Annotated in this window: 56 protein-coding genes (2 of these 56 running past the window's edge); 36 read left to right on the top strand and 20 right to left on the bottom strand. The window is 60.2% G+C overall.

Going from position 1 to position 56,365, the window contains the following annotated elements:
- The 5 genes from ACQKIK_RS05370 to bamJ all read left to right on the top strand — a co-directional run.
- A protein-coding gene (locus tag ACQKIK_RS05370) for a Lon protease family protein (protein WP_045430338.1) crosses the window boundary here: on the top strand, positions 1-814 show its 3' portion. Its footprint begins 1,637 nt before the window's first position; 814 of the gene's 2,451 nt are visible here — the last part of the coding sequence; the start codon falls outside the window, past its left edge; its stop codon occupies positions 812-814.
- 175 nt (positions 815-989) lie between these two features.
- Entirely contained in the window at positions 990-1,325 is a 336-nt protein-coding gene (locus tag ACQKIK_RS05365; RefSeq protein WP_045430335.1) for a PA4575 family protein, read from the top strand.
- Between the two features lie 165 nt (positions 1,326-1,490).
- Complete coding sequence (locus tag ACQKIK_RS05360) at positions 1,491-1,979, top strand: TIGR00645 family protein (protein ID WP_045430332.1); 489 nt, start codon at positions 1,491-1,493, stop codon at positions 1,977-1,979.
- A gap of 112 nt (positions 1,980-2,091) precedes the next feature.
- Positions 2,092-2,397 (top strand): DUF6482 family protein, encoded by a 306-nt coding sequence (locus ACQKIK_RS05355; protein ID WP_045430329.1) that lies wholly within the window; start codon positions 2,092-2,094, stop codon positions 2,395-2,397.
- A 103-nt stretch (positions 2,398-2,500) separates the two neighbouring features.
- On the top strand, positions 2,501-3,118 hold the full coding sequence (bamJ, locus tag ACQKIK_RS05350; protein ID WP_045430326.1) for a BamJ family beta-barrel-assembly machinery protein: 618 nt from the start codon (positions 2,501-2,503) through the stop codon (positions 3,116-3,118).
- A 10-nt stretch (positions 3,119-3,128) separates the two neighbouring features.
- Here the strand turns inward: bamJ and ACQKIK_RS05345 are convergent, their stop codons facing one another.
- The gene (locus ACQKIK_RS05345; RefSeq protein ID WP_045430324.1) at positions 3,129-3,356 is read right to left on the bottom strand and encodes a PA4570 family protein; all 228 of its coding nucleotides are present in this window, start codon (positions 3,354-3,356) and stop codon (positions 3,129-3,131) included.
- A gap of 153 nt (positions 3,357-3,509) precedes the next feature.
- On the bottom strand, positions 3,510-4,478 hold the full coding sequence (locus ACQKIK_RS05340; protein WP_241530237.1) for a polyprenyl synthetase family protein: 969 nt from the start codon (positions 4,476-4,478) through the stop codon (positions 3,510-3,512).
- Positions 4,479-4,726: 248 nt separating this feature from the next.
- Here ACQKIK_RS05340 and rplU point away from each other — a divergent pair, with 248 nt between their 5' ends.
- The 5 genes from rplU (at position 4,727) to ACQKIK_RS05315 (ending at position 8,403) form a co-directional block, all read left to right on the top strand.
- Positions 4,727-5,038 carry a 50S ribosomal protein L21 gene (gene rplU / locus ACQKIK_RS05335; protein WP_003302133.1) on the top strand — a complete coding sequence of 104 codons (312 nt, stop codon included), beginning with the start codon at positions 4,727-4,729 and terminating at the stop codon, positions 5,036-5,038.
- 35 nt (positions 5,039-5,073) lie between these two features.
- Positions 5,074-5,331, top strand: coding sequence for a 50S ribosomal protein L27 (gene rpmA / locus ACQKIK_RS05330; RefSeq protein ID WP_019339713.1), 258 nt, complete (start codon positions 5,074-5,076; stop codon positions 5,329-5,331).
- 163 nt (positions 5,332-5,494) lie between these two features.
- Positions 5,495-6,712 (top strand): Obg family GTPase CgtA, encoded by a 1,218-nt coding sequence (gene cgtA, locus ACQKIK_RS05325; RefSeq protein WP_127838440.1) that lies wholly within the window; start codon positions 5,495-5,497, stop codon positions 6,710-6,712.
- 104 nt (positions 6,713-6,816) lie between these two features.
- A complete protein-coding gene (gene proB, locus ACQKIK_RS05320) occupies positions 6,817-7,935 on the top strand; it encodes a glutamate 5-kinase (protein ID WP_499134994.1) in 1,119 nt (372 codons plus the stop codon).
- 9 nt (positions 7,936-7,944) lie between these two features.
- A complete protein-coding gene (locus ACQKIK_RS05315; protein ID WP_046163885.1) occupies positions 7,945-8,403 on the top strand; it encodes a CreA family protein in 459 nt (152 codons plus the stop codon).
- A gap of 97 nt (positions 8,404-8,500) precedes the next feature.
- On the opposite strand, the gene rpsT is transcribed toward ACQKIK_RS05315, so the two are convergent.
- A complete protein-coding gene (gene rpsT / locus ACQKIK_RS05310) occupies positions 8,501-8,779 on the bottom strand; it encodes a 30S ribosomal protein S20 (protein ID WP_003281567.1) in 279 nt (92 codons plus the stop codon).
- Positions 8,780-8,996: 217 nt separating this feature from the next.
- On the opposite strand from rpsT, the gene murJ reads away from it, so the two are divergent.
- From murJ to ispH, 6 genes are all read left to right on the top strand, one after another.
- Positions 8,997-10,544 (top strand): murein biosynthesis integral membrane protein MurJ, encoded by a 1,548-nt coding sequence (murJ, locus tag ACQKIK_RS05305; RefSeq protein WP_463287187.1) that lies wholly within the window; start codon positions 8,997-8,999, stop codon positions 10,542-10,544.
- Positions 10,545-10,628: 84 nt separating this feature from the next.
- Positions 10,629-11,579 carry a bifunctional riboflavin kinase/FAD synthetase gene (gene ribF, locus ACQKIK_RS05300; RefSeq protein WP_064481479.1) on the top strand — a complete coding sequence of 317 codons (951 nt, stop codon included), beginning with the start codon at positions 10,629-10,631 and terminating at the stop codon, positions 11,577-11,579.
- A gap of 1 nt (position 11,580) precedes the next feature.
- A complete protein-coding gene (ileS, locus tag ACQKIK_RS05295; protein WP_499134990.1) occupies positions 11,581-14,412 on the top strand; it encodes an isoleucine--tRNA ligase in 2,832 nt (943 codons plus the stop codon).
- 57 nt (positions 14,413-14,469) lie between these two features.
- Complete coding sequence (gene lspA, locus ACQKIK_RS05290) at positions 14,470-14,973, top strand: signal peptidase II (protein ID WP_241530241.1); 504 nt, start codon at positions 14,470-14,472, stop codon at positions 14,971-14,973.
- A complete protein-coding gene (locus tag ACQKIK_RS05285) occupies positions 14,966-15,403 on the top strand; it encodes an FKBP-type peptidyl-prolyl cis-trans isomerase (RefSeq protein ID WP_127838446.1) in 438 nt (145 codons plus the stop codon). The genes lspA and ACQKIK_RS05285 overlap by 8 nt, the downstream gene beginning before the upstream one ends.
- A 150-nt stretch (positions 15,404-15,553) precedes the next feature.
- The gene (gene ispH / locus ACQKIK_RS05280) at positions 15,554-16,498 is read left to right on the top strand and encodes a 4-hydroxy-3-methylbut-2-enyl diphosphate reductase (protein ID WP_499134987.1); all 945 of its coding nucleotides are present in this window, start codon (positions 15,554-15,556) and stop codon (positions 16,496-16,498) included.
- Here the strand turns inward: ispH and ACQKIK_RS05275 are convergent, their stop codons facing one another.
- On the bottom strand, positions 16,499-16,999 hold the full coding sequence (locus tag ACQKIK_RS05275; protein ID WP_499134986.1) for a GspH/FimT family pseudopilin: 501 nt from the start codon (positions 16,997-16,999) through the stop codon (positions 16,499-16,501).
- Positions 17,000-17,130: 131 nt separating this feature from the next.
- Here ACQKIK_RS05275 and ACQKIK_RS05270 point away from each other — a divergent pair, with 131 nt between their 5' ends.
- The 9 genes from ACQKIK_RS05270 to speA all read left to right on the top strand — a co-directional run bounded on the left by ACQKIK_RS05270 (position 17,131) and on the right by speA (position 28,441).
- Entirely contained in the window at positions 17,131-17,691 is a 561-nt protein-coding gene (locus ACQKIK_RS05270) for a GspH/FimT family pseudopilin (protein ID WP_499134984.1), read from the top strand.
- Positions 17,688-18,104 carry a type IV pilus modification protein PilV gene (gene pilV / locus ACQKIK_RS05265; protein ID WP_255963048.1) on the top strand — a complete coding sequence of 139 codons (417 nt, stop codon included), beginning with the start codon at positions 17,688-17,690 and terminating at the stop codon, positions 18,102-18,104. The genes ACQKIK_RS05270 and pilV overlap by 4 nt, the downstream gene beginning before the upstream one ends.
- Positions 18,105-18,106: 2 nt before the next feature.
- Positions 18,107-19,222, top strand: coding sequence for a PilW family protein (locus tag ACQKIK_RS05260; RefSeq protein ID WP_499134982.1), 1,116 nt, complete (start codon positions 18,107-18,109; stop codon positions 19,220-19,222).
- Between the two features lie 10 nt (positions 19,223-19,232).
- Positions 19,233-19,739: a pilus assembly PilX family protein gene (locus tag ACQKIK_RS05255; protein ID WP_255963046.1), complete on the top strand. Its 507-nt coding sequence runs from the start codon at positions 19,233-19,235 to the stop codon at positions 19,737-19,739.
- Positions 19,740-19,753: 14 nt separating this feature from the next.
- Positions 19,754-24,085: a pilus assembly protein gene (locus ACQKIK_RS05250; RefSeq protein WP_499134979.1), complete on the top strand. Its 4,332-nt coding sequence runs from the start codon at positions 19,754-19,756 to the stop codon at positions 24,083-24,085.
- A complete protein-coding gene (locus ACQKIK_RS05245; RefSeq protein ID WP_305852405.1) occupies positions 24,085-24,528 on the top strand; it encodes a type IV pilin protein in 444 nt (147 codons plus the stop codon). The genes ACQKIK_RS05250 and ACQKIK_RS05245 overlap by 1 nt, the downstream gene beginning before the upstream one ends.
- A 34-nt stretch (positions 24,529-24,562) precedes the next feature.
- Positions 24,563-25,651 carry a glycine oxidase ThiO gene (gene thiO, locus ACQKIK_RS05240; protein ID WP_499134977.1) on the top strand — a complete coding sequence of 363 codons (1,089 nt, stop codon included), beginning with the start codon at positions 24,563-24,565 and terminating at the stop codon, positions 25,649-25,651.
- Between the two features lie 386 nt (positions 25,652-26,037).
- Positions 26,038-26,409 (top strand): translation initiation factor Sui1, encoded by a 372-nt coding sequence (locus tag ACQKIK_RS05235; RefSeq protein WP_241530248.1) that lies wholly within the window; start codon positions 26,038-26,040, stop codon positions 26,407-26,409.
- A 118-nt stretch (positions 26,410-26,527) separates the two neighbouring features.
- Entirely contained in the window at positions 26,528-28,441 is a 1,914-nt protein-coding gene (gene speA, locus ACQKIK_RS05230; RefSeq protein WP_241530249.1) for an arginine decarboxylase, read from the top strand.
- A 237-nt stretch (positions 28,442-28,678) separates the two neighbouring features.
- On the opposite strand, the gene ACQKIK_RS05225 is transcribed toward speA, so the two are convergent.
- A complete protein-coding gene (locus ACQKIK_RS05225) occupies positions 28,679-29,020 on the bottom strand; it encodes a zinc ribbon domain-containing protein YjdM (protein WP_241530250.1) in 342 nt (113 codons plus the stop codon).
- Positions 29,021-29,177: 157 nt separating this feature from the next.
- A complete protein-coding gene (locus ACQKIK_RS05220; RefSeq protein WP_241530251.1) occupies positions 29,178-29,660 on the bottom strand; it encodes an acyl-CoA thioesterase in 483 nt (160 codons plus the stop codon).
- A 355-nt stretch (positions 29,661-30,015) separates the two neighbouring features.
- Here ACQKIK_RS05220 and ACQKIK_RS05215 point away from each other — a divergent pair, with 355 nt between their 5' ends.
- The 3 genes from ACQKIK_RS05215 to ACQKIK_RS05205 all read left to right on the top strand — a co-directional run bounded on the left by ACQKIK_RS05215 (position 30,016) and on the right by ACQKIK_RS05205 (position 33,053).
- The gene (locus ACQKIK_RS05215; protein WP_046163871.1) at positions 30,016-30,696 is read left to right on the top strand and encodes a c-type cytochrome; all 681 of its coding nucleotides are present in this window, start codon (positions 30,016-30,018) and stop codon (positions 30,694-30,696) included.
- A 231-nt stretch (positions 30,697-30,927) separates the two neighbouring features.
- On the top strand, positions 30,928-32,427 hold the full coding sequence (locus ACQKIK_RS05210; RefSeq protein ID WP_499135200.1) for a catalase: 1,500 nt from the start codon (positions 30,928-30,930) through the stop codon (positions 32,425-32,427).
- Between the two features lie 74 nt (positions 32,428-32,501).
- A complete protein-coding gene (locus ACQKIK_RS05205) occupies positions 32,502-33,053 on the top strand; it encodes an ankyrin repeat domain-containing protein (RefSeq protein ID WP_241530253.1) in 552 nt (183 codons plus the stop codon).
- Here the strand turns inward: ACQKIK_RS05205 and cynS are convergent, their stop codons facing one another.
- The 5 genes from cynS to ACQKIK_RS05180 form a co-directional block, all read right to left on the bottom strand.
- Positions 33,054-33,503 carry a cyanase gene (gene cynS, locus ACQKIK_RS05200; RefSeq protein WP_241530254.1) on the bottom strand — a complete coding sequence of 150 codons (450 nt, stop codon included), beginning with the start codon at positions 33,501-33,503 and terminating at the stop codon, positions 33,054-33,056.
- Positions 33,504-33,621: 118 nt separating this feature from the next.
- Entirely contained in the window at positions 33,622-34,383 is a 762-nt protein-coding gene (locus ACQKIK_RS05195) for a phytanoyl-CoA dioxygenase family protein (RefSeq protein WP_241531106.1), read from the bottom strand.
- A gap of 239 nt (positions 34,384-34,622) precedes the next feature.
- Positions 34,623-38,279 (bottom strand): AAA family ATPase, encoded by a 3,657-nt coding sequence (locus ACQKIK_RS05190; RefSeq protein ID WP_499134975.1) that lies wholly within the window; start codon positions 38,277-38,279, stop codon positions 34,623-34,625.
- Positions 38,276-39,511, bottom strand: a complete 1,236-nt coding sequence (locus ACQKIK_RS05185; protein WP_499134974.1) for an exonuclease SbcCD subunit D C-terminal domain-containing protein — start codon at positions 39,509-39,511, stop codon at positions 38,276-38,278. Before ACQKIK_RS05185 ends, ACQKIK_RS05190 begins: the two co-directional genes overlap by 4 nt.
- A 1,135-nt stretch (positions 39,512-40,646) precedes the next feature.
- Positions 40,647-41,519 carry a helix-turn-helix transcriptional regulator gene (locus tag ACQKIK_RS05180; protein WP_046163868.1) on the bottom strand — a complete coding sequence of 291 codons (873 nt, stop codon included), beginning with the start codon at positions 41,517-41,519 and terminating at the stop codon, positions 40,647-40,649.
- A 318-nt stretch (positions 41,520-41,837) separates the two neighbouring features.
- On the opposite strand from ACQKIK_RS05180, the gene ACQKIK_RS05175 reads away from it, so the two are divergent.
- Positions 41,838-42,053 (top strand): hypothetical protein, encoded by a 216-nt coding sequence (locus ACQKIK_RS05175; RefSeq protein WP_045430251.1) that lies wholly within the window; start codon positions 41,838-41,840, stop codon positions 42,051-42,053.
- A gap of 37 nt (positions 42,054-42,090) precedes the next feature.
- Here the strand turns inward: ACQKIK_RS05175 and ACQKIK_RS05170 are convergent, their stop codons facing one another.
- From ACQKIK_RS05170 to ACQKIK_RS05155, 4 genes are read right to left on the bottom strand one after another with little or no spacing between them, the layout of a single operon-like run.
- Positions 42,091-43,413, bottom strand: coding sequence for a sensor histidine kinase (locus ACQKIK_RS05170; protein WP_499134972.1), 1,323 nt, complete (start codon positions 43,411-43,413; stop codon positions 42,091-42,093).
- Entirely contained in the window at positions 43,410-44,075 is a 666-nt protein-coding gene (locus ACQKIK_RS05165) for a response regulator transcription factor (protein ID WP_045430245.1), read from the bottom strand. The genes ACQKIK_RS05170 and ACQKIK_RS05165 overlap by 4 nt, the downstream gene beginning before the upstream one ends.
- On the bottom strand, positions 44,075-44,380 hold the full coding sequence (locus tag ACQKIK_RS05160) for a PepSY domain-containing protein (protein ID WP_045430242.1): 306 nt from the start codon (positions 44,378-44,380) through the stop codon (positions 44,075-44,077). Before ACQKIK_RS05160 ends, ACQKIK_RS05165 begins: the two co-directional genes overlap by 1 nt.
- Positions 44,380-44,688: a PepSY domain-containing protein gene (locus ACQKIK_RS05155; RefSeq protein ID WP_019339745.1), complete on the bottom strand. Its 309-nt coding sequence runs from the start codon at positions 44,686-44,688 to the stop codon at positions 44,380-44,382. The genes ACQKIK_RS05160 and ACQKIK_RS05155 overlap by 1 nt, the downstream gene beginning before the upstream one ends.
- Positions 44,689-44,849: 161 nt before the next feature.
- Between ACQKIK_RS05155 and ACQKIK_RS05150 the strand changes: the two genes are divergently transcribed.
- Both ACQKIK_RS05150 and ACQKIK_RS05145 read left to right on the top strand, forming a co-directional pair.
- Positions 44,850-45,209 carry a copper-binding protein gene (locus tag ACQKIK_RS05150; protein WP_463287169.1) on the top strand — a complete coding sequence of 120 codons (360 nt, stop codon included), beginning with the start codon at positions 44,850-44,852 and terminating at the stop codon, positions 45,207-45,209.
- A gap of 105 nt (positions 45,210-45,314) precedes the next feature.
- Entirely contained in the window at positions 45,315-45,581 is a 267-nt protein-coding gene (locus ACQKIK_RS05145; RefSeq protein ID WP_045430236.1) for a PepSY domain-containing protein, read from the top strand.
- Positions 45,582-45,593: 12 nt separating this feature from the next.
- On the opposite strand, the gene ACQKIK_RS05140 is transcribed toward ACQKIK_RS05145, so the two are convergent.
- From ACQKIK_RS05140 to ACQKIK_RS05120, 5 genes are read right to left on the bottom strand one after another with little or no spacing between them, the layout of a single operon-like run.
- Positions 45,594-47,252 (bottom strand): GMC family oxidoreductase, encoded by a 1,659-nt coding sequence (locus ACQKIK_RS05140; protein ID WP_127838463.1) that lies wholly within the window; start codon positions 47,250-47,252, stop codon positions 45,594-45,596.
- On the bottom strand, positions 47,242-47,883 hold the full coding sequence (locus ACQKIK_RS05135; protein WP_127838464.1) for a gluconate 2-dehydrogenase subunit 3 family protein: 642 nt from the start codon (positions 47,881-47,883) through the stop codon (positions 47,242-47,244). Before ACQKIK_RS05135 ends, ACQKIK_RS05140 begins: the two co-directional genes overlap by 11 nt.
- Positions 47,883-48,854, bottom strand: a complete 972-nt coding sequence (locus ACQKIK_RS05130) for a hypothetical protein (protein WP_127838465.1) — start codon at positions 48,852-48,854, stop codon at positions 47,883-47,885. Before ACQKIK_RS05130 ends, ACQKIK_RS05135 begins: the two co-directional genes overlap by 1 nt.
- Positions 48,855-48,864: 10 nt before the next feature.
- Positions 48,865-49,974, bottom strand: coding sequence for an enolase C-terminal domain-like protein (locus ACQKIK_RS05125; protein WP_127838466.1), 1,110 nt, complete (start codon positions 49,972-49,974; stop codon positions 48,865-48,867).
- A complete protein-coding gene (locus ACQKIK_RS05120) occupies positions 49,971-51,782 on the bottom strand; it encodes a thiamine pyrophosphate-requiring protein (protein ID WP_127838467.1) in 1,812 nt (603 codons plus the stop codon). The genes ACQKIK_RS05125 and ACQKIK_RS05120 overlap by 4 nt, the downstream gene beginning before the upstream one ends.
- Before the next feature lie 336 nt (positions 51,783-52,118).
- Between ACQKIK_RS05120 and ACQKIK_RS05115 the strand changes: the two genes are divergently transcribed.
- From ACQKIK_RS05115 to phnD, 5 genes are all read left to right on the top strand, one after another.
- Entirely contained in the window at positions 52,119-53,006 is an 888-nt protein-coding gene (locus tag ACQKIK_RS05115) for a pseudouridine synthase (protein WP_499134969.1), read from the top strand.
- A gap of 310 nt (positions 53,007-53,316) precedes the next feature.
- Complete coding sequence (locus tag ACQKIK_RS05110) at positions 53,317-54,093, top strand: DNA-formamidopyrimidine glycosylase family protein (protein WP_499134968.1); 777 nt, start codon at positions 53,317-53,319, stop codon at positions 54,091-54,093.
- 68 nt (positions 54,094-54,161) lie between these two features.
- On the top strand, positions 54,162-54,584 hold the full coding sequence (locus ACQKIK_RS05105) for a DUF192 domain-containing protein (RefSeq protein ID WP_127840598.1): 423 nt from the start codon (positions 54,162-54,164) through the stop codon (positions 54,582-54,584).
- Between the two features lie 200 nt (positions 54,585-54,784).
- Entirely contained in the window at positions 54,785-55,636 is an 852-nt protein-coding gene (gene phnC, locus ACQKIK_RS05100; RefSeq protein ID WP_499134967.1) for a phosphonate ABC transporter ATP-binding protein, read from the top strand.
- Between the two features lie 62 nt (positions 55,637-55,698).
- Positions 55,699-56,365, top strand: partial view of a phosphonate ABC transporter substrate-binding protein gene (gene phnD, locus ACQKIK_RS05095; RefSeq protein WP_499134965.1) — the 5' portion only. It continues 344 nt past the right edge of the window; 667 of the gene's 1,011 nt are visible here — the first part of the coding sequence; the start codon lies at positions 55,699-55,701; the stop codon falls past the right edge of the window.

Below are 56,365 nucleotides of genomic sequence, written 5' to 3'. Positions count from 1 at the left end.
GCGCATCCTCGAAGACATCCTTGCAGGCGTGATCCTGATCGATAGCGAAGGCGCTGCGATCGGCAAGTGCAACGGTTTGACCGTCCTCGAAGTGGGCGATTCGGCGTTTGGCATGCCAGCGCGAATTTCCGCCACTGTTTATCCGGGTGGCTCGGGGATTGTCGACATCGAGCGTGAGGTTAACCTCGGTCAGCCGATTCACTCCAAAGGCGTGATGATCCTGACCGGCTTTCTCGGCAGCCGCTATGCGCAGGAGTTTCCGCTGGAGATCTCCGCAAGCATCGCGCTTGAGCAGTCTTATGGGTACGTCGATGGCGACAGTGCTTCGCTGGGAGAATGCTGCGCACTGATTTCGGCCATTTCGCGGACGCCGCTCAAGCAGTGCTTCGCGATCACTGGTTCGATCAACCAGTTCGGCGAGGTGCAGGCGGTCGGTGGCGTCAATGAAAAGATCGAAGGTTTTTTCCGACTGTGCGAAGCACGCGGATTGACCGGAGAGCAGGGCGCAATCATTCCTTTTGCCAACGTTACGACGCTGATGCTCGACGAGCGGGTGCTGGAAGCCGTGCGTCAGGAGCGGTTCCATATCTATGCAGTGCGTCACGTCGATGAGGCGCTTTCGCTGTTGGTAGGGGAACCGGTTGGCGGGGCGGACAAGGACGGACAGTTCCCCAAGGGCAGCGTCAACGCGCGGGTGGTCGAGCGTTTGCGTGACATCGCCGAGATCGAGCTTGAAGACGATCATCGAAGCGATGCGGCGTCACCCGAGGAAGTACTCGCGGCAGCGCAGGCAAAGGGAGCAGAGCAAGGGTAATCGGACGAACGATCCGAGCAACAACTGGACGGAACGATACGGCGTGCGGCGGGTCTGCAATGGAAGAGAGTTTCCACTCTCTATCCACAAAGTTATCCACAGCTTGAGTGGGTAACGGACTTGCGGCCCTTTCCTCCTGAATGAGGGTGCGCAACCGAGCGCGAGGATCGCCGTCATGTCTCAAACACTCTGCTTGAATCGCCAGTGCCTGGGTTTGGTTACCCGTATCGAATGCATCATTCGTCCGCTGTCTGGCGGCAATGGCTTGTGGACGTTGCTTTGCGCGGCTGGAATCGACGCAGGGCAGCCTACCGCTATCAAGGCCCAAGGCCCGTTCCACGGGCCACGCGAGGCCGAGTCGGTGCTGAAGGCGATTGCCGAAAACCTCTATGGACAAGGTTATACAGAATCAGAGTCGCCATCGATCTGGCAACTGCATATGCAGGCTGAGCTGCGCAAGGTCAACGCAAACCAGGCGCGCTATCTCAGCGGCTGGGGCGCTAAGTCCTGACCGTCCGATTCAAGTAAGGCTGTCTGGCCCCTCGTTTTGTGGCCGGCAATTACCGTTTGCGAATTCTTATCCACAACGGAAACATGCCGCCATAGCGTCTTCTTGAAGACTCGACCGCGCTGCGTATACTCGCTTGCCGAAACCCGCCACACCCAGTGAGAACAGATGGAACGCTTGATCGAAAACACCATGTACGCCGCCCGCTGGTTATTGGCGCCTATTTATTTTGGCCTGGCCTTTGCGCTGCTGGCCCTGGCGATCAAGTTCTTTCAGGAAATTTGGCACATCCTTCCTGCCGTGCTTTCGCTAAGTGAAGGCGATCTGATCCTCAAGCTGCTGTCGCTGATCGATATGGCCCTGGTTGGCGGCTTGCTGGTGATGGTAATGCTGTCTGGTTACGAAAATTTCGTCTCGCAACTGGACGTGGAGGAAGGCAAGGAGAAGCTCGACTGGCTTGGGAAGATGGACTCCGGTTCGTTGAAAATGAAGGTCGCTGCCTCGATTGTGGCGATCTCGTCGATTCATCTGTTGCGCATGTTCATGGATGCGCAGCAGCTCGAGAGCGAGCAGTTGATGTGGTACGTGATCATCCACCTGACGTTCGTCTTTTCAGCCTTCGCCATGGGCTATTTGGATAAGCTCACCAAGCACTGAGGTGACTACGGTTCGTAGCGTGCGGTGGCAGGCAGGGAAATGTGGTTAGTGGTTGTGATTGGTTCTCCTGATATTGTACAAGAGGTTCGTTTCTGTACACGGAGAAGGTCGCATGAATCTGCAGGCATTGCTGGACAGCGCACAAGCACACCATGTCGACGCGCTGGATCTGGTGTCACTCGAGGGCGGCTCCTATCTATTGAATGTCTACGCCCAAGGCAAATCGCATGTGTTGCGCGACGAAGAGAGCAACGTGATCCATCTGCGATCCGTGGAGCATGCACGTGATCTCCTCAGCGAGATGCCAGTAATCCCCTTCTTTCTGGTTCACAGCTCGGCATACGATGAAATGTGCGGCTTGGCCGAGGGCGTTCGCGAACCGTTGCGCGTGCCGATCAGCCTGCGTTCCGCCTGGTAGGCCCCGTTTTGTGCCGCCTATGTGCCGTTCGAAAAACAGTCTTGGGTGGCGCTGCTGGTCGCTGTGCTAGGCTGTGCGGCCTTTTTTCCAGTGGAGCCGATGCATGACTGAACTGAACCTATCAACCGACGAAACGCGCGTGAGCTACGGTATCGGCCGTCAACTGGGTGATCAACTGCGTGAGAACCCGCCGCCTGGGATCAGCCTGGATGCTGTGATCGCCGGTATTCGCGATGCCTTTGCCGGAGCAGCCAGCCAGGTCAGTCCGGAAGATCTGAATGCCAGCTTCGCCGTCATCCGTGAACGTATGCAAGCCGAGGCACAGCAAAAGGCAGAAGCTGCTGCAGGTGAAGGCAAGGCCTTCCTGGCTAAAAACGCCCAGCGTGAAGGGGTTTCGACCCTGCCATCGGGTCTGCAGTACGAAGTGCTGACAGCGGGAGAGGGCGCCAAGCCCAGCGCCGAGGACCAGGTGCGTACGCATTATCACGGCACGCTGATCGACGGCACTGTATTCGACAGCTCCTACCAGCGCGGCCAGCCGGCCGAGTTTCCGGTGGGTGGCGTGATTGCTGGCTGGACCGAAGCGTTGCAGCTTATGGGCGTGGGCAGCAAATGGCGGCTTTACGTGCCGAGCGAGCTGGCTTACGGCGCGCAGGGTGTTGGCAGTATTCCTCCGCACAGCGTACTGGTGTTCGACGTCGAGCTGCTGGCTGTTCTGTAGAACGCTGCTGCTAAGGGCGCAACGCCCTGGCATAGGAGAACAGGAACAGGTTCCGCACCTGCTCCTTGAGCACGCAGGGTTCGCTGGTGCTCAACTCCTGCAGATCCAGATCGCCCTGGTCGCGAAGCTCGTCCAGGGCGTCTCCCTCTAAGGTAACGCACACCGCACCGGTGCTACGGTCGAGTATCCGCAGGTAGGGTTGCGGGCGGTCCAGCCATGCATCGATCAAATAAGTCATGTGCACCTCCAATTAATCTCCTTAATGAGAATAATTGTTATTTGCAAAGATGCAAGCGCAAAGATACCGATGCGACTGGTGGCGATCAGGAGGCAGGTGCGGCGATGGCGTGAATTCAAGGGTGCCCAATCGCACCCTTACTAAGCGGTGTGTTCAGTGAGTGCGAGCGACGGCGAAACGGCTTAATTCGACCAGGGCGTCGCGATACCTGTTGGCAGGGATCAGCTCGAGGCAGGCTATGGCTCGATCGGCGTAGTCGCGCGCCAAACGGGCCGTGTAATCCAGTGCGCCGGCTGCTTCTACAGCACGGCGGATACTCTCAAGATCCTCGATGCCGCCTTTCTGAATGGCCTGACGTACCAGTGCGGCCTGTTCTGCTGTGCCTTCGCGCATCGTGTAGATCAGCGGCAGCGTCGGCTTGCCTTCGGCGAGATCATCACCGACATTCTTGCCCAGCGCTTCGGCATCGCCCTGATAGTCGAGCAGATCATCGACCAGTTGGAACGCAATGCCGAGGTAGTCGCCGAAGGTGCGCAGCGCCTCGCGTTGCGCCTCGTTAGCACCCGCCAGAGTGGCTGCGCTATGCGTGGAGGCCTCGAAGAGCATCGCGGTCTTGCCGCGGATGACTTCCATGTAGATCTCTTCTGTGGTGCTGGCGTCGCGCACTTTGGACAGTTGCAGTACTTCGCCTTCGGCGATGACGCGAGTGGCCTGCGAGATGATTCGCATGACGTCCATCGAGCCAAGTTCGACCATCATTTCGAAAGAACGCGCGTAGAGGAAGTCACCGACCAGCACGCTGGGTGCATTGCCCCACAAGGCGTTGGCGGTTGAGCGGCCGCGGCGCATGCCGGACATGTCAACGACGTCATCGTGAAGCAGTGTCGAGGTATGCAGGAATTCAATGATCGCTGCCAGCAGGCGCAGCTGCTCACCCTTTAGTCCCAGCGCATTACCGCTGAGCAGGACGAGCAGAGGGCGCAGGCGTTTGCCGCCGGCCGAGGTAATGTAGTCCCCGATCTTTTCCACCAGCGGTACGCGGGACGTCAACTGGTTGCGGATAATGCCGTCAACAGCGGCGAAATCTTCACCCACTACTTGGTAAAAGGCCTGGGGTTGCATCGGGGACGAGTACTCCTCGGAGATTGCGCGGCATGCTATGGGGCGGGTCATGCAGTGTCAAGGCAAGGCCCGGCGGCTATTGCGTAGGGGCAGGTGGATGCGTACAATCGCGGACCCTGAACTTTCCCCCTGGGCATTTCCCTGCCTTACGCAATTGCAAGGGCGTCCTTTCCGGCCCCGAGCAGCCATGCCAGCCTCTAACTATTTCACTTAAGCGCTGGGTGAGCAGGATCAACGGAGATACACAGATGTACGCAGTTATCGTTACCGGCGGCAAGCAATACAAGGTCGCCGAAGGCGAATACCTCAAGATTGAAAAACTCGAAGTTGCCACTGGCGAAGCCGTCACTTTTGACCGCGTTCTGCTGATCGGCAACGGCGACGATGTAAAGATCGGCGCTCCGGTGGTCGATGGTGCCAAGGTCACTGCTGAAGTGATCGCTCAGGGCCGTCATGACAAGGTCACCATCATCAAATTCCGCCGTCGTAAGCACCACATGAAGCGTCAGGGCCACCGTCAGTGGTTCACTGAGGTCAAAATCACCGGCATTCAGGGCTAATCGGGCCTGAATCCCCTTATAGGAGTATTGAACTCATGGCACACAAAAAAGCTGGCGGTTCTACCCGCAACGGTCGCGACTCAGAAGCCAAGCGTCTTGGCGTGAAGATGTACGGCGGCCAGGTCATCAAGGCCGGTAACATCATCGTGCGTCAGCGCGGCACTCAATTCCATGCCGGTTACGGCGTTGGCATGGGCAAGGATCACACCTTGTTCGCCAAGGTGGAAGGCGTGATCAAATTCGAAGTGAAGGGTCAGTTTGGCCGTCGCTACGTGAGCGTCGTCGCAGCCTAATCGCGGCGTTGCTGGAAAAGCCCTGTCATGCGACGGGGCTTTTTTGTTTCTGTATCCTCTGTAGGGCTCTTGCAAAACACTGCTGTGCTCTCACTATCGCTGGGTTTTGCAAGACCCTTATGTTCCTGTTTTCTAGCCCGTCCTTGCGGCGGGAGGCGTTCCCATGAAATTCGTCGATGAAGTATCGATTTTTGTAAAGGCCGGCGACGGCGGTAACGGCATGATGAGCTTCCGTCGTGAGAAGTTCATCGAGAAAGGCGGCCCCAACGGGGGCGATGGCGGCGATGGCGGGTCCGTGTATCTGGAGGCTGACGAGAATCTCAACACGCTCGTCGACTACCGTTACACCCGTCGCTTCAATGCGCCCAATGGTCAGAAGGGCGGCAGTACTGAATGTACGGGTGCCAAGGGTGACGATCTGATCCTGCCGGTGCCGGTCGGTACCACGGTGATCGATGCCGCCACTCAGGATGTAATCGGTGACTTGACCAAGGCGGGTCAGCGCCTGCTGGTTGCGCAGGGTGGCTGGCATGGGCTGGGCAACACGCGCTTCAAGTCCAGTACCAACCGTGCTCCTCGCCAGACCACGCCAGGCAAGCCGGGCGACGCGCGCGACCTGAAGCTTGAGCTGAAGGTGCTGGCGGATGTCGGACTGCTGGGGTTGCCGAACGCTGGTAAGAGTACCTTCATCCGCTCGGTGTCGGCTGCCAAGCCGAAAGTTGCCGATTACCCGTTCACCACGCTGGTGCCGAACCTTGGGGTGGTGAGTGTTGGCCGCTACAAGAGCTTCGTGGTCGCTGACATCCCGGGTCTGATCGAGGGTGCTTCGGAGGGGGCGGGGCTTGGTATTCGCTTCCTCAAGCACCTTGCGCGGACGCGTCTGTTGCTGCACCTGGTGGACATGGCGCCGCTGGATGAAAGCGATCCGGCCGATGCGGCAGAGGTGATCGTGAATGAGCTGGAGAAATTCAGTCCTGCACTGGCGCAACGAGATCGCTGGCTTGTGCTGAACAAGGCTGATCAGCTGCTCGAAGAAGATCACGACGAGCGGGTTCAGCGGGTAGTCGAGCGGCTAGAGTGGGACGGCCCCGTATTCGTTATCTCTGCACTTGAGCGCGAGGGTACCGAGGCGTTGAGTCAGGCCATCATGCGCTATCTGGATGAGCGCACGGTGCGTATCGCCGAGGAGCCAGCATACGCGGAAGCGCTTGCCGAGCTGGATCGGCAGATTGAAGACGAGGCGCGTGCTCGCTTGCAAGAGCTGGATGATCAGCGAGCCTTGCGGCGTGCCGGTGTCAAGCCTGTCGACGAGGTCGACGAAGACGACTTCGATGATGATGACGACGATGAAGGCGGTGCTGAGATCTTCTACGTACGTTGACGCATGCCCGCATCGTCGCGGGCGTCGCTAGCAAATGGTTGCGGGCTGGCTTAACTGCCGCTTGCTGAGTGGTTTGGCCGGGTACCGATTGGAAGGCAGGATCGATGCGGGACAAGGTGAGCGGCGCGCGGCGCTGGGTGGTGAAAATCGGCAGCGCCTTGCTGACTGCTGATGGGCGCGGGCTGGATCAGGCGGCAATGGCTGTCTGGGTCGATCAGATGGTGGCGCTGCGCGAGGCGGGTGTCGAACTGGTGCTGGTGTCGTCTGGCGCTGTCGCTGCTGGTATGAGTCGTCTCGGTTGGGCCGCCAGGCCAAAGGCCGTCCATGAGCTGCAGGCTGCAGCGGCGGTCGGGCAGATGGGGCTGATACAAGCCTGGGAAACCAGCTTTGCGCGCTGCGAGCAGGAAACTGCGCAAATCCTTGTAACCCACGATGATCTTTCCGACCGCAAGCGTTATCTCAATGCGCGCAGCACGCTTCGCACGTTGATCGATCTGGGTGTGGTGCCGGTTATCAATGAGAACGACACCGTGGTCACCGACGAGATCCGCTTTGGTGACAACGATACCCTCGCTGCCCTGGTGGCGAACCTGGTTGAAGCGGATTTGTTGGTGATCCTTACTGATCGCGACGGCATGTTTGATGCCGATCCGCGCAATAATCCTAACGCCAATTTGATCAGTGAGGCGCGTGCCGATGATCCCGCGCTGGATGCGGTGGCGGGTGGCACAGGTGGCGCGCTCGGGCGGGGCGGTATGCAGACTAAGTTGCGCGCGGCTCGTCTGGCGGCGCGCTCTGGTGCCTATACGGTCATTATTGGTGGCCGAATCGAGCGAGTGCTGGCGCGGCTGAAGGCGGGTGAGGCGCTCGGCACGTTGTTGGCGCCTGAATGTAATCGTCATGCTGCGCGAAAGCAGTGGTTGGCTGGGCATCTCCAGACGCGTGGTACGGTCGTTCTCGATGACGGTGCGGTACACGCCTTAAAGCAGGGTAATCGCAGTCTGTTACCTGTCGGAGTTAAGGCGGCACACGGTGGTTTCCGGCGTGGCGAAATGGTGGTCTGTGTGGGTCTGGATGGTCGCGAGGTCGCGCGCGGTCTGGCGAACTACAGTGTGGCCGAAACGCAACGAATCCTTGGTCGCCCGTCGGACGAAATTGAGAAGCTGCTCGGTTATGTTGATGAGCCAGAGCTTATTCATCGCGACAACATGATCTTGGTCTGAGGTGGTTTGATGCGACTGGCAAAAGCGTTAATGGTGTTGCTGGCGTGGCCGGCGGTCGGTATGGCGCGAGAAGTGGGTGAGGTCGATACGGTTTTCAAATGGCTCGGACCGAATCATAAAATCGTAGTCGAGGCGTTTGACGATCCCAAGGTTGAAGGCGTGACCTGCTATCTGTCACGTGCCAAGACGGGCGGCATAAAGGGTGGGCTCGGTCTGGCTGAGGATCGCGCCGAGGCGTCGATCGCTTGTCGGCAGGTCGGGCCGATTCGGATGGGCGAGAAGCTCAAGGATGGCGAAGTCGTCTTTAAGGAGCGGACGTCTTTAGTGTTCAAAACCATGCAGGTGGTGCGCTTTTTCGATGAGGCGCGCAATACGCTGGTCTATCTGGTGTATAGCGATCGTGTTATCGAAGGGAGTCCGCAGAACGCCGTTACTGCGATTCCGATACTGCCTTGGGCTCAGCCATAAAGGTGCCTGGTTGGGCTCGCTGAGATCGATGCCTTGGCATCGAATCGCAGACATAAAAAACCGGCTCAAGGCCGGTTTTTTCACAAGAGCGTACAGCTTAGGCTGCAGCAGCTTCGCCGAGGGCCTTGATATGGCCGTTCAGGCGGCTTTTATGCCGAGCTGCTTTGTTCTTGTGGATGATGCCTTTGTCGGCCATGCGGTCGATTACAGGCACGGCTGCAGTGTAAGCAGTACGAGCTTTATCCAGATCTTTTGCATCAATGGCTTTGACCACATTCTTGATGTAGGTACGAACCATGGAGCGCAGGCTGGCGTTGTGGCTGCGACGCTTCTCAGCCTGAATTGCGCGTTTTTTGGCGGAAGGGCTGTTGGCCACCGTCGAACTCCTCGAAAACGTGGGATTACAAAGCAAATAAGGCCGCGAATCATGCCGATGCTGCGGGCTCTTGTCAACACTGATTGAACAATCGAGACACTGGCCGGACAGATGGGGTGCCGCTAAACTCGCGACCTCTTTCACTGTCGTAACTGGCCATCGAGACGATGCCCGGTGACTGGCCGGAACCCCTCCCGCTGCAACTCTAGGAAGACAAATGTCCGATACATCCGGCAAAGGCGGATTGCTGCGGTCCAGTGCGGTAGTCAGCGTGATGACGCTGCTGTCACGGGTGCTGGGCATGGTACGCGATATGGTAGTGGCCAGCTACTTCGGTTCTGGTGCCGCTGCTGACGCATTCTTCATAGCCTTCAAAATCCCAAACTTTTTGCGCCGTCTGTTTGCAGAAGGGGCTTTCGCCCAAGCCTTTGTTCCGGTGTTGTCGGAATTCCGGACCAAGCGGACCCAGCTGGAGGTCAAGCTGCTGGTTGACCGCACAGCTGGCATGCTTGGGCTGATCTTGACGGGCATCACCGCAGTCGGGGTGCTGGCTTCGCCTTACGTGGTCATGCTTTTCGCGCCAGGCTTTCATGATGACCCGGCTAAAATGCAGTTGGCCGGCGAGCTGCTGCGCATCACCTTTCCTTATCTGTTGCTGATTTCACTCACGGCGTTTACGTCCGGTGTGCTCAACACGTACGGGCATTTCGCAGTACCGGGCTTCACGCCTGTGTTGCTCAATGTCTGCATGATCAGCTCGGCCGTTTTTCTGACACCTTACTTTGATCAGCCCATTATGGCGTTGGCATGGGGCGTGTTTATCGCAGGCTTCGCCCAGCTGGCCTTCCAGCTTCCTTACGTTGCCAAGCTGGGATTGCTGCCCCGGCCTCGGGTGAAGTTCGGAGACGAGGGGGTGCGGCGAATCATGCTGTTGATGGTGCCGGCGTTGTTCGGCGTGTCGGTCAGCCAGATCAATCTCTTGCTCGATACGGTTCTTGCCTCGTTTCTGCAGACAGGCAGCGTCTCCTGGCTTTATTACGCAGACCGCCTTTCGGAGTTGCCGCTGGGCGCCTTCGGTATTGCGATCGGCACCGTGATCCTGCCTAGCCTTTCTCGTCAGCATGCCGGAGATGACCCCAAGGCTTTTTCCAACACGCTGAACTGGGCGCTGCGAATGGTGCTGCTGGTTGGGGTTCCTGCGGCGCTCGCGCTGGGCATCCTGGCTGAGCCGATGATTGCCAGTCTGTTCTTTTATGGTGCGATGAGTGAGGAGGCCGTCGTGCAGTCGGCCAGCGCGCTCGAGGCGTACTCGCTCGGCGTCCTGGCATTCATGCTGATCAAGGTGCTGGCGCCGGGCTTCTTTGCTCGGCAGGATTTAAAGACGCCGGTGCGTATTGCAATCATCTGCATGATCGCCAACATGGTGCTGAATCTAATGCTGATCTGGCCGCTCCAGCATGTGGGCTTGGCCTTGGCGACTTCGTTGTCCTCGATGCTCAATGCTGGGTTGCTGTTCTGGGGGCTGTATAAGACGCGCGTGTTCCTGTTTGCTCCGGGTTGGGGTTTGTTCCTTTTGAGGTTGGCGGGCGCCTGTGCCGCCATGGTGGCGATGGTCTGGTGGCTAAACGCACCGTCGGTCGAGTGGTTCGCGTGGGGCTGGCAGCAGCGAGCGCTGCAGCTGGGGCTGCTGGTTGTAGCGGGGTTGGGCGCTTTCGCGGTGGGCTTGGTAGTGCTCGGTTTGCGACCGCGGCATCTCCGTCATTGATCCTTACCATACGCGGGTGGCAAGCCTGTCCGCGACTGCTGCCTCATGCGTATAATCGACGACTTTTCAAGCAAGAAGTGCGGTATGCAGCTGGTTCGAGGTCTTCACAACCTGCGACCCCGACATCGGGGTTGCGTCGCCACCATCGGCAATTTCGACGGGGTTCACCGGGGGCATCAAGCTATCCTGGCGCGTCTGCGCGAACGTGCCGCCGAGCTCGGGCTCCCCAGCTGCGTGGTGATCTTCGAGCCGCAGCCGCGTGAGTATTTTGCCCCGGACAAGGCCCCTGCTCGGCTGACCCGCCTGCGAGAAAAATTGCAGTTGCTGAGTGAACAGGGTGTCGATCTGGTGCTGTGCCTGGCATTTAATCGTCGTTTGCGCGAGCTGAGTGCCGCAGAGTTCGTACATGCGACGCTGGTAGACGGCCTTGGCGTTCGGCATCTGGAGGTCGGTGATGACTTCCGTTTCGGTTGCGACCGAGCCGGGGATTTCAACTTCTTGTTACAAGCTGGTGCTGCGGAAGGCTTTACCGTCGAGGCGGCCACGACCATAGAAGTGGGCGGTGAGCGCGTCAGCAGTACGCGGCTGCGCCAGGTTCTCGCCGCTGGTGATCTACAGCTGTCAGAAAAACTGCTGGGTCGGCCGTTCAGTATCACCGGTCGTGTCATGCATGGGCAGGCGCTAGGGCGTCAGCTCGGTGCGCCGACCGCAAACATCCAGCTTAAGCGCAAGAATACGCCGCTTAGCGGCGTGTTCATGGTAAGCACAGAAGTCGATGGCGTAGTGCAGCCTGCAGTCGCCAACATCGGTATGCGCCCCTCGGTCGAAAGCGATGGCCAGCCGCATCTGGAAGTGCATTTGCTTAATTATCAAGGCGACCTTTATGGCCGTCTGCTGCGCGTGACCTTTCATCGTAAGCTGCGTGACGAGCAGCGCTTTGCCTCGCTGGAGGCGCTCAAGACGGCGATCGAAGCAGATATCGCCGCGGCTCGCGAATACTGGCGAGCTTCACCCTTTACCACGAGTCAGGACTGAAATGACCGATTACAAAGCGACCCTCAATCTGCCGTCCACGGCGTTTCCGATGAAGGCCGGTCTGCCACAGCGCGAGCCGGAGACCCTGCAGCGCTGGAACAGCATCGACCTGTACGGGAAGCTGCGGCAGATTGGCGAGGGTCGTCCGAAGTTCGTCCTGCATGATGGCCCTCCGTATGCAAACGGCAGCATTCACATCGGCCACGCGGTAAACAAGGTCATCAAGGACTTCATTGTTCGCTCCAAGACCTTAGCCGGTTTCGACGCGCCCTACGTGCCGGGATGGGACTGTCATGGTTTGCCCATCGAGCACAAGGTCGAGATCACCTACGGCAAGAACCAGCCGGCCGACCTGACGCGCGAGCGCTGCCGTGCCTACGCGGCCGAGCAGATCGAAGGGCAGAAGGCTGACTTCATCCGCCTCGGCGTACTGGGCGAGTGGGACAATCCCTACCGCACCATGGACTTTGCGAACGAAGCCGGGGAAATCCGCGCGCTGGCGAAAATGGTCGAAGGTGGATTCGTCTTCAAGGGCCTGAAGCCGGTGAATTGGTGCTTTGATTGCGGTTCGGCGCTGGCCGAGGCGGAAGTCGAATACCAAGACAAGAAGTCCGATGCCATCGACGTAGCCTTCCAGGTGGAGGACGCGGACAAGCTGGCGGCTGCGTTTGGTGTCGGAGCACTGGCCAAACCGACCAGCATCGTTATCTGGACCACCACGCCTTGGACCATCCCGGCGAACCAGGCGCTCAACGTACATCCCGACTTCGTCTATGCCTTAGTCGATACCGGCGACAAGCTGCTCGTTCTCGCCGAAGAGTTGGTTGAGTCCTGTCTGCAGCGCTATGACCTGCAGGGTCAGATCATCGCCCGCTGCCAGGGCAGCGAACTGGAGCTCATCCGCTTCCGTCACCCATTCTATGAGCGCTTCGCGCCGGTCTATCTGGCCGATTACGTAGAAACCGGTGCAGGAACCGGTATCGTCCATTCGGCACCTGCTTACGGTGAAGACGACTTCCGCTCCTGCAAGCATTACGGCATGGAGAATGATGACATTCTCAGCCCCGTTCAGAGCCACGGCGTATACGTATCGGACCTGCCATTCTTTGGCGGGCAGTTCATCTGGAAGGCCAACCCGGCCATCGTCGAGAAGCTGGAAGAAGTCGGTGCGCTGCTCAAGCACGAGTCGATCCAGCACAGCTATATGCATTGCTGGCGGCACAAGACGCCGCTGATCTACCGTGCGACGGCGCAGTGGTTCGTTGGCATGGATAAAGTGGCGCATGACGGCAGCTCGCTGCGTCGTCGCGCGTTGGATGCCATTGAGCAGACTGAGTTTGTTCCGGCCTGGGGCCAGGCGCGGTTGCACGGCATGATCGCCGGCCGTCCGGACTGGTGTATCTCCCGTCAACGGACATGGGGCGTGCCGATCCCGTTCTTCCTGCACAAGGAAAGCGGCGAGCTGCATCCGCGCACCGTGGAGCTGATGGAAGCCGTCGCGCAGCGCGTCGAGCAGGGAGGCATCGAGGCTTGGTCGAAGCTGGATGCAGCCGAGTTGCTGGGCGACGAAGCAGCGCAGTACGAGAAGATCAGCGACACCCTGGACGTCTGGTTCGATTCCGGCACCACCCATTGGCATGTGATGCGCGGTTCGCACCCTATGGGCCACGAAAGCGGCCCACGCGCCGATCTTTATCTGGAAGGCTCCGACCAGCACCGTGGCTGGTTCCACTCCTCGCTGCTAACCGGCTCGGCTATCGACGGGCACGCACCGTATAAGGGGTTGCTGACGCATGGTTTCGTGGTCGACGAGAACGGCCGCAAGATGTCCAAGTCGCTGGGCAACGTCGTTGCGCCGCAAGAAGTCACTGACAGCCTGGGCGCGGACATTCTCCGTCTCTGGGTGGCCTCGACCGATTACTCCGGTGAAATGGCCGTCTCCAAGGTGATCCTGCAGCGCAGCGCAGACTCCTATCGCCGTATCCGTAACACTGCGCGCTTCCTGCTCTCCAACCTTGACGGTTTCGATCCGGCGCAGCATCAGGTTCCGGCCGACCAACTGATCGCCCTCGACCGCTGGGCTATCGATCGTGCCCTACTGCTGCAGCGGGAAATCGAAGAGGCCTATGGCACCTACAAGTTCTGGAACGTCTACCAGAAAGTGCATAACTTCTGTGTTCAGGAACTGGGCGGTTTCTACCTCGACATCATCAAGGACCGTCAGTACACGACCGGCGCCGACAGCCTGCCGCGCCGCTCCTGCCAGACCGCGCTGTATCACATCGCCGAGGCGTTGGTGCGTTGGATTGCGCCAATTCTGTCGTTCACGGCTGATGAAATCTGGCAGTACTTGCCGGGCGAGCGCAACGAGTCGGTGATGCTCAACACCTGGTACACCGGGCTTGCCGAACTGCCAGGTGATGTCGAACTGGGTCGCGAGTTCTGGGAAAAGGTCATGGCGGTCAAAGCGGCGGTGAACAAGGAGCTGGAAACCCAGCGGGCCGCGAAAACCATCGGTGGCAATCTGCAGGCCGAGGTCACCTTGTACGCCGAAGACGCGCTGGTTTCCGACCTGGCGAAACTGGGAAGCGAATTGCGCTTTGTGCTGATTACGTCGGCTGCGACTGTGGCGCCTCTCGCCGAAGCGCCAGCCGAAGCCGTGCAGAGCGAGCTGCCCGGTCTCAAGCTGCAGATCAGCAAAACCGGCCACGCCAAGTGCGGCCGGTGCTGGCACCACCTGCCTGACGTCGGCACTCACGCGGCACATCCTGAGATCTGCGGTCGCTGCATTGAAAATATCGAAGGCGCTGGCGAGGTTCGCCACCATGCGTGACGGCATACGGTACGTTAGCGCGAGTGCAGCCCGCCGCGCGCTTTCGAGGGCGTCGGCATGACCTCGCGTTTCGGCAAGCTCACCTGGCTGTGGCTAAGCGTGTTGGTGATTGCGCTGGACCAGGCGACCAAACATTACTTCGAGGCCAACTTCAGCCTGTATCAGAAGGTCGAAGTGATCCCTGACTATTTCGCTTGGACGCTGGCCTACAACACGGGCGCTGCTTTCAGCTTTCTCGCCGATCACTCCGGCTGGCAGCGTTGGCTATTCGCATTGATCGCCATCGGCGTCAGCGCCGTGCTGGTGGTTTGGATGAAGCGCTTGAAAACCGGCGAGACCTGGCTTGCCGTAGCCTTGGCGCTGGTCCTGGGGGGCGCCGTCGGCAATCTTTACGATCGCGTCGTACTTGGACATGTCGTCGATTTCATCTTGGTGCATTGGCAGAACCGCTGGTACTTCCCGGCATTCAATATCGCCGACAGCGCTATCACCATTGGCGCTGTGATGCTGGCGCTGGATATGTTCCGTAGCAGTAAAACGGGAGAAACGGTAAATGACTGAACAGCGCATCGGGCCGGACATGCAGGTGACCCTACATTTCGCGCTCAGTATGGAAAACGGCGAGCAGGTCGACACGACCTTCGATAAACAGCCGGCTACCTTTAAAGTGGGCGACGGTAACCTGCTTCCCGGTTTTGAACAGCAGTTGTTCGGGCTCAAGGCGGGTGACAAGCGCACCTTTCAGATTGTCCCGGAACAGGGCTTCGGCCAGCACAACCCGCAGAACGTGCAAACCATGCCGCGCAATCAATTCGAAGGTATGGAGCTGTCCGAAGGGCTATTGGTGATCTTCAATGATGCAGCCAAGACGGAGCTGCCGGGGATCGTCAAAGCTTTCGATGATCGTCAGGTAACCGTGGACTTCAACCATCCGCTGGCCGGCAAATCGCTGACATTCGACGTGGAAATATTCGAGGTTAAGCCGGTCTGAGTATCGGCTGGCTAATCAAGCTGCTCTGCAGACCAAAGTCGTTGGTTAGGCGTGTTAACCACCGCCAGCGTGCTGGTACCGGTTTCGCTTCTTGCACCTGACCAAGCAGTACACTCCACAACTCACCCGCCCAGAGCGTCGAGAACCCACATGCAAATCAAACTCGCCAATCCGCGTGGCTTTTGTGCCGGTGTCGACCGCGCCATTGAAATCGTCAACCGTGCGCTTGAGGTGTTCGGGCCGCCGATCTACGTGCGCCACGAAGTCGTGCATAACAAGTTTGTGGTGGAGGACCTGCGCGAGCGTGGCGCTGTCTTCGTCGATGAGCTGGACCAGGTGCCGGACGGCTTCATTGTCATCTTCAGCGCTCATGGCGTGTCCCAGGCCGTGCGGATGGAAGGGGAACGGCGCGGTCTCAAGATATTTGACGCTACGTGCCCATTGGTGACCAAGGTCCATCTGGAAGTGACCAAGTACAGCCGGGAAGGGCGCGAATGCATCCTTATCGGCCATGCAGGCCACCCGGAAGTAGAAGGCACCATGGGGCAGTACGATACGGCCAATGGCGGCTCGATCTATCTGGTGGAAGACGAAAAGGATGTTGCTGAATTGCAAGTACGCAACCCGGAAGCCCTGGCGTTCGTCACCCAAACAACTCTGTCGATGGACGATACTAGCCGTGTAATCGACGCTTTGCGCACACGCTTCCCGAGTATCGGTGGCCCGCGTAAAGATGACATCTGCTACGCCACCCAGAATCGTCAGGACGCGGTCAAGCAGCTCGCGGCTGAGTGCGACTTGGTATTGGTCGTGGGCAGCCCGAACAGTTCGAACTCCAATCGTTTGCGCGAGCTGGCGGAGCGGATGAGCACGCCGGCATATCTCATCGACGGCGCGGAAGATCTCAAGCGCGAATGGTTTGAGAACGTCGATCGGATCGGTATCACCGCTGGCGCTTCAGCGCCTGAGGTGTTGGTGCTTGGGGTGATCGACCGGCTGCGCGAGTGGGGTGCTACGGGTATGGACGAGCTTGATGGCCGGCCCGAGAACGTGACGTTCTCGATGCCGAAGGAGTTGCGGCTAAAGGCAGTGTAATCAGTCGGAGCATCCGTTTTCCGCCAGTTCTTCCATGCGAGCACGGCCTCCCGCATTCACAACGATCTTCCTAGTGCGATTTGGGCTGCAGACCAGGATGCTGCCGGCCAGGAATGCACCCGATGCTTGTCTGGTGCGTCCGGAACCCATGTAGCCAATATATGTTGATAACGCGCTATTACCCTGAATCTGAAGGTTCGATTCATCTGAGTGGCTGAACAACAAAATCTCGCCAGCGTCCTGTTGCGCATTCTGGTTCCGGTCAATAAAAATCACCCAGCCTCGCTCCCATCCGCCCGTGGCCTGCATGACCACAAAGGCGTTGCGTTTGATTGCCTCATGTCGCGCTTGGCTAATTGAGCTAAGAAGCAGCCTGGACGTGGCTTCAACTTCTGCCTTTACAAGCGAATCATGAAGCTGCGGTACTGCCACCAATAACGTGACAGACAAGACAGAAAGCGTGATCAGAAGCTCGAATAATGTGAATCCGCTGGGTTTCATCGCATGCGTCCTTGCGTTGTTTTCCTACCACGACCGACCATCGTCCTAGATTAGCCGCACATCCGTGCCGGGCAGACTTTAGGTTCGCGCCTTCCTAAGATGCAAATCAAAATAGTGGGATGAATCCATAAATGCGACGCCATCAACAAGCTTTTACCCTGATCGAACTGATGATCACCATAGGGATACTTGCGATCGTATTGGCTGCAGCGGTTCCTGCATTGTCCCAGTCGGTCAGGAATGTCCGGCTCAGCTCGCTCATCAATGATCTTACTACCTCAGTGACCTATGCGCGTTCCGAGGCCGTCAAGCGAAGCCGTAGAGTGGTGATTTGCCGAGCAAATGCTGCGCGCGACAATTGCGACTACGCGGACGGAAATTGGTCGGCGGGATGGCTCATTTTTGTTGACTCCGCAGCGTCCGATACGGCTACGCCCGTGTACGTTGCAGCCAACCTGCTGCGAATCTCCGACGTGCCGCCGTCAGCAAGCACGGTCACCGGGCGTAGCGGGGCTACTGGAAGAGGCTGGGTGCGCTACACAAGTATCGGAACCCTCGCCAGAGCGTCCGCCAGCACTGATGTCTTCAGCTGGGACGTTAGCTTGGCGAATGCGGCGGCCGAGCGCGCGCGCACCGTCCAGATTGGCTTGGCGGGACGTACTAGCATATGCAAAGGAACTGTATGCGAATGAATTCTAAGAAGGGAAGCTCAGGCTTCAGCTTGATTGAAGTGTTGATTGCGCTGGTGATTATTTCTGTTGGTTTGATTGGGCTAGCAGCGTTGCAGGCCAGGGGGTTGCAGTACAACCAAGGGGCCTACTTGCGTTCGCAGGCCAACGTATTGGCCTACGACATGATTGACCGCATGCGGATCAATCGAGCCGATGCTCAAGCGGGTGCATATAACCTTTCACTATCGGCATCTGCACCTAGCGGAAGTACTTTGGCTGCGCAAGATCTTGTCGATTGGCTTGGGTTGCTAGCTGGCAGCTTGCCCGCCGGAGACGGCGAGGTCAGTTGTGATGTAACGCTCTGCAGCGTCCGGGTGACTTGGCAGGAAGCGGATGGGGCTACGTACGAATTCAATTACCAGACACGGATTTAATTATGAAACGAGGCCAAGCAGGGCTGTCTCTGGTTGAACTGATGATCGCAATGGTCATTGGTCTGGTATTAATGACTGGCGTGTTACAGATATTCCTAGGCAGCAAGCGCGTATATACAACGCAAGATGCGCTTTCGCGAATACAGGAAAATGGACGCCTCGCAGTTGATTTCTTAAGCCGTGATACACGTATGGCTGGCTATGCAGGTTGTGCCAGTGGAGCTAACAGCAGCTTGCATAATGGACTAAATATCAATCCATCGACTGCGTCCCATAAGCTTTTGTTCGACTTCGAGATGCCTGTTGAGGGGCTCAACAACGTAGGCACTATCTCTGGCTGGGGATCTACTGTTACGCCGGTCGCCGGAACAGACCTCTTGTTTGTCCGTGGGGCTTTCACTGGCGATGTTGGGATAAAAGCGAATAACAGCAGTGGCAATCTTAGAGCCGAAACGAACTCCCCGGTTATCGCTGGAGAGGATGGCGGGCCTGATTGCACAGCCAACGGCTCGCTTTGCCAGAATGATGTCGTGATGATTTCCGATTGCGCGAAAAGTCGAGTGTTTCAAGTGACCAACTTGAACGCGGATGGGGCTTCTGCTGCGTTAGTAGTGCATGCGGCCGCAGTGAATCCTGGCCCTGGCAACGCGTCGCCTGCTAGTTGGGGGGGCTCATCAGCACCGCCTGAAGAGGTATTTGGGGTTGAATCCGAGCTACTGCGCGTTAGCACTTTGGCTTATTTCATCGGTGAGAACCCAGCAGGGAGGCGAGCGCTGTATCAGCGTGCCGGCACCAGTGCCCCAGTGGAGCTGGTCGAGGGCATTCAAGACATGCAAATCACCTATGGATACGACACGTCCGGCGATGGTGTGCCGGACTCTTACGTGACGGCAGCCTCTATTTCAAACGCAGACCGAGCCACGCACGTAGCCAACTGGGCGAAAGTCACCAGTGTTCGCGTCGCGCTGCTATTGCAAAGCAACGACGACAATATTGTCGAAACGCCCCAACAAATCACTTTCAATGGAAGCACGGTAAACCCGTCGTCAGGTACCCAGGACCGTCGTTTAAGACAGGTCTTTGTATCCACTATCGGTATTCGCAGCCGTCTGGACTAGGACTTTGAACATGGGAAATTCAGCGAGCAATCAGCGCGGCGCTGTTCTTATAGTGGCCCTGATTATGTTGTTACTTCTAACCATCATCGGTCTTGCGGGTATGCAGGACTCGAATTTACAGGAATCGATGGCAGGTAACATGCGCGATCGCAATATAGCATTTCAGGTCGCTGAGGCCGGATTGCGTGCGGGTGAAAACGAGTTACGTAAAGCCACCATTACCGCGCCTGTTGCAGCGCCGGTTGCCCGTCCGGGCGACCCTTGTTTTTGGTGGTCGTGCGGGAGCGGAACTGTATTCAACTGGGCTGCAAGTCCGGCGGTCACGGCGACCCTCAACTATGGTGTGCCCAACCCGCAATATGTCATTGAACTCCTTCCAGCATTGCCTGCAGCCACGACCGGCAACAGTGCTAAGTTTGGTGAGGACACCCTGTCCCGCGTATATCGCGTGACCAGCCGCGCCGGTGGCGGCACAGGCGACTCTGTCGTCGTACTGCAATCGACCTTCAAGCGCTGATTCAAGGAACAAGCATGAAAAACTGGATTTCAAAGTTTGCGCTTAAGGCGTGCGTCAGTGCTGTGCTGGTGGGTTCAATAGCGACTTCCGCTAGCGCGGTAACCCTGAGCAACGTGCCGCTGTTTCTGAATGCGCCCGTGGCGCCAATCGTCATGTTGAATATGTCCAAAGATCATCAGCTTTTCTACAAGGCGTACGATGATTATTCGGATGTGAACAAGGATGACGTGCTTGACACTACTTACAATCATCAGATTGATTACTATGGTTATTTCGATACCCAAAAATGTTATGTATACAGCAGCGGACGTTACGAACCGGCCAGCTTGACGGCTGATAGGTACTGTAACAGCGGAACCACGACTGGGCAGTGGGCGGGAAATTTCCTGAACTGGGCCACGATGACCCGTATCGATGCAGTCCGGAAGATTCTCTATGGCGGGCTTCGCTCTACCGATTCGACAACTGAGACAGTTCTACAACGCGCTTTTTTGCCAAACGATGCGCATAGTTTCGCAAAGTATTACCGTGGCTCCGATTTGCCCAAGTTAGTTGGCGTCGCAGTTGGAGATTTTTCCGAATCTTCTGCCGCAGGTCTAACTATTTGTAACACGACAGTAGAGTCCGGCGGCTTTTCGCATAATTCCACTAGTGCACCGCTAATGCGCGTAGTGAAAGGCAATTACTCACTTTGGGCAGCGAACGAGCGTTGGCAATGCAGATGGTCAGGTGAGCAAAACAAAAGCAACGGCAACGATGCGAGCAAGACCGGAATCAAGGCTTATTCCAGCAGTCCTTCGAAGCCTGGCGACTCGTCGGATGGCGGCGATTTCAACGTTCGGGTAAAGGTCTGTGCCAGCGCTTCCATGCTTGGAAGCGAAAAATGCAAGGCCTACAACTCAGCCACCGGTACTTCTCTGAAGCCAATTGGCTTGCTGCAGACATATGGCGATAGCAACCTAATTAAATTCGGCTTGATGACAGGGTCATACAGCAAGAATAAATCCGGTGGTGTGTTGCGCAAGAACGTGTCGAGCATGAATGATGAAATAGACCCCGAGACGGGCGTATTTCTAACTGCGCCTGCCACCGGTGGGATCATCAGTATGCTCAACAAACTGACCATTTATGGCTACGATTTTGGGGATGGTACATACAATAGCGGTAGCGGTGATAACTGCAGTTGGGGAAAGTCGTCCTTTAATGACGGTCAATGCACTAACTGGGGTAATCCGCAAGCTGAGATCTATCAAGAATCGCTCAGCTACTTGTCTGGAGGTTCGCCTCGCTTCGCTGTGTCAAATCCAGACAAAATCAGCGGTTTGAGTTCTGCCGCCTGGAGCGCTCCGATAACCAGCGAAAACTCTTGCGCGCCCTTGAACATCATTCAATTCAACGCAAGTACTACGTCTTACGATGGTGACAACCTGTCAACGTTGGGCGCGCCGACCAACAGCACCAATACAGTGGGAGCCGGAGAATCGATCACTGGAGGCACCTTCTTTATTGGGAAATCCGGCACCTCTACCGATGGGCTGTGCACGCCGAAGACCATCGCTGACCTTTCGGACGCATCCGGTACTTGCCCTGATGCGCCCCGGCTGGAAGGGACGTATAAAATAGCCGGCCTTGCTCACTACGCCCGTACGCATGATCTGTTACCCGCGCTTTCCGGAAACCAGAAGGTTAAGACCTACGGCGTTGCTTTGTCGCCCGCGGTGCCCAAGGTCGAAATTCCTCTGGGGCAGGGAAAGAAAATAAGCATTCTGCCAGCTTGTAAGAACAGCTCTATCAACGGCAACTGCGCCATCGTGGACTTCAAGGTCGTTGAGGCTTCCAGCTCCAAAGGGAAGCTCTATGTCAATTGGGAAGACAGCGAGCAGGGCGGCGACTACGACCAAGACATGTGGGGTGTAATTGATTATTCCATTTCAGGGTCGACGATCAGTGTCACCAGCCAAGTGATGGCCCAATCCACGGGCGACAAAATGGGCTTTGGTTATGTCATAGGCGGTACCGAGTCGGACGGGTTCCATGTGCATTCCGGCATTAATGGCTTCCCTTTCCCGACGGACCCTAACCCAGGTGCCGGCACCGACGCGTCGGGCTCTTGCCGCAGCAGTGGAACTGACGGGCGGTGCGACGTAGCCAATGCCACCGCTCGTACCTACGTGATTGGCAACACCTCAGCCAAATCGCTCGAGCAACCGCTGCACTACGCGGCAAAGTGGGGCGGCTTCGAGGACATCAATAATGATGGTAAGCCCAACACGGTGGACGAGTGGGACGCGGACGGTGATGGCGTCCCAGATACCTATTTTTTCGCCAGCAACCCAGCTCAACTAGAAGCGTCATTGGCGAAAGCCTTCGAACAGGTTGCGGCGACAGCATCCTCGTCTGCGTCGGTCGCCACCAACTCGACACGGCTAGATACGGAGACGCTGATCTATCAGGCCCGTTTCGACAGCAACGATTGGAGTGGTCAGCTTCTGGCGTACCGAGTGGCGGCGGGGGGAGACATCAGTGTCGTGGCGTGGGATACCAATCAGTCTGGCAAAATACCGTCGCCAGGCAACCGCAAGATCGTGACCTGGACAGGCACCGGCGGAGCAAATCTTGAATGGGACTCTTTGAACAGTTCCCAGAAGGCGGCCTTGGCTGGAGCTAGCAGCCAAACCCTGACTGCGGCGCAAGTGACCCTTGGGCAGAGACGACTGGCTTGGCTTAAAGGGGTCCGAGATCATGAGCAACCTGCTGGAGATTTACGTAAACGCAAGTATCTGCTAGGTGATGTCGTCAACTCCGACCCAGTGTTCGTTGGCGCGCAGGATTATGGGTATAGCCGGCTGCCTTCAGGTACGCCGGGTGCCGATTCATATGCGACCTACGTGGCTGCGAAGGCAGACAAGGCCCCTCTACTGTTGGTTGGCGCTAACGACGGAATGCTCCATGCGTTTAACGCCACGACAGGCGTAGAGGCGTTCGCCTACATGCCTAGTAAAGTCTTCAACGATATACGCAAGATCACCGCACCAGACTACGGAATGGTATCCAATCCGCATCGCTATTTTGTTGATGGCCAGATTTTCATCGGCGACGCCTACATCGACGATTCCTGGCGGACTATTGCGATCGGAAGCTACGGAGCAGGTTATCGTGGCGTATTCGCACTGGATCTGACTAACGCAGGCACCGGTACCGGTTTCAGGCCTTCCGATGTTCTGTTTGAGCTTGATGATGCCAATTGGGCGGACATAGGCAATGTCATGAGCCCCGGTATTATCGGCCGTCTCCCTGATGGCACCTGGGGTGCTGTATTTGGTAACGGTTATAACAGTCAGAATGAACAGGCAAAACTGCTGGTGGTTAACCTGGCTTCTGCGACGGATCGGGTTGCCATCGCGACAGCAACTAGCGCAGCAGCAAACGGCCTGTCCGGGCCTGCCTTGCTAGCCAATGCGCAGCGGACCCTTATCCAGGCTTATGCAGGCGACCTCACAGGAAACCTGTGGAAATTCGCTTTCACACGTAATAACTCGACGACTCGAGACGATTGGAAGGTGGCTTACAAAAGTGGCAGTACACCTGCTCCGCTCTTTAAAGCAAAAAACGCTGCTAGCCAGGCGCAGCCCATCACCTCAGTTCCCGAGCTGGGCTACAACCCGGACGGCAACCGTCTGATGGTCTTCTTCGGGACTGGAAGTTATTTCATGCCTGACGATGTGGTCGTGCCGACCCCGCCCGATACGTCCAGGGTGGAAAGCTTCTACGGGCTTGTTGATGCTGACGCTAAGATATCTCAGGCGAATGATGATGCCCGTAGCTCATTGGTAGCACAGACCATTTTGTTGGAGAAGAACGTTGGCTCGCTGTCATTGCGCAAGGTTTCCAACACCACGGTCGACTACAGCAGCAAATCCGGCTGGTATCTGGACTTGATAAAGCCAAGCATGAGCGGAACCACTGGCAGGCAGGGCGAGCGGGTGGTGAGCGCGCCGATATTGCGCAATGGCCGGATCATTTTCCCGACTGTCATTCCGTCCCAAAGCGTTTGTTCGGCTGGCGGCGACAGCTGGCTAATGGAACTTGACGCCTGGAGCGGGGGCCGTCTTGCTTATGCGGTCTTCGACGTGAACGGCGATGGCGTGATCAATGACCTCGATCTGGTCGACGGTGATCCAATGAGCGGCAAGAAGTCCAGGCAGGGCATCATCAAGACACCCGCGATCATTTCTGCCGGCGACATTGAATATAAGTTTGCGAGTGGCACTGCGGGCGGGATTGATGTCACCGTCGAAAAAGGCGGCGCTAACGAAGGGCGGCTTTCCTGGAGGCAATTACGCTAATGGCTAGTTTCAAGAGATCTACTGATGCAGGGCGCAGCGCGGGTTTCACACTGATCGAGCTAATGATCGTTGTGGCCATCATCGGCGTTCTGGCTGCGATCGCTTACCCGAACTACCGTGAGTACGTGATGAAGGGCAACAGAAGCGACGCGAAGGCGGCTTTGACCCGCTCCGCTCAGGAACTGACGCGCTGCTTCACTAGTTTCAATCGATACGATCACGATGATTGTGCCGAGGCGACCCTCTATGACGCGACCTACGCGTCGGCTGAGGGGCACTACGCGCTTACGGCGGTGATCAACCCCACTACGTTTGTTCTCACGGCCACTGCCGCCGGCACGCAGTTGGGCGATACCAGCTGTAGGACGTTCACGCTTTCCAATACGGGTGCTCGCACGGCTGCGACCTCAGCGCCCGCCGACTCTACTGCGCGCTGCTGGTAACATTCCAGGCATTAATCATCGCTTGGAGATATCAGTGACCATTTGTGTAGTCGGAGCGGGCGTGATTGGTATGCTGTCGTCACTGCAGCTCGCCGAACAGGGCGCCTCGGTAGTATTGCTCGATCAGCAAAGCGCCGGCACCGAAGCCTCCTGGGCCGGTGGCGGTATTGTCTCGCCGCTATACCCCTGGCGTTATAGTGCAGCGATTACAGCACTGGCGCATTGGTCGCAGGACTACTACCCGGGGCTCGGCAAGGCTTTGAAGCAGCAGAGCGGGGTCGATCCGGAGGTTCATGAGACTGGGCTGTACTGGCTGGATCTAGAAGATGAAGACCAAGCCCTGGCCTGGGCACGCCGCCATGGTCGGCCGCTGCACCCCGTAGACATGGAGCAGGTACATACCGCTGTGCCTTCGCTTGGCGATGGTTTCTCAAGTGCGGTGTACATGCCAGGCGTCGCCAATGTCCGTAATCCTCGTTTATTGCAGGCGCTGCGTGCAGCGTTGGCGAAGCTGCCCAATGTCACGATCATCGAACATTGCCCTGTAAGCGGTTTCATTAATGAAGGTGCGCGAGTCGTCGGCGTGCAAACGGCGAAGGGCGAGATGCGTGCCGAGCAGGTTGTCGTCGCGGCGGGCGCCTGGAGTGGGCGGCTGCTTGCAACACTGGGGCTCGAGCTTCCGGTCAAGCCCATGAAGGGGCAGATGATCTTGTTCAAGTGCGCCGAAAATTTCCTGCCGAGCATGGTGCTGGCCAAGCGGCGTTATGCGATTCCGCGGCGTGATGGTCACATTCTCGTGGGCAGTACGTTGGAGGATGTCGGTTTCGACAAGACGCCAACCGAAGATGCCCTGGAAAGCCTCCGAGAGACGGCTATTGAGCTGCTTCCTGGGCTGGCTGATGCCACAGTGGTCAAGCATTGGGCGGGTCTGCGTCCTGCTTCGCCTGAGGGCATTCCTTATATAGGGCCGGTGCCGGGCCGCGAAGGGCTTTGGCTCAATTGCGGACATTTCCGAAACGGGCTGGTATTGGCACCTGCTTCATGCGAGCTATTGACCGATCTGATGCTGGATCGGTTGCCTTGCATCGATCCCGGGCCGTACGCTCCTGCTGGTCGACTCTGATTCTGGTCTTGCCAAGGATCTGGTGTGCACTGTGCATTGATGACCAGCCCGGCGCTGATTGGGTTCGATTGTCGGGCGCGTCGTTTCGTTGGACCGTCATGTCCGACATCTACACCTTTCTGAGGCGCATCGGCATTCTGCGCGGGTTGAACCTCACACAACACTGTCGTTACGTATGAGTAGCCGACACTCAAGAAGCAGAGCGGCGGGTTTTTCAGCAGTCTGAACGCCGCATTCATCACTCCGTGCGGTGCTGTCGTGCTATTCGGCGGTGTTTGCAGCAAAGCGCTGCGCAGCCCTTCGAGTGCGCTGGTTTTGCTGTTAAATTGAACGGCTTTGTGGCGCTGAGTCTTGTCGCGCCGATTTCTGTGTTCAAGAGGTTGTGTGTGGCCAAGAAAACCACGTCCCTTTCCGGCCTTGGCGGTTTGGTGTTTTCCACCGACGCGGGGCGCCACTGCCCAGGTTGCAGTCAACCGCTGGATGCCTGTATTTGCAAGACGACCACGATACCCGAAGGCGACGGTATCGCTCGTGTTCGCCGGGAAAGCAAAGGGCGGGGTGGCAAGACGGTCACGACTGTTACAGGTGTGCCACTTGCCGAAGCTGAGCTGAAGGACTTGGCGAGCGCACTCAAACGTCGCTGCGGTACAGGCGGCTCGCTCAAGGAAGGCGTGATCGAGATCCAGGGCGACCATGTTCAATTGCTCATCGATGAACTGATCAAGCGCGGATTCAAAGCCAAGAAGTCAGGCGGTTGAACGTCTGATCAATTCAATCAGGCGTGCGCTTATTTCCCGGCGCGCCGGCTGTCCGATCCAGATAGCCCTGTTGTCGCACCATGCTCGACAGACTCATCCCATTTCGAAGGAGGCCTAGATGCCTGTAAGACGCACACGTAAAGATGACGGCAGCCAGTGGACCGCAGCGGACAGCCGTAGCGTCTACGGTATCCGGCACTGGGGCGCAGGCTACTTTTCGATCAGCGATGAAGGGCATGTCGAAGTGCGTCCGCAAGGTCCCAGCGGCGAGGCTATCGAATTTACGGGGCTGATCGAGCAGTTGCGCGATGCCGGTTTGACGCTCCCGTTGTTGGTGCGCTTTCCCGATATTCTGCAGGACCGCGTGCGTCGTTTGACCGGCGCGTTCGATGCCAATATCGAGCGCCTGGAATACCAGAGCAAGTACACCGCGCTGTACCCGATCAAGGTCAATCAGCAAGAGGCGGTGATCGAGAACATCATCGCTACGCAGAACGTCTCCATCGGTCTGGAGGCGGGCTCCAAGCCCGAACTGATGGCCGTGCTGGCGCTGGCGCCTAAGGGCGGCACCATCGTCTGCAACGGCTATAAGGACCGTGAGTTCATCCGTCTCGCGTTGATGGGCCAGAAGCTCGGCCACAACGTATTCATCGTCATCGAGAAGATGTCCGAAGTCGGGCTGGTGATCGAGGAAGCGGCCGAGCTGAAGATCCTCCCGCAGGTTGGTCTGCGTGTGCGGCTGTCTTCACTGGCGTCGAGCAAGTGGGCCGATACCGGCGGTGAGAAGTCCAAGTTCGGCCTGTCGGCCGCGCAGCTGCTTACCGTCATTGACCGCTTCCGCGCCGCGGGCGTCGATCAGGGTGTTCGCTTGCTGCACTTCCACATGGGCTCGCAGATCGCCAACCTGGCTGACTACCGCGATGGCTTCCGCGAAGCCATCCGTTATTACGCCGAGCTACGTGCGCTGGGGTTGCCGGTCGATCATATCGATGTGGGTGGCGGCCTCGGTGTCGACTACGATGGCACGCACTCGCGCAATGCCAGCTCGATCAACTACGACATCGATGAATACGCCGGCACCGTGGTCGGGATGCTCAAGGAGTTCTGCGATCGGCAGGAACTGCCGCACCCGCACATCTTCTCCGAAAGCGGCCGGGCCATGACCGCGCATCACGCCGTGCTGGTCATGCAGGTCACCGACTTCGAACGGCACAACGATGAAGCGCCGACCATCGAGAACTACGACGAGCTGCCAGAGATCGTCCAGGCGCTGGCCGATCTGCTCGGTCCAACCGATCCTGAAATGGTTACCGAGACCTACTGGCGCGCCACTCACTACATGAGCGAGGCCGCAGCGCAATACGCGTCCGGCAAGCTGAGCCTGGCGCAAAAGGCGCTGGCCGAGCAGAGCTACTTCGCCATCTGTCGCCGTCTGTACAACCAGCTCAAGGCGCGTCAGCGTTCACACCGCGCGGTGCTCGATGAGCTCAACGATAAGTTGGCCGACAAGTACATCTGCAACTTCTCGGTATTCCAGAGCTTGCCGGACACCTGGGCGATCGACCAGATCCTGCCGATCGTGCCGCTGCAGCGTCTGAGCGAGGAACCGGTACGCCGCGCGGTGCTGCAGGACCTGACCTGCGATTCCGACGGCAAGATCAAGCATTACGTGGACGAGCAGAGCATCGAGAACAGCATGCCGGTGCATGAGATCCAGGCGGGAGAGGAATACTTCCTCGGGGTGTTCCTGGTAGGGGCCTACCAGGAAATTCTCGGCGACATGCACAACCTGTTCGGCGATACCGATTCGGTCAACGTCTATCAGCGCGAGGATGGCACCTTCTACCACGCCGGCATCGAGACCCATGACACCATCGAAGACATGTTGCGCTACGTGCACCTGTCGCCCGAAGAGCTGATGACCTACTACCGCGACAAGGTCTCCAGTGCGCGGCTCAGCGCCAAGGAACGCACTCAGTACATCGATGCGTTGCGGCTGGGCCTGACGCGTTCTTCCTACCTGACGCCCTGATCCAGTTATTTATGCTGGCATCGGGAGCAATCGAGCACCGATCGCCAGCAAGCTAGCTTCTATCGGACCGTAGGGTGGATGTCGCCTTTTATATCCGCCGTGGCTCCGCTCGGTGGATCGATGGAGCGCGATCCACCCTACGGACTGCATTTGCCGCGGGGCGCGCCTCCCACCAGAGCGCGCGGTGTGGTTTTTGTGCTTATGTAGGAGAGCCGTCCCGGCGCGAAGCTTTTCGCTTCAAACCTTTCTGACGAACTCCGACTTCAGCTTCATCGCACCGATGCCGTCGATCTTGCAGTCGATGTCGTGGTCGCCGTCAACCAGGCGGATGTTCTTGACCTTGGTGCCCACCTTCACAATCAGCGAAGAGCCCTTGACCTTAAGGTCCTTGATCACGGTGATGGTGTCGCCGTCCTGCAGTGTGTTGCCCACCGAATCCTTGATCAGCTTTTCGTCTTCACCAGAGGACTCTGCAGCATTCGCCGACCATTCGTGGGCGCACTCCGGGCAGACCAGCATCTGGCCGTCTTCATAGGTGTATTCGGAGTTGCATTGGGGGCAGGCTGGCAAAGCGCTCACGGCGGATCCTCATTGGCGGTGCGAAAAGCCGCGGATTGTATAGGGTTTTATTGGCTCGCGGGCGGGTGCGCCAGGACGTAGAAACTTGCGAACCTAACGAGAATCGCTGGCCGCTCCGCCTGAGCGAATGAAGGCGGAGGTCGGCAGCCAGCAGGGCTCAGTAATCGTCTCTGAGCGCGCGGTAGCGCTCTTCCAGCTCCCGGCGAATCTGTCTGCGCTGCTGGGCCTGGGCGAAACGACGCTTCTGGTCGGGTGTTTTTGGCACCAGCGAAGGCACTGTAGCGGGGCGGCCGTCCTCACCAACCGCCACCATCGTGAAGAAGCAACTATTGGTATGACGAACCGTTTTCTGTCGGATGTCTTCGGTGATTACTTTGATACCGATTTCCATTGAGGTGTTGCCGACGTAGTTGACCGAGGCGAGAAAGGTCACCAGCTCGCCAACGTGCACCGGTTGGCGGAAATTCACCTGATCGACCGACAGAGTCACCACGTATTGGCCGGCGTAGCGGCTGGCGCAGGCGTAGGCCACTTCGTCCAGATATTTCAACAGCGTGCCGCCATGTACGTTGCCCGAAAAGTTGGCCTTGTCCGGGGTCATCAATACGGTCATGGTCAGTTCGGCATGTCCATCAAGCATGTTGCGCGGCTCGTGCTGGCAAAAAGGGCTGCTACTTTAGTCGAATACGAGACGGCTGTGGCCCAGAAATCTGCGCCATCAGCCGTTTTTTTTCGGGTGGTCAATGTGGCAATAGCGCGCAGGCCGGTGTTGCCTCATCGCCCTTTGATGAACCGGGTTCAGCATGGTCGCTCGCGCCCGCCCGTTGCGGCGCGGATCGTGAAGCACTCAGATGTTGCGAACAGGTGCTCGGGCCCGGAAATCCAGTGCGGTGGTGTGCGGCTTTATTGACCTGCGCCAGTATCGCGACTGTTTTTCTCCCTATAGTCCGGAGGCTGCCGTACACGCCTCATCACCCCTCAGTGCCGGACTTGCCATGCGTTTATTCAGCCTCCTTCTGCTCAGTTGCCTTGTTCCCTTCGCCCATGCCAGCGAAGAGGCGATGGAGCGCTTTCAGCATGTAATGGGCGATGCGTCCCGGCGCCAGCAGGCGTATGCGGCCGGCCAAGAACGCGCGCTCTTCTGCGGTTACTGCCATGGCGAAAACGGCAATAGCAAGCGCCCGCATATTCCCAATCTGGCTTCGCAGAATCCGATCTATCTGTTCCATTCCTTCGAAAAATTCGCCAAGGGCGAGCGCGTCGATTTCGTGATGTCGAAACTGGCGAAAAGCTTGTCGCTCGAAGACCGCGTCAACATAGCCGTCTACTTCAGTCAACAGAAGGTCGAGCCTACTGCCGCTGCGTCGGATGCGGCGCTGGTCCAGCGTGGTGGAGCCTTGTTTCAGCGCACCTGTACCGCCTGTCACGGCAGCCATGCGCAGGGCAAGGAGACCATGCCGCGATTGGCCGGCCAGCCTGATGAATACATCCGCAAGGCCCTCGGCCGTTTCCGCAGTAATGACCCGAGCCGAGCCGGTTCAGTGATGATCGGCATCGCTGGCCAGCTGTCCGAGGCCGACATAGAGGCCCTGGCCGCCTATCTGACGCAGCTGCAGCTGAGTGAACAGCAGGAGCAGCAGGCCGCCGCACAACTGCTCGGATCAAATACGCGCTGACCTCATCCGCAACGCCGCCATTGATACACCCGCTCTCTTGCGTGCTGGTGCGCGTCGCTTATCTTGAGGCGTGAAACAACCAGAATCTGGCTATCACGCCGCTTCGCTTATTCAATTGGGGCCCAGGAGCCCGTCCTTCTAGTCTTGCTCAGCGTTGCGCGACGCAACCTAAAACTAGAAAAGGACGTGACGATGTACCGAAACCTGCTTGGCTATTCGCCTTCGCGATTGATGCTCGGTCTGCTTGCCGCAAGCGTACTTTCGCTTTCTGCCCATGCGGCTCCTCTTACCCGCGACAATGGTGCGCCTGTAGGCAACAACCAGAACTCGCAAACTGCCGGCCCCAACGGCTCGACCCTGCTGCAGGATGTGCAGCTGCTGCAGAAGCTGCAGCGCTTCGGCCGTGAGCGTGTACCTGAGCGAGTGGTGCATGCGCGCGGTACGGGCGCCCATGGCGAATTCACCGCCACCGACGATATTTCCGATTTGTCCTTGGCCAAAGTCTTTGAAAAGGGCAGCACGACGCCGGTATTCGTGCGCTTTTCCGCCGTCGTGCATGGCCTGCATTCGCCGGAAACCCTACGTGATCCCCGTGGCTTCGCCACCAAGTTCTACACGGCAGACGGCAATTGGGACCTCGTCGGTAACAACTTCCCGACCTTTTTCATCCGCGACGCGATCAAGTTTCCGGACATGGTCCACGCGTTCAAACCGGATCCGCGCACCAATCTGGATGACGACACGCGTCGCTTCGACTTCCTCTCTCACCATCCGGAATCCACTCGCACCCTGACCCTGCTGTATTCGAACCAGGGCACGCCGGCCAGCTACCGGATGATGGATGGCAACGGTGTTCACGCCTACAAGCTGATCAATGATCAGGGCGACGTGCACTACGTGAAGTTTCACTGGAAAAGCCTGCAGGGTCTGAAGAACCTGGATCCGAAGGAAACCCAGGAGATGCAGGGCAAGGACTACAGCCACCTGACCTCGGACCTGATCGCCGCTATCGACCGAGGCGACTATCCGAAGTGGGACCTCTACATCCAAGTGCTCAAGCCTGAGGATCTGGCCAAGTTCGACTTCGACCCGCTAGACGCCACCAAGATCTGGCCCGACGTGCCGGAGCGCAAGATCGGTCAGATGGTGCTGAACAAGAACCCGGACAACGTCTTCCAAGAGACTGAGCAGGTCGCCATGGCCCCGGCCAATCTGGTGCCTGGCATCGAGCCCTCCGAGGATCGTCTGCTGCAAGGTCGTCTCTTTTCCTATGCCGATACCCAGATGTACCGCGTCGGCGCCAACGGCATGAGCCTGCCGATCAACCGTCCCAAGGTTCCCGTCAACAACGGCAACCAGGATGGGCAGCTGAATAGCGGGCATTCCACCACCAGCGTCAACTACCAGCCGAGCCGTCGCGAGAACCGCGAGGAAACCCCACGGGCGGTCTACAGCAAGACTGCACTGACCGGCACCACCCAACAGGCGCCTATCTACCGCGAGCAGAATTTCAAGCAGACCGGCGAGCTGTACCGCTCATTCAGCAAGAAGGAGCAGACGGATCTGATCAACACATTGGGTGGCGAATTGGCTAAGGCTGATCAGGAAGCGCGCTACGTCCTGCTGTCGTACTTCTACAAGGCGGATGCCGAATACGGCGAAGGCCTGACCAGGGTCGCCCAGTCCGACCTCGAGCGGGTCAAGGCGCTGGCCGCCAACCTGAAGGATTGATGCAGCACGGCTGTCGCCACGCACGACGGCACTGACCCGAGCCCGGCTCGGGTCATCTATTTCAGGAGCAAAGCATGAAGTGCTTTTATCTGATGGCTGTTTTGCTGCTCGGCTGTGGGCAGGCAATCGCCGCGCCGGAACTGAACGCGGTGTCGAGCGACGCCGAGCAGGTCCAGACCCAGCTACGCCATTACTTCTTCAACGCAGCACGCTTCGGCAATAACCAAATTCTCGACGAGTTCATTCAGGCCGGATACGACCTCAACACTGCTGACGACAAGGGCTACACCGCTTTGATCCTGGCGGCCTACAACGGTCATCCGGACACGGTGGAGCGGCTTATCGCTGCCGGCGCCAATGCTTGTGCTCAGGATGCGCGCGGCAACACCGCCCTGATGGGCGCGATCTTCAAAGGTGAGCTGCGCATTGCCAAGCGCTTGCTGGCCGCCGAATGCGATCCCGATCAGCGCAACCATGCAGGCCAGACCCCTGCCATGTATGCCGCGCTGTTCCAGCGGGATGCCTTGCTCCAAGCGCTACGCGAGCGCGGTGCCGATATCGAGGCAAGCGATCCGATGGGCAACAAGGTCGAGAGCCTGGCGCGTGGAGAAATTCGTACCCGCTGATCAATAACTCTTGTACGGCAGGAACTTGCCCGACAGGACGACGTTGACCCGGTCACCCTTGGGATCCGGCTGGCGCTGGATGTCCATGGAGAAATCGATGGCACTCATGATGCCGTCTCCGAATTCTTCGTGGATCAGCTCCTTGATGGTGCTGCCGTAGACGTTGACCAGCTCATACCATCGATAAATGAGTGGATCGGTGGGCACGGAGGTGGGCAGTGACCCTTTATAGGGCACGATCTGTAGCCAGGCGACGGCTTCGTCTGGCAGCTCGAACAGCTTGCCGAGGGTTTCTGCCTGAGCCTTGTCGAAGGCCATCTGACCCAGGCAACCGGCGGTGGTCCATTCCTTGGACATGCCTATGGATTCTGCGATCTGGGTCCATTTGAGGTGCTTGCGGACCTTGGCAGAAACGATCATCTGGGTCACTTGGCTACGGCAGGAAATCATTGTGGGTTCCTCTTCGACTGGAGTGAGCGAGCCGCGTATTGCGGCTGGACGCACACTCCGATGCAGAGGGTGTGCCAGTCGGTTGCCTATCGGGATGGCCGCGCCATATCCATCCAACTCAATCGTATTCCGACGGATCATGCTCGCCGAGCAGACGCCGCTGCCTCGGCGTGGCAGCGGCGATCACATCCGGGTTGAACCGCCATTGCAGGTATGGCGAGAACTTCTGCGCCACCATGCGGCGGCCGTAATGCACCTGCAGCAGGTAGCGGCTGCGGTCGGCCGTGCGATTGCGGCTGCCGGCGTGCCAGAGGTCGCTGCGAAACAGCAGCACGTCACCGGCTTCGCAAAGCACTGGCTGTGGCTCGCGACCCTGCCAGCGGAGTTCACCCGTGTGTGGTTTGCGACCGGACCGGTGACTACCGGGTATCACCAAGGTAGGGCAGAGGTCTGCATCGATCTGGTCGAGATAAATATGCGCCGTGCAGACCTGCATCGGCAGCTCGAACGCTGGATCGTGTGACCAGTGCTCGGGCAGCTCCAATGCGAGGTAATCGGCATGCAGTTCACCGCCAACGAAGCCCGGATGGCTGCGCCAGGCAGTCTGGCCGATGACATGGCAATCCGTGCCGAGACAGGCTTCAGCCAACTCGATCACACCAGGAGGATCGAGCAGGGGCAGCCAGGACGGATCACGGTTAAAGACGCATTTGTAGTGATCGTCGACCAGACCCTGGTAGTCCCAGTGGATGGGTTCGAGGCGATCGATGGCCGTTCGCACAGCCTCAACCTGCGGCGGTTGCAACACCTGGCGCAGCAGAACGAAGCCCTGCTCGTGCATGGCCTGTAACTGCGCGGCGGTGCTGCGGCTGGGTGACATGGCGGTCAATTCGGAGATGTTCACCGTTATCGACAGTTTGCTGAAAGCTTGGGTTCGTATCCTGCTGGCGCTGGTGATGACCTGTCGTCGCAGCAGGCACACGGCCACAAGCGGTGAGCCCGTTTCACCCTTTCCTGTGCGAACCCCGGCGCGCAGCCACAAGCGGCGTCTGCCGGGTTCGCTTCTAGCCTCGAATGACAGCGAAGCTGCTGCTCAAGGCCGTCAAGTTTGCCTGAGTTCTAGACGCCCGCTCCGCTGACGATCCTCAACCCGCTCTGACCATTGCCCTGTCGCTGCACCTGAATCTGCACCGGGATGCGCTCATGCATCTCCGCCACGTGTGAGATCACCGCCACTTTGCGGCCCTGAGCCTGTAGCGAATCCAAGGCGTCCATGGCGATCTGCAGGGATTCCGGGTCGAGGCTGCCGAAGCCTTCGTCGATGAACAGCGACTCGATCTTGAGCTTGCTCGACGCCATCGAGGCCAGTCCCAGTGCCAAGGCCAGCGAGACGAGGAAGGTTTCTCCACCCGACAGCGAATGCACCGAGCGCAGCTCGTCGCCCATCTCCGTATCCATCACCAGTAACCCCAGCGGGCTGCCGCCGCGCTTGAGCCGGTAACGCCGGGCCAACTGTCGCAATTGCACATTGGCGTGCTGCACCAGGAGGTCGAGGTTGTAGGCCTGGGCGATCTTGCGGAAGGCACCGCCGTCGCTGGAGCCGATCAGTGCGGCGATACGGCCCCAGCGCTGGCTTTCGCTGGTGGCCTCGGCGATCTGTTGAAGCAGTGCTTGGCTCTGGTTGCGCCGGCGGTCATCGTCGAGCAGCGCCGCGCGGGTCTCAGTGCTGCGTTGCTCGGCTGCGTTGCAGTTGATTTCCTGTTCCGCGTACTGGCGTTTCAGGGTTTCGCCATCCGGCGCATCGGGCTGCCCGGCCTGATGCGCGGCCAGCCGCTGCGTGCAGCCGTCCAGCCGTTCACGGCTGCGGGCGAGCAGTTCGGTGTTGGCGCGCAGGCGTTCGCGGGCTTCGGCGAGCAATGAGTCGTCCAGTTGCAGCAATTGGGTGAGGGTCGCATCGTCTAGATCGGGATGCGCAGCGCGCCAGGCGTCAAGCTCGTCGCCTAGCGTTTTGCGTTCGGCCAGCAGCTCGTCGCGGCGCTCGGCGCAGTTCTGCTGCTCGCTGGAAAGCCGGGTCAGCTCGACGCGCGCTTCGTTGAGTTGCCGGTCAATGTCGGCCTGGTGCTGGCGAGCAGTCTGGATCGCGTTCTCCAGTTGCTGCTGCCAGGCCGCAGCGCTGGTTTGCTCGCCCAGGCTTTCGCGCAGGCTCTGACGACAGGCCAGCTCGCGGGCTTCGAGTTCGGCGAGGCGGGCTGCGCAGGCCTTTTGCTGATCGAGACGATTCTGTTGCTGCAGCTGCTCACGTTCCAGTGCGCTCTGGCGCTGTTGCTGCTCCTCAGCGACCTCTGTTTGTTGGTCGATCTGCTGGCGCCGGGCCTCGACCTGGCTGTCGAGCTGCATGAAGGTTTCGGCGGGTGCCTCGCGCCAACGGCTGAGCAGGGCGGCCGGTAACAGGCCGGCGAATTCGGCCAGCTCCTCGTCCAATCGTGCCTCATCGCGGGATATGGCGTCGCGCTGGCCGGTGAGGGCCTGGCTCGCCTGACCGCAGGCGTCGCGTGCACTTTGCCAAGCGTGCTGCAGGGTTTCGCTGCGCTGCTGCAGCGCCAGTAGTTCGCGCTGGCGGACGTTGGCCGTGGTGATCTCGGTTTTGAGCGTGGCGAGTTTCGTGTCCAGCCAGGATTGGCGTCCTGTTTCCGGCTCTTGCAGCAGCTCGGCATAGAGGGGAAGTGCGGTCAGTTGCGGCTCCAGCTTCGCCAGCTCGTCGGCGATTTCCGCGTGTCGCTGCGCGTTCTGTTTGATGCCGGTGGTCAGGGCGATGTGCTGGTCGCGCAGCGCCTGGAGTTTTTCATCGTGACTCTTCAGCTGCAGCTGGGCCTGCTCGGCTTCGCGCTCGTCACCCTGGTCGAGGGCAGCGAGCAGCGCCTTACCATCATGCCAGGGATGCTCGAGGCTGCCGCAGACGCTGCACGGCTCACCGGGGGCCAGCGCCGCGCGCAAGGCTTCGACATTAGCGCTGCGGGCAAGGCGCTGGCGCTCCAGTAGGGCCTGCACCACCTTGAGCGCCTTTTCCGCGTCATCGCGTTCCGTGCGAGCGAGCTTGCCGGCTTGCGTCAGAGCGTCAAGCTCCTGCTGCTGGCGGCTCTGCTCATGGCGCAACGTCCGCTGCTGATCTGTTAGCTGCTGATGGCGGGACCAGATCCCGAGCAGGGTTTCGCCTTCGCGCTGGGCGTCGCGCCAAACGTCGAGCCCTGTGTTCAGTTGCGCGAGCTGGTCGGCCAGGCCCGTTGCGCCGCCAATCCCAGTTTGCAGTTCGTCGAGCGCCTGGCGTGCCTGCACCTGTGCAGCCTCGGCAGTCTTGGCAGCAGTTTCCAGAGCGGGGAGTTCCAGACGGCCCTGTTGCAGGCGCGCCGCGATTTGCACGGTCTGCTGCAAGCGCGGCCGGTAGCCAGTCCAGGCGGCGCACAATGGCTGCAATTCGGTGCTGCGGGCGAGCCCTTCGGTCAAAGCCGCCAGTTGGGTGGCGGCTTTTTCCTGTTGCTGTCGCAGCTGAGCAAGCGCCTGTTCGCCGGCCTTGCTCGCGGCTTCGGCGTGTTCGGTTTGCCGCCGCGCGTCACCCAGGTCATTGGTCAGATGGCTAAGGCGTTCTTCTTCTCGGCGCGCCTGCACCAGGTGGGGTTCGGCGGCCTTGAGCGCCTGCTCGCACGCCTCCAACGCCTCGGTCGAGGTCTTGCAGAGCTGCTCTAGCTCGTCGAGCCGCTGCTGCACTGCGCTGTGCTCGCGACCATGGCGAGCCAGGTTCTCTTCAACCTTCGCCAGCAGCGGTGCCAGCGCCTGCTCGCGGATGAAGCGATGCCGTTGCGGCGCCAGGAGTTCGAACAGCCCGAGGATGCGGCGGGCGTCGGCCAGGTTCTCATGTTCGGTTTCAGCATCGCTCAGCTGCTGCCGGGCGGTTTCGTGATCGCCTTGTAAGCGGGCCAGGTCCTGCAGCCATTGGCTTTGCTGTTTCAGCGTTTCGAGCTGTTGTTGCAGCGCCTTGAGTTCGGCCAGTTGCGTCTGGTGCTGGGCTTCCAGTGCCTGGCGTGCTTCGGGTTCGAGCGGCTGTACGCCGCCTGCCTGTTGTTGCAGAGCGGTGAGCGTTTCGCGAGCGCGCTTGGCGGCTTCGAATGCTGCCTGGCCGAGGCGGCTGTAGAGGCCGGTATCGGTGAGCTTTTCCAGCAGGGTGCCGCGGTCGTTGTCGTCGGCTTTAAGAAAGGCGGAAAACTCGCTCTGCGCCAGCAACACGGCGCGGGTGAACTGCGGCAGGGTCAGGCCGAGCTTGGCTTCGAGCAGTTCCCTGAACTCGCGCTTCTTGCCGCTTGCCAGCAGCTGGTCACGGTCCAGGTCCATCAGGCTCTGGTTGCTGGCCTGCAGGCGCCCGTCGACCTTTTCGCGGGCGCGCTTGACCTCCCAACGGGCGCGGTAGCGATGGCCATCCACGCCGACAAAATCCACTTCTGCGTAGCCACTGCCGCAGCCTCGGCGCAGCAGGTTGCGCTCGTCGCCGCTGCCGATCTCGTCGCTACCGTCGGGCACCTTGCTCAGCAGCGAGGCGCCATCGAGCCGTGGCGTGCTGCCGAAAAGCGCCAGACACAGCGCATCGAGAATCGTGCTCTTGCCGGCCCCTGTAGGCCCGGTAATGGCGAACAGGCCGGCGCTGGCCAGGGGTTCGGCGGTGAAATCGATGACCTGCTCACCGGCCAGCGAGGCGAGGTTCTTCAGGCGGATGGCGAGGATCTTCATCGGGCGTCTCCTTCGCCAGCGAACTCAACGCCTTGCAACAGGCTGGCGAAATCATCCAGTGCCTGCTCATCCGGCGGGTTGCCGAACTGTTCTTCCCAGGCGCGCGCGAAGAGCTCCTGCGGGGTGATCTGGTCGAGGCCCTGCAGCACATCCGAGTCGGCCTCACCGCGTTTCCCTGCATATTCACTGGCGATGCGCACCAGCCGGCAGGCCTTGCCGGTGATCGCCGTTTCGATGCGCTGGCGCAGGTCCGGAAGCGGCTCGTCGAGCTGCACGCGCACTTCCAGCCACGGCAGGTTCTCGGCAAACAGGCCCACCGATGGCAGCGCTTCGAGCTGGCTGATGACCTCGGCCAGCGGCGCGCGGCCGATGCGGATCATCTCCACCGCGCGGGGCACGGGAAGCGCCTCGACAGTGGCAAGCCTGTCGCCATCAAAACTCACCAGCAGGATCTGGTGCGGGTAGTTGATCTCGCCAAACGACAGCGGCAAGGGCGAGCCGCTGTAGCGGATGCGCTCTTGCCCAGCGACCTTTTGCGGCTTGTGCAGGTGGCCGAGGGCGACATAGGCGATGGGCTCGGGGAACAGGCTGGCGGGCAGGGCTTCGGCATTACCGATGACGATGTTGCGCTCCGAATCCTCCGACACCGCGCCGCCGGCCATGTGGGCATGGCTCATGGCGATCAGCGCCTGGCCGGGCTGGCGCTGCGCCTCGGCCGCGGCAATTAGGTGTTGATGCACATGACGGATGCCGGCCATGTAGTCCTCGCCCGCCTCACCGCCGGTAACTTCCGCCGGGCGCAGAAAGGGCAGGGCCAGGCACCAACCGGCCACCTCGCCCTTGGCATCGTGCAGCGGCACCAGCAGCCGACCGTGGTCGAGCTGATGGTCCGCCAGCCAGCTGATACGGCCGATGGCGTGGGCGTTCAGACGCCGCATCAGCGGCCCGGGCAGTTCGATGCGCCCGCCGGAATCGTGGTTGCCGGCGATCATCACGATGTCCAGCTGCGGGAGCTTTTCGTGGGCGCGGACGATGAAGTCGTACAGGCGTTCCTGGGCCTTGAGCGGCGGGTTGACCGTGTCGAAGATGTCGCCGGCGATGAGCAGAGCGTCGGGCTGGTGGTCGGTCAGCTGGTCGAGCAGCCAGGCGAGGAACTGCGCGTGTTCGTAGTCGCGGTCCTGGCCGTGGAGGGTCTGGCCGAGGTGCCAGTCGGAGGTGTGGATCAGGCGCATGCGAGGGGGCTTTTGGACGTTCGGTTGGAATTCACCGCAGCTTGGCGGAAACGGCGGTCAGGGGTCGTGTGTCGCTCTATGCAAGAGAGAGTCGGATGCCGAATTGCTTGCCCTTCCACGCAGCCTGTACTCGGCCTCCTGAAAGGGGCGACACCGGTGGTGTCTGATCGGGCGTGCAACGAAACGGTTGTAAGGACTGTATGTAGGGTGGGTAACGCGAAGCTTACCCACCGACTTTCTGGGAGGTGCAGTGCTGACGAGTCGTGCGCTGACGGTCGTGGAAAATGCTTCGCAGTTTTCCACCCTACGAAGCTTTGGATATTCGGGGTATAGCCCATTGGCGGTGGGCGCCGCGGCATGGGTTTCGCCCTGCTGGGCGAGTCACTTTTTCTTGAATGGCCAAGAAAAAGTAACCAAAAAGAAGGCCACCCCAACATCCGGGTTTTGCTGCGCAAAACTTCCCTCCCTCCAGCGCTGCTCTGGGGGGCGTCGCGAAGGGCCATCCCTGGCCCATCGCTCCTCGCTCGGCATCCATGCCTCGCGTCCCCCTGCGCAGCGCCTACGCTCGGCCTCCTGAAGGGGGATTGGGTCCGAGTTGCCTGTAAATTTACGAAGAGCCGAACAAGCACGCTGTGCTTGTTTGCTGGCGAGCGAACCAGCAGACGACTCCGAACGCCCCTTTCAGGAGGCCGAAGGGAATCGCTGCGTAGAGGCGCGAGCGGCATGGATGCCGCGAAAGGCGTAAAGGGTCGGGGCCGCCGTCGGCATGGATGGCCCTTGTACGCCGGCCCCCGGAGCGCGGATGGAATGAGGGAAGTCGAGCGCAGCGAACCGGGGACGCCTAGTCCGGTGCAGGGGCAAGACCTTTTGGTTCCTTTGGGCGGGGCCGGCCATCCGGCAATTGCCAAAAGGGACTCGCCCAGCAGGGCGAAACCTGAGGTGCGGGCCACCTTATGCGCTTTGTCTACTAAATCTAGTTGTGCCTCCGACGCCGGATCGCGAGCAAGCTCGCTCCTACGAATGGCGACGGGCCAGTGCGTTGCCCAATCAACAGGCGCTCCACTCGCAATCGGCCTAATGGAGGAGGGCGGGCGTATGAATTCGCCCTTACAGGGAAGGCGGCCGCAGGTAATGGTCATGTGTACAACCACACCTTCAGCCCCTGCAGATTCCTCACTTGAATCTGCTGCGCCGCCGCGTTCGCCTGCACGGTGTTCGGATCTATCTGATAGCGCTGCAACACGTACTGCACCAACGCGCCACGGGTGGCGATGCGCAGTTCACCGTCCTGCATGCCGTAATCGGTTTCGATGATCGATTTCTGCTCCGCACTGAGTCGCACATCCGGCTCGATGACCACATCTACCGGTGTGTTCCAGGCTTCGTCCTGCTCGAGCCTGTTCTCGCTTTCATCCATCAGGTCCGGTTCGCCACGGAAGCGGCTGAGGACGAAGTCGCGAAAGCCACGGTTCTTCTCGCAATAGGCGCGCACATGCCAGCGGGTGCCGGTGAACACCAGGGTATGCGGTGCCATTACGCGGATTTCCACATCCGGGTGGGCGAGGGAGACGTATTCGGTTTCCAGTCGCAGCCCTTCGCGGCAGGCCTTGAGAATTGGTCGCAGCACCTCGGGCCGGATGCTGCGGTCAGGCATGTGCAGCACTTCGGTGTGCGCGTAAGCCAGCGCCAGGCCTTCGATATGCGGGGCGCGGTCGCGGTTCTGATCCAGCAGGTGCAGGTAGGCGCTGGCGCTGCCATCGATGAACAGCGGCTCGAACTGCGGGCTCGGCTTGTAGCCTTTCAGATGCCGGTCATATGTAAGGTTTTCCGGCGCATGTTCGTTCAGGTAGGTGTTGATGTCCTTCGACGCTTGCTGCCGGCTGATGCCAAAACTCTGCATCAGGTGACCCGTGGTCAGGCGGCCTTCCCACCACGCAATCGTCTCGATCAGGCGGTACCGCAGTGCCAGATCCCAGCGAACCTGACTGATCGATTGCTTGCGTTTCATGCGCGCCCCATCTGTTGGAAATGTTTACGTGCGACTATCGGGTGACTCGACGTGTCGTGCGAAGCTACATATATTTAGGGCGTACTTCAAGCAAGCAGATAGAGGAACGCCCCCATGAGCCTGTTATTGAATGCGCTTATTTTTTCGTTTACTGCCTTTGCCGGAATGGGCGTTCTGGCGTGGCTGGCTTACGGTGCTAACGAACGGAAGTGAGGGGTGGTTACAGTTTCGTTGCCAATGAACAGTCATCCGATGAGTGGTTGGAATCTCCGAGTGTAAAGCAGGGTCTTTGTTTCAGACCCAGCGCACGAGGCCCCCATGAAAACCCTGTCCCGTCACCTTGCCGATAACTTTCCGCCTGATTACAAGACCCGCGTGGAACCGCAAGAAGACGGTTACCTGGTCGTCCGTGTCGGTTATCCGCTCAACGGCACCGAGGCCACTCGGATGATGTCGGGCCGACAGGTTCAGAACGGTCTGCTGGTTGAGACCCTTCTGGAAGACATGCGCAACGAGTTGGCACGCGCCCCGTAACTCTCCGCGTCATCCGCTACGACCCGCTCCGCTGTATCTACCCTTTGCGTTGCATCGGAAGGCGGATGCGTACGCAGAGCCCTCCTAGCTCGCTCTGCTCCAGTGACAGCTCACCCCGCCAGGCAACCAGAATATCGCGCACGATACCAAGCCCCAGCCCATGCCCTTCGGCATGTTCATCGAGGCGGATGCCGCGCTCCAGCACTGCTTCGCGACGTTCCGTCGGGATGCCCGGCCCATCGTCATCGACTGAGATGAGATAGCCGTCGGTGATCGGGGCGATCGTCAGCCGCACCTGCGACCGGGCAAATTTGCAGGCGTTGTCCAGCAGGTTGCCGAGCAGCTCCAGCATGTCTTCACGGTCCCAAGGCAAGCGGCATCCTTCATGGCTGTTCCAATGCAGATCGAGATCCCGACGGTGGATCATCCGCAACGTTTCGAACAGCGGGGTGAGTTCTGCGGCGCAATCGAAATAGCTGCCGGGCAGCACTTCGCCAGCCAGGCGTGCGCGGCCCAGTTCCCGCGTGACCCGTTGTTGAATCTGCTCGAGCTGTTCCGCAAGGCTGGCCTGCAGCTCCGGATGCGCTGCCATTTCCTCGCGTCGAATCAGGCTGCCGAGCACGGCCAGGGGCGTCTTCAAGGCGTGGCCCAGATTGCCCAGTGCATGGCGTGAGCGTTTCAGGGTGTCGTCGGTGTGCGCCAGCAGATGATTGATCTGCTCCACGAGCGGCTGCAGTTCGATCGGGGCCTGAACGTCCAGCTGCTGACGCTGGCCTTGCTGCAGCTGCGCAATCTGCTGGCGCGCTCGTTCCAGCGGGCGCATGGCGAGTTTGACTGCGTAGCGTTGGAGCAGGAGCAGCACCAGCAGCGCCAGGCCGACCAGCCCCAGACCACCGAGACGAACCTGCGTAAAGCTTTTGAGGATGGGCGTGTAATCTTGCGCCACGTTGATGGTGATGGTTTGCCCGTCGCGCCGATAGCTAGCTCGATAAGCCAACAGCCGCTGATCCTGCGGGCCGTCCAACAGATCCTCGGCCATGCCATTGCCAGCCGGCCAGGTCGGATCCGCGTCCCATAGTGAGCGTGAGCGCCAGCTGCGCGCCGGCAGGTCGATGCGGAAATAGTGGCCGGAAAATGCGCGTTGATAACGAGGGTTGAGCCGGCTCGAATCCAGCACAAACCCCTCCGGACCCTGAACAACAGCCATCAGCAGGCCTTCGGTCTCTTCCCGCAGATCGGTGGCCAGGTTGCGCCGCAGGCCCGACTCGAACAGCCAGAGACTGCTCTGGACCAGCAACAGTCCGACCAGCAGCAGCACCGAGATCAGTCCGATACTGAGACTGCGCTGGATCGACTTCAAGGCGCGCCGCCGAAGCGATAGCCCTGGCCGCGGCGGGTTTCGATCAGCTCGCGGCCGAGCTTGCCACGCAGGCGATTGACGTGCACCTCGATGACGTTGGAGTCACGCTCGGTTTCGCCGTCGTAAAGGTGCTCGGCCAGCTGGGTTTTCGACATCAGCTGGCCGGGATGCAGCATGAAATAGCGCAGCAGACGAAATTCGCCAGCGGTCAGTTCGATGTCCTGACCATCCTTGTGGCAGCGCTGGCGTGCTTCGTCCAGGGCTATTCCTCCTGCCTGCAGCAACGGCTGGTTGGCTACACCGTGGGCGCGCCGCAGCAGTGCCTGGATACGCAGCAGCAGCTCTTCGGGATGGAAGGGTTTGGTCAAGTAGTCGTCGGCACCGGCTTTCAGCCCTTCGATGCGTTCGGCCCAGGAGTCGCGGGCCGTCAGGATCAGCACCGGCGTTGCCAGGCCTCGGCTACGCCAAGCGCGCAACACCTCGAGCCCCGGCTTGCCAGGCAGGCCGAGATCCAGAACGATCAGATCATAGGGTTCGCTGCTGCCCTGATAGTCGGCGTCGCGACCATCTGCCAACCAGTCGGTGGCATAGCCCTGACGCGTAAGGCTGGCGACCAGCTCGTCGGCCAGCGGCACATTGTCTTCGACCAGTAACAGGCGCATCAGTCTTCTTCGTCCTTGAGCAGACGACCGTCGCGCGCGTCCAGTTCCAGCTCGCGGGCGACGCCGTCTGCAGTCAGCAGTTCGATCTCGTAAACGTAGATGCCATCCTCTTCTTCCAGTTCGGCTTCCAGCAGCCGGGCACCGGGGTGGCGCTCCATCGCCTGGTTCAGCAGGCTTTCCAACGGCTGGATCAGCCCCTCGCGACGCAGGCGCAGGGCTTCATCCTGATCCAGGTCGCGGCTCGCCACCGGGGTGGCGGCGAGCAGCAAGGTCAGTGGAATGATGAGAAGAGGGGCGGGTCGCATTAGTCGTCCTGATGGTCCTTGAGTACTTCGCCGGTCTTGGCGTCGAGCTCCAGGTCCCATTGCACACCTTTGTCGTCGCGCAATTCAACCTGATAGATGTGGCGACCGTATTCTTCTTCCAGTTCGGTTTCCTCGACGGTGGCCCCGGGGTGCTTGGCCAGTGCAGCTTCGTTGAGTTTCTCGAAGGATTGGATGGTGCCCGCATCGCGCAGCTTCAAAGCTTCATCCGGTCCCAGATCGCGGGCCATGGCCAGGTTGGCGCCGAGGGCGAGGGTGGCGGCAGTGATCAGCGTAGTGAGTGTTTTCATGGTTTCGTTTTCCTGTGTGGGTTTCGACGATTCACAGGTTACGAGGCGCGGCTTACGCGAAACTGAACGAGGCGTCGTGAGACGGGGGCGCAGGTGGGCAGTAAACCTCACCGCGGCATTGTCCAATACAGGGTACGTCCACCTGTTGCGGGAGGTCTGCCATGAAGATATTCCATTGCGTCACGCTCAGCCTGATATTGCTCGCCCCGCCTGCGCTGGCCCAGGATCTGCTCAAGCCTGATGGGCCCACGGGTTCGCCGGAGATCAACGGCGGCCCCGCCACCGAGATGGTTTCCGAGCCGGTGATTCACGCCACTGGCACCATCGAAGCCCTGGATCGTGAGCGGGGTGTGGTGACCATCGTGCACGGTCCGATTCCCGCGTTGAAGTGGCCAGCAGCGACCATGGACTTCCAGGCTCTGCGCGAGCAGCTGGAGGGGCTTTCACCCGGTGATCAGGTTCGCATCAGCTTCCAGAGTGAGGGCGACGAAGCGGCTCTGGTGTCCATCGAGAAGCCCTGAAAGGCGCATTCCAGACGAATTGCGATGAACCCTCGATGACTGATGTTGCTCGTATGTAACAGGGCTGTCATACGCCCAACGCTCATTCAGCAGAGAGGATCGACCATGTATCACAAGAAACTGACCGCCGCGCTTGCCATTGCCGTATTGGGTTCTACCAGCACCATCGCACTGGCTGACTCGCCGGGCGCTGACTGGATTACCTTCGAGCAGGCCATGGAAAAGGCCAAGGCGGCGGGCTACACCGAGCTGCATAGCCTGGAAGTCGACGACAAGAGCTGGGAAGGCAAAGGCCTGAAAGCTGATGGCAAGAAGTACGAATTCCAGATGGAAGGCACGACCGGCAAGATCATGCTGGACGAGGAAGACTGACAGCTCGACAGGCTACAACTCACCGCGGGCCGCCAGCTCACAGATGCGGTCTGCGGTGCGGCAGGCGATGGCCTGGATGGTCAGCGAGGGGTTCACGCCACCGGAAGTGGGAAACACGGACCCGTCGCAGATCCACAGGTTGGGGATGTCCCAACTGCGGCAGTCACCATCCACCACGCTGGTAGCCGGGTCGTAGCCCATACGTGCGGTGCCCATCAGGTGCGCGGTACCGTCTGCTTCGCTCCAGATGTCACGCGCACCCATGCCTTCCAGACCACGGCGCATGAAGTCGATGGAGTGGTCCACCAACCGTTGATCGTTGTCACCCATCGACCAGGTGACCCGAGCGATGGGTAGTCCGTACTGGTCTTTTTCCTCGGCGAGGGAAACGCGGTTGCGCTCTTGCGGCAGTGTCTCGCCGACGATCTTCAGCCCGACCTGATGGTTGTAGTGCGCCATTTCATCCACCAGCGCCTGTCCCCAGAGACCGTGATTGCCGGTCTGAGTCGCAGCCCAGGCGGCCGGCAACGGCCCCTGGCTCATGATCGCGTAGCCGCCATGGAAATCCTTGCCGCGGTCCTCATAGTTCCAGTGCTCGGTGATCGCTAGCGATGGCGGCCCCTTGTACCAGCGGATCTCTTCATCGACACGCCCCCACACCGCCTGGTTGGTATGCACCATCAGATTCCTGCCGACCAGACCGCTGCTATTGGCGAGCCCGTCCGGATGACGCGGGTTCGCTGAATTGAGCAGCAGCCGCGGCGTCTCGATGGCATAGCCAGCGACCACTACATGGCGTGCGCGCTGGAAGCGCCACTCGCCGTTACGGTGGTAATGCACGCCGTTGGCGAGGCCATCGGCGTCCGTTTCGATGCGACCCACCATGGCCAGGTCGCGAATCTCCGCGCCGGCCTTCAATGCCCGTGGAATCCAGGTGTTCAACACGCTCTGCTTGGCATTCGTCGAGCAACCGGTGACGCAGAAGCCGCGGTAGACGCAGGGCGGCGCGTTGTCGCGCGGCGCCGAGAGCGTCGCCAGGGGTGTCGGTGCCCAGTCCACGCCCATGGCTTCGCAGGCCTTGGCCAATGCCAGGCCGGAAGCATTCACCTCATGCTGTCGATAAGGGTAACGGGGGCGCTTCGGGCCCCACGGATAGCGCACCGGACCGGCGATTTTCAGTGCCTGCTCGACCTCTTCGTAGTAATGCCACATCTCCTGCCAATCGATTGGCCAGTCGAACCCGTAGCCGAGCAGCGAACGCGCCTTGAACCACTCGGGACGCATGCGCAGCGAGACCATGGCGAAGTGCACCGTGCTGCCGCCGACCGCTTTGCCGCTGTTGTTGGTGCCGAGCTTCAGCGGGTTTTCGCCGTCGCACAGGCGTTCGTCGGTCCAGAACAGTTTTTCCTGATGCGCCTCGTCAGAGGCGAATTCCTCCAGCGGTCGCCACCAGGCACCCGCGTCGAAAGCGACCACCGAGAAGCCGGCTTCGGCCAGCTTGCAGGCGAGGGTGCCGCCACCCGCGCCGGTGCCGACAATGGCGAAGTCCACTGGCTCGTGCTCCGGATATTCACGCATCGGCACCCAGCCATGGCGCTGGAAGACATCCGGCGCACGACCGGCACCGCCGCGTGGGTGATAAAGCGCATCCAGTAGTCGATCAGCGGACATGGCGGTTCAACTTGCTGGCTTTGGCTTCTTCGCCGGGATGAGCTTCGGCGGCTTCCCAGCTGTCGCGGCTGTCTTCGGCGAGGCGCACGTAGCCGCGTGGGCTGGCCGGGCCGCCGAAGCCGAGTTCGTTCCAAGCGGTCGGGTGGCTGTAGTAGGCGGCGCTGATGTCGTGCACCACGCGGTGGCTGAAGAAGGCGGCGGCGGGCATGCCTTGCCAAGCGGCGCTGTTCAGCTCGTCGCGCTGCATGGCGGCGATCAGTGCGTCCTGCTCGGCTGCGGCCAACTCCGCGAAACAGCATTGATGGCGCTGCTGCGCTTCGCTGTCGAGGGCGTCGAGGCCGAGCGGCCAGGCCTGCTGCAGCGGAGGCAGTCGCGCATCACGGTAGCCGTCGCCACGTCCCTCGGCGACCTTGAATTGCACCAGCGCGGCGACCGGTATCGGTGGTCGATCCGTTGGCTGCGGGACGATGCGCTCGCACAATGCCTCCAGCGTGCGTCGTTGCGTCGTGTTGAAAAAACCGTGTTCGCGCGGCACCGCCAGCCGGCGGTCGACGACCTGACGGCTCGGCTCGTTCCACGATGGCCCTTGGCGTTTGCGCAACACGTCGTAGTCGGGGTAGCGGTTGTTCATCATTTCCACCATCGGTATTGGGCAAGTTCCTTTTCCTCATCCAGTAGCGAATGCGCGGCCAGCCCGGCCAGCGCTAGGCCGGTGAAGCTTGGCGGGGCTGGCAGCGGCGGCCCGGCCTGCAGATTCTGTCGCCAGTTGCGCCAGCCGCCGTTGTTGCGAGCGATCCCCAAGGCGTGAAAACCGGCACCGGCAAAGCCCATGAAGGCAGTGAAGCGCAGCACCAGGCGCGACGCCCAGCGCAGCCGTCGCCGCCGCGGGCTGGTCAGGGCGCTGGTGGCGAGCAGCGCGGCGGCGAGCGGCGGGGCGGTCACGGGCAGGTACATGGCCGGGTTCTGAAACGAGCCGCGAAAGTGCAGCAGCCCGGCTTCGGCTGTGGTGCCGAGCAGGCCGGCAGCGGCCATCACTGCGACCGACTTGCCGGCCGGTAGGCCAAACACCCGAGGCACAGCATCACCACTGGCGTTGCGCAAACGTTCGGAGTAGTACCCGAGCAGGCCGGACAGCACCAGCGCGGCGGGCGCTCCCAATGGCGCCGCATAGAACAGGTTGCTCCAACTCAGGCCACCGGGACGTTTGGTCACGTTGTAGAGGTGAAAGCCGGCACCGACCAGCCCGGTCAGGCCAGTCAATACGTAGATCGGATCTCGCACCTTACTGGCGAAAGCGTCCGGGTCCTGCTGGCCTTGACCGCTGGCCAGCAGCGAGAGCGTCGAGGCCGCCAGTGGCGTGTACATGGCGCGGTTCTGGAAATCCCCCCGGTAATGCTCCAGCGCGCTGTCCAGCGCCACCGAGGTGGCCAGCAAGCCCGCGCCACGGTTAAGCGTCCGCGCAGCGTCGACCATGGTGCCCTCGCTAGGGCTGAACAGCAGACCGCGACCGCGTTTCTCGTGTTTCTGCCAGCTCAGTGCAGCGAGCCCCAGCGTAGTGGTTGCGCCAACGGCCAGTAGCCTGAGTTGCGTCCGTGAAACCATGAGTCCCCCGTCAGATTGCGTAGCGGCGAGCATCGGCCTCGCGCAACGTCAGGCCGTGGCCCGGCCGTGCCAGGTCCGGCGCTATCCGGCTGCGTTCAACCTGTGGCGCTCCGTCGAACAGCAGCGACTCCAGCCTGACGTGATCGTGAAACCATTCCTGATGACGAAAGCGCGGCGCGGCGCAGCAGGCGTGCAGGTGCAGCGCCGGGGCGCAGTGCGCAGACAGGTCGAGATGAAATGCCTCACACAATCCGGCCGCCTGGAGGAAGCCACTCACACCGCCGCAGCGGGTAAGGTCCGCCTGCAACACGTCCACCGACCCGTGCTCGGCCAGTCGGCGAAAGTCGTCCGGCGTGTAGGCGTATTCGCCCGCCGTTACATCCATGGCCTGGCCGCTGGCGCCGAGGGCTTCACGTACCTGGCGTAGCCCGGCCAGATCGTCGGAACTGACCGGCTCCTCGAACCAGCCGACCTGTAGCTCGGCGATGCGGTGGGCAAAGGCAATGGCACTGCGCGGTGTATGCGCCCCGTTCGCATCGATGAACAGCCCGGCTTCGCCGATTGCCTCGCGTGCGACGCGAACGCGTTCAGCATCACGCGGCGAGTCGGCACCGATCTTCATCTTCACCCAGTGGCAGCCGTCCTCTTGTACCCAGCGGCCCAGCTGTTCGCGCAAGCGCCCATCGTCGTAGCTGGTGAAGCCTCCGCTGCCATAGACAGCGACGTCTTCACGGCGCATGCCCAGCAGGTGCGCCAGCGGCAGATCGAGTAGCCGCGCCTTGAGATCCCAGAGCGCCGTGTCCACCGCCGAGATGGCGCAGGCTGCGAGGCCGGAGCGCCCCAGGTTGCGTACGCTCGCCCAGAGCCGCTCGTTGAGCTGGCCAATGGCGAACGCATCCGCGCCTTCAAGCAGATCGCGAAAATGACCCTCGATCAGCCGCACCAGCGACGCGTCGGCATAGGTGTAGCCCAGCCCGGCCTGGCCGCCGGCCTCGAGCTGCACCACTACCAGAGTGGTGGCGTCCCACTGGAAGGTGCCGTCGGCCTCGGGCGCATCGGTCGGGATGCGGTAGGCCGCCACCTGCATGCTGCGGATGGCGGCGTCCGGACGCTTGGTCATCCCCTGTCCTTGCCCTCATCCCTGTCACGTCCAGGCATGAACTTGCTGAGCACCTGCTTGGCTGATTGCTTGATGATCCCGGCCTGATCCGGATCACCCTGCAGCAGTACCGAAGCGTAAGCTTTGGCCTGTTCCAGTGTGATGTGCGGGGGCAGTGGCGGTACGTCCGGGTCGGTCTTGAATTCGATCAACACCGGCCGATCCGCCGCGAAGGCCTTGTCCCAGGCTGCCGCGACCTGATCTTCGCGGTCGACGTAGATGCCGATCAGGCCAATGGATTCGGCGAAGCGGTGGTAAGGCACGTTGGGAATATCCTGCGACGCCTCGAATTTCGGGTCGCCCTCCATCACGCGCTGTTCCCAGGTGACCTGATTGAGGTCCTCGTTATTGAACACGCAGCAGATCCACTGCGGGTTCTGCCATTCCTTCCAGTACTTGGCGACCGTGATCAGCTCGGCCATGTTGTTCATCTGCATGGCGCCATCGCCGACCATCGCCACTACCGGGCGATCCGGGTGACAGAACTTGGCGGCAATGGCGTAGGGCACCGCTGCTCCCATCGAAGCCAGGCCGCCGGAGAGCGAGCCCATCATGCCGCGGCGCATCTTCACATCGCGGGCATACCAGTTGGCGCAGGAGCCCGAGTCGCTGGTGATGATCGAGTAATCCGGCAGCCGTGGTGACAGCTCGAAGGCGACACGCTGCGGGTTGATCGGGTTGGCCTCCACCAGGGCTCGCTTCTCCAGCACGCTTTCCCAATCCATGCGCCACTCTTCGACGCGCTTGCGCCATTTGCGCTCAGTCTTCTCCTGCAACATGGGCAGCAGCGCGCGTAGGGTTTCAGCCGAGTCGCCCTGAAGATTCACTTCCATCGGATAACGGATGCTGAGCATGTCGGCCTTGAGGTCGATCTGTACGCCGCGGGCCTGACCTTCTTCAGGCAGGAATTCGGAGTAGGGGAAGCCTGAGCCGATCATCAGCAGGGTGTCGCACTCGGTCATCAGCTTGTAGCTCGGCTCCGTGCCCAACAAGCCGATAGAGCCGGTGACCCAAGGCAGATCGTCAGGCACGGCAGCCTTGCCCAGCAGCGCCTTGGCAACGCCAGCCCCGAGTTTCTCGGCCACGGCGATGACCTCGTCGGTGGCATTCAACGCACCGGCGCCCACCAGAATGGCGACCTTTTTGCCATCGTTGAGCACCTCGGCGGCACGCTGCAGGTCAGCTTCGTAGGGCACCATCTTCGGCAGCGTATAGCCGATGCCGGAATGCACGGCCCCGTGGGCGCGGGGAGGTTCGCTGTACTCGGCGTCCTGCAAGTCGCTCGGCAGGATGATGGTGGCGACCTTGCGCTCGCCGACTGCGGTGCGGATCGCCCGGTCGATCAAATGCCGAACCTGCGGCGGTGCGCTGGCCTGCTCGACGAACGCACCGGATACATCCTTGAACAGCGCCGGCAGGTCGATTTCCTGCTGGTAGTGGCTGCCCAGTGACGTACGCGATTTCTGACCGGTGATTGCCAGCACCGGCATGTGGTCCAGTCGGGCGTCATAGAGGCCGGTAATCAGATGCGCCGCACCCGGCCCGGACGTGGCGATACAAACCCCCAGGCCGCCGTTGAACTTGGCGTCGGCCGAAGCCATGAACGCGGCCATTTCCTCATGTCGGGCTTGAATGAAACGGATCTTTTCATTGGAGCGATTCAGCGCGCCGAACACACCGTTGATGCCGTCGCCGGGGTAGCCATAAATGCGGCGCACGCCCCATTGGTAGAGGCGTTCGATTACGTAATCACCGACTGTCATTGCCATGGAAACCTCGCGTGGTCTGGGCGTGAGCGTTCAGACACTAGGGGCTGGAACCTCAAGGGTGCCATCGTGCGCTGCGCAACGAAGCGGCCCTTCGCAACCCTCTGTCTGGCTGTTCACGTCTGGACCGGACTGTGCCCTGAGGGTTTCCCGAAAGTTCACTTGGGTGACGGACGAGCCTCTTCTTCGGCGCCGCGACGGTAGGCAAAAGGGTATGAAATGGACTGCCGTCCTCGTCGCGGCTGAAATCGCTTCCGGCCGAGGACAGCCAACGGAACTGCCACGGCTCGGCCGCGATGTTGAAGTATCATTTCGCGCCTCTTCGTTCAGACGGTCACCATGTCCATGCCTGTCCCAAACGCTCGCAGCACGCTGCATCTCCCCCAAGGCAACTGGGCGACGGTGCTCGACTGCCTGTGCGCGCACTTTCCGGCGATTGACCGAGACACCTGGGCCGATCGCTTCGTGCGAGGGCGCGTACTTGGCGCTGACGGGCAGCCACTGGAGGCGACGCATCCTTATCAGGTCGGGTTGAAGGTCTATTACTTCCGCGAGGTGCCGGACGAGAAGCCAATTCCCTTCGAGGAGCAGATCCTGCACCTCGACGAGCACCTGCTGGTAGCGGACAAGCCGCACTTCCTGCCCGTGATGCCGGCTGGGGAATATGTCAACGAGACCCTGCTGGCGCGCCTGAGCAAGCGTGTGGGTAATCCCAATCTGGTGCCGATCCATCGCATCGATCGGCTGACTGCCGGGCTGGTGCTGTTTTCTACCAATCCCGAAAGTCGCGGGCGCTATCAGGCGCTGTTTCGCGAACGTAAGATCGACAAGCGTTACGAGGCGATCTGCCCGGCGCTGCCTGATCTGGACTTTCCGCGTGATGAACGCTTGCACATGGTCGACGGCGAGCCTTTTTTCCTGATGAAGCGGGGCGGCGGCGAACCCAACAGCGAGACGCGCATCGAGGTGCTCGAACGCCGCGGCGAACTCTGGCGCTATGCGCTTTATCCAGTCACCGGGCGCAAGCATCAGCTGCGTCTGCAGATGGCTACGCTCGGGGCCGGCATCTGCAATGACCCTTTCTATCCCGAGCTGCTGGAACGCGGCCGGCGTGATCAGGACGACTACGCCAACCCGCTCAAGCTGCTGGCGCGTGGTCTGGAGTTTCAAGATCCGCTTACTGGCGAATTGCGCCAGTTCGAGAGCCGGCTGCAGTTGGATTGGTAGTTTCCAGAGCTTATTCGCCGTCTTTGCGGGGTGCCTTGGCTCCTGGATCGCCAGCAAGCTGGCTCCTACGGGGCTAGCCGAGACCGCAGCACGCACACTTGGCGATCCGTGATCCCCTGCCTTGAATGCGTAGATAGTTGCGCACGACCACCGCACCGCTTTTGTAGGAGCCAGCTTGCTGGCGATCCGCTTCCGCGCCGTTTTGCGGTGCCTGCAAGAACTCCGCGCCTCGCACAGCAGGGCAGCGTCGCGGCACCTTCTCGTCAGGTCCCAGTCGATATTCCTGTCCCCGCACCGAAGCGATAACGCCATGCCAGAAGGCCCATCCATCGTCATCCTTCGCGAAGAAGTTGCCGCGTTCACCGGCAAGACCGTCGAGCGTGCGGAGGGGAATAGCAAGTTGGACAAGTCCAGGTTGGTCGGCCAGACGGTGCGGTCGTTTCGCAGCTGGGGCAAACACTTCCTGATCGAGCTGGACGATGTGTCCCTGCGTATCCACCTGCTGCTGTTCGGTAGCTACAGGATCAACGAGCGCAAGGAATCCGCGCCGCGCCTGAGCCTGGGCTTCCCGAACGGTGAGCTGAATTTCTACGGCTGCTCGGTTCAATTCATCGAAGGTTCGCTGGACGAGGCTTACGACTGGAGCGCTGATGTGATGAGTGACGCCTGGGACGGCCGCGCCGCGCTGAAGAAGCTACGCGCCCGGCCACGACTGCTCGCCTGCGATGCACTGCTGGATCAAACGCTGTTTTCCGGCTCCGGCAACATCATCAAGAACGAGGTGCTGTTTCGCACCCGCATCCATCCGCTTTCGCTGATCGGCGATCTCTCTGCGCCGAAGCTCAGGGAGCTGACGCGTGAAGTCCGGACCTACAGCTTTGAGTTCCTGCAGTGGAAGCGAGAGGGCACGCTCAAAGCGCACTGGCTCGCGCATACCAAAACCACCTGTCCGCGCTGCAAGATTCCCTTCGTCAAAGCCAAGTCGCTGGGCCGCAGCAAGCGCCGCGCTTTCTACTGTGAGCGTTGTCAGAAGCGCTACGGCGACAGCGATCAGGTTTCGGTCGATGCACCGGTCGCTGAAGAGTAGCAATGCTTGCGGATATGCTTACGCCGCTTATTCGCTCCCGCTTTTCCCGATTCGAGGACTGCTCGTCGATGCCTACCGCGCTGCTGCTGCCCCTTATCGCTTTAGTTGTGACATCGATGGCCAGTGCCGGTGAGCCGTCGCTCGATCTGCGAGTCGGCGATGCTCGGCTCAAGGCGGAGTACGCGCGCACCCCGGATGAACGCGAACGCGGCTTGATGGAGCGCACCGAGATGCCGGCAGACCACGGCATGCTGTTTCGCTTCGATGATTTTCGCCGGCACTGTCTATGGATGAAAAACACGCCACTTCCCCTGTCTGCAGCCTTCATGGACGAGTCAGGGCGCATCGTTGACATCATCGACCTGGAGCCGTTGAGCACCGCAATTCGCTGTTCCCGCGAGCCGGGGCGCTATGCCTTGGAGGTCAATCAGGGCTGGTTTGATCGGCACCAATCAGGGATTGGCGATCAAGTAAGCGGCATTCCGAAATAACCCGCTAAACCCACAACACGCGCCGGCATGCGAGCTAGACGGTGAGCGGCGATACGCCTCTGTCTGGCCCGCTGCGCCTGTTTAGACAAGTCACTGAACGGTCATAGTCTGTTCACCGAAGCGACATTGGTCGCACCTAACGTAACGCCTCATCTGATGGCCACCGACGGTGGCCATCGTTCTCGATGAGGAGTCGGTCCATGAGTGCGGTTATCCGTGTCGACAGTCTGAACAAGACCTTCGCAGGCAAACTTGCCCTGCATGATCTGGCGCTGTCCGTGCAACCGGGCGAAATGGTCGCGCTGATCGGCGCATCGGGTTCTGGCAAGTCCACACTGCTGCGGCACATCGCCGGGCTGGCCTGTGGCGATCGCAGCGGCGGCAGCATTCACGTGCTAGGGCGCGAAATGCAGTCCGCAGGACGCCTTAACGGCGACGTACGGCGCTTGCGTGCCGACATCGGCTACATCTTTCAGCAGTTCAACCTGGTCAACCGGCTCAGTGTGCTGGACAACGTGCTGCTGGGCTTTCTTGGCCGCATGCCGCGCTGGCGTGGCTCGCTGGGCATGTTCAGTGCCGAGCAGAAGCAGCAGGCGCTGGCTGCGCTGGACCGCGTGGGGCTGGCCCACCGCGCCGAGCAGCGCGCCTCCACACTGTCCGGTGGTCAGCAGCAACGCGTGGCCATCGCCCGCGCGCTGACGCAGCAGGCCGAAGTGATACTCGCCGACGAGCCAATCGCCTCGCTCGATCCCGAATCCGCACGCAAGGTCATGGACATTCTCGCCGACATCAACCGACGGGACGGCAAGACCGTCGTGGTGACGCTGCATCAAGTCGACTACGCCCTGCGCTACTGCCAGCGAGCGGTGGCACTGAAGGATGGGCGCATCCATTACGACGGCGCCTGTGCCGACCTGGATTCGCGGCTTCTCAATGATCTCTACGGTGCCGACCTCGACGCCAGCTTGCTGTTTTCCGATCAGGCCCGCTCGCCTGCCGCGGCCGCTCCCGTGCCGGCGCAGACCCGCACGCTGAGTCTGGCTCGGGCCTGAGACCGCCGTTCCGATCCCACGTCATGCCAACCCAAAAGTCATCCAATGACAGGAGCTACTCCATGTTCAATCGTATAGGCCGCGTTCTGGCCGCCTCCGCCTTACTGACCGGGTCCCTGCTGGGCGGCGCACACGCCGACGATAACAAGGAACTGAACTTCGGCATCATCTCTACAGAATCCTCGCAGAATCTGCGGACCGTCTGGGATCCCTTCCTCGCTGCCATGAGCGAGCGTACCGGGATGAAGATCAATGCCTTCTTCGCGCCGGACTACGCCGGCATCATCCAGGGCATGCGTTTCGACAAGGTCGACCTGGCCTGGTACGGCAACAAGTCGGCGATGGAAGCGGTTGATCGCGCCGGTGGCGAGATCTTCGCCCAGACCGTCGCGTCCAGCGGGGCGTCGGGTTATTACAGCCTGCTGGTGGCGCACAAGGACAGCCCCATCGGTTCTGTCGACGACATGCTCAAGAATGCTTCCAACCTGACTTTCGCCAACGGCGATCCGAACTCCACCTCAGGCTATCTGGTGCCGGGCTACTACGTCTTCGCCAAGAACAAGGTAGACGCCAACAAGATCTTCAAGCGCTCGCTCAATGGCAGCCACGAAGTGAATGCACTGTCGGTCGCCAACAAGCAGGTAGACGTCGGCACCTTCAACAACGAGAGCATGGAGCGTCTGGAGCTGACCGCGCCGGAGAAGGCCGCGCAGCTCAAGGTGATCTGGA

It is taken from the genome of Pseudomonas sp. NPDC047961, assembly GCF_050272435.1.
Lineage (GTDB): Bacteria > Pseudomonadota > Gammaproteobacteria > Pseudomonadales > Pseudomonadaceae > Stutzerimonas.
The sequence above is the reverse complement of the archived record's forward strand: the minus strand, read 5'-3'. Positions and strand labels throughout refer to the sequence as shown.

Coding starts and splice junctions, on each gene's coding strand:
- ACQKIK_RS05365 (WP_045430335.1), top strand. CDS start 990: ATGTCTCAAACACTCTGCTTGAATCGCCAGTGCCTGGGTTTGGTTACC.
- ACQKIK_RS05360 (WP_045430332.1), top strand. CDS start 1,491: ATGGAACGCTTGATCGAAAACACCATGTACGCCGCCCGCTGGTTATTG.
- ACQKIK_RS05355 (WP_045430329.1), top strand. CDS start 2,092: ATGAATCTGCAGGCATTGCTGGACAGCGCACAAGCACACCATGTCGAC.
- bamJ (WP_045430326.1), top strand. CDS start 2,501: ATGACTGAACTGAACCTATCAACCGACGAAACGCGCGTGAGCTACGGT.
- ACQKIK_RS05345 (WP_045430324.1), bottom strand. CDS start 3,356: ATGACTTATTTGATCGATGCATGGCTGGACCGCCCGCAACCCTACCTG.
- ACQKIK_RS05340 (WP_241530237.1), bottom strand. CDS start 4,478: ATGCAACCCCAGGCCTTTTACCAAGTAGTGGGTGAAGATTTCGCCGCT.
- rplU (WP_003302133.1), top strand. CDS start 4,727: ATGTACGCAGTTATCGTTACCGGCGGCAAGCAATACAAGGTCGCCGAA.
- rpmA (WP_019339713.1), top strand. CDS start 5,074: ATGGCACACAAAAAAGCTGGCGGTTCTACCCGCAACGGTCGCGACTCA.
- cgtA (WP_127838440.1), top strand. CDS start 5,495: ATGAAATTCGTCGATGAAGTATCGATTTTTGTAAAGGCCGGCGACGGC.
- proB (WP_499134994.1), top strand. CDS start 6,817: ATGCGGGACAAGGTGAGCGGCGCGCGGCGCTGGGTGGTGAAAATCGGC.
- ACQKIK_RS05315 (WP_046163885.1), top strand. CDS start 7,945: ATGCGACTGGCAAAAGCGTTAATGGTGTTGCTGGCGTGGCCGGCGGTC.
- murJ (WP_463287187.1), top strand. CDS start 8,997: ATGTCCGATACATCCGGCAAAGGCGGATTGCTGCGGTCCAGTGCGGTA.
- ribF (WP_064481479.1), top strand. CDS start 10,629: ATGCAGCTGGTTCGAGGTCTTCACAACCTGCGACCCCGACATCGGGGT.
- ileS (WP_499134990.1), top strand. CDS start 11,581: ATGACCGATTACAAAGCGACCCTCAATCTGCCGTCCACGGCGTTTCCG.
- lspA (WP_241530241.1), top strand. CDS start 14,470: ATGACCTCGCGTTTCGGCAAGCTCACCTGGCTGTGGCTAAGCGTGTTG.
- ACQKIK_RS05285 (WP_127838446.1), top strand. CDS start 14,966: ATGACTGAACAGCGCATCGGGCCGGACATGCAGGTGACCCTACATTTC.
- ispH (WP_499134987.1), top strand. CDS start 15,554: ATGCAAATCAAACTCGCCAATCCGCGTGGCTTTTGTGCCGGTGTCGAC.
- ACQKIK_RS05275 (WP_499134986.1), bottom strand. CDS start 16,999: ATGAAACCCAGCGGATTCACATTATTCGAGCTTCTGATCACGCTTTCT.
- ACQKIK_RS05270 (WP_499134984.1), top strand. CDS start 17,131: ATGCGACGCCATCAACAAGCTTTTACCCTGATCGAACTGATGATCACC.
- pilV (WP_255963048.1), top strand. CDS start 17,688: ATGAATTCTAAGAAGGGAAGCTCAGGCTTCAGCTTGATTGAAGTGTTG.
- ACQKIK_RS05260 (WP_499134982.1), top strand. CDS start 18,107: ATGAAACGAGGCCAAGCAGGGCTGTCTCTGGTTGAACTGATGATCGCA.
- ACQKIK_RS05255 (WP_255963046.1), top strand. CDS start 19,233: ATGGGAAATTCAGCGAGCAATCAGCGCGGCGCTGTTCTTATAGTGGCC.
- ACQKIK_RS05250 (WP_499134979.1), top strand. CDS start 19,754: ATGAAAAACTGGATTTCAAAGTTTGCGCTTAAGGCGTGCGTCAGTGCT.
- ACQKIK_RS05245 (WP_305852405.1), top strand. CDS start 24,085: ATGGCTAGTTTCAAGAGATCTACTGATGCAGGGCGCAGCGCGGGTTTC.
- speA (WP_241530249.1), top strand. CDS start 26,528: ATGCCTGTAAGACGCACACGTAAAGATGACGGCAGCCAGTGGACCGCA.
- ACQKIK_RS05220 (WP_241530251.1), bottom strand. CDS start 29,660: ATGCTTGATGGACATGCCGAACTGACCATGACCGTATTGATGACCCCG.
- ACQKIK_RS05215 (WP_046163871.1), top strand. CDS start 30,016: ATGCGTTTATTCAGCCTCCTTCTGCTCAGTTGCCTTGTTCCCTTCGCC.
- ACQKIK_RS05210 (WP_499135200.1), top strand. CDS start 30,928: ATGCTCGGTCTGCTTGCCGCAAGCGTACTTTCGCTTTCTGCCCATGCG.
- ACQKIK_RS05205 (WP_241530253.1), top strand. CDS start 32,502: ATGAAGTGCTTTTATCTGATGGCTGTTTTGCTGCTCGGCTGTGGGCAG.
- cynS (WP_241530254.1), bottom strand. CDS start 33,503: ATGATTTCCTGCCGTAGCCAAGTGACCCAGATGATCGTTTCTGCCAAG.
- ACQKIK_RS05195 (WP_241531106.1), bottom strand. CDS start 34,383: ATGTCACCCAGCCGCAGCACCGCCGCGCAGTTACAGGCCATGCACGAG.
- ACQKIK_RS05190 (WP_499134975.1), bottom strand. CDS start 38,279: ATGAAGATCCTCGCCATCCGCCTGAAGAACCTCGCCTCGCTGGCCGGT.
- ACQKIK_RS05185 (WP_499134974.1), bottom strand. CDS start 39,511: ATGCGCCTGATCCACACCTCCGACTGGCACCTCGGCCAGACCCTCCAC.
- ACQKIK_RS05180 (WP_046163868.1), bottom strand. CDS start 41,519: ATGAAACGCAAGCAATCGATCAGTCAGGTTCGCTGGGATCTGGCACTG.
- ACQKIK_RS05175 (WP_045430251.1), top strand. CDS start 41,838: ATGAAAACCCTGTCCCGTCACCTTGCCGATAACTTTCCGCCTGATTAC.
- ACQKIK_RS05165 (WP_045430245.1), bottom strand. CDS start 44,075: ATGCGCCTGTTACTGGTCGAAGACAATGTGCCGCTGGCCGACGAGCTG.
- ACQKIK_RS05160 (WP_045430242.1), bottom strand. CDS start 44,380: ATGCGACCCGCCCCTCTTCTCATCATTCCACTGACCTTGCTGCTCGCC.
- ACQKIK_RS05155 (WP_019339745.1), bottom strand. CDS start 44,688: ATGAAAACACTCACTACGCTGATCACTGCCGCCACCCTCGCCCTCGGC.
- ACQKIK_RS05150 (WP_463287169.1), top strand. CDS start 44,850: ATGAAGATATTCCATTGCGTCACGCTCAGCCTGATATTGCTCGCCCCG.
- ACQKIK_RS05145 (WP_045430236.1), top strand. CDS start 45,315: ATGTATCACAAGAAACTGACCGCCGCGCTTGCCATTGCCGTATTGGGT.
- ACQKIK_RS05140 (WP_127838463.1), bottom strand. CDS start 47,252: ATGTCCGCTGATCGACTACTGGATGCGCTTTATCACCCACGCGGCGGT.
- ACQKIK_RS05135 (WP_127838464.1), bottom strand. CDS start 47,883: ATGAACAACCGCTACCCCGACTACGACGTGTTGCGCAAACGCCAAGGG.
- ACQKIK_RS05130 (WP_127838465.1), bottom strand. CDS start 48,854: ATGGTTTCACGGACGCAACTCAGGCTACTGGCCGTTGGCGCAACCACT.
- ACQKIK_RS05125 (WP_127838466.1), bottom strand. CDS start 49,974: ATGACCAAGCGTCCGGACGCCGCCATCCGCAGCATGCAGGTGGCGGCC.
- ACQKIK_RS05120 (WP_127838467.1), bottom strand. CDS start 51,782: ATGGCAATGACAGTCGGTGATTACGTAATCGAACGCCTCTACCAATGG.
- ACQKIK_RS05115 (WP_499134969.1), top strand. CDS start 52,119: ATGTCCATGCCTGTCCCAAACGCTCGCAGCACGCTGCATCTCCCCCAA.
- ACQKIK_RS05110 (WP_499134968.1), top strand. CDS start 53,317: ATGCCAGAAGGCCCATCCATCGTCATCCTTCGCGAAGAAGTTGCCGCG.
- ACQKIK_RS05105 (WP_127840598.1), top strand. CDS start 54,162: ATGCCTACCGCGCTGCTGCTGCCCCTTATCGCTTTAGTTGTGACATCG.
- phnC (WP_499134967.1), top strand. CDS start 54,785: ATGAGTGCGGTTATCCGTGTCGACAGTCTGAACAAGACCTTCGCAGGC.